Source organism: Flavobacterium fructosi (assembly GCF_042787335.1).
Lineage (GTDB): Bacteria > Bacteroidota > Bacteroidia > Flavobacteriales > Flavobacteriaceae > Flavobacterium > Flavobacterium fructosi.
Genome location: NZ_JBHZQA010000006.1, coordinates 1 through 57,671, shown reverse-complemented (window position 1 = coordinate 57,671; position 57,671 = coordinate 1). Strand labels below are relative to the sequence as shown.

The following is a 57,671-nucleotide window of genomic DNA, read 5'->3' as shown; positions in this document are numbered from 1 at the left end:
CGGATCTGTTGTGTACTCTATCACATCATCATCATCGTGAATCGAAGTGGACACAATTGGATTTCCAAGTTGCTTAACGATTTCTAAAGCTATCGCATTATCTGGAACCCTAATTCCGACAGTCGTTTTCTTTTTGAATTCCTTAGGTAAGTTATTATTTCCTGGTAAAATAAAAGTATAAGGACCTGGCAAAGCTCTTTTTAATATTTTAAAAGTTGCCGTATCAATTTGTTTCACATAATCGGATAAATTACTCAAATCGTTGCAAATAAAAGAGAAATTCGCTTTGTCCAACTTAATCCCTTTTATCTTAGCAATGCGTTCCAACGCTTTGGTATTTGTAATATCGCAGCCTAATCCATAAACAGTATCGGTTGGATAAATTACCAGTCCGCCATCTTTAAGCACCTTTACGACTTTGGCAATTGCCGCTTCACTAGGTTTGTCTTCGTAAATTTTTATAAATTGAGCCATTTAATTTTTAGTTTAAAGTTAAAATGTTTAAGGCCTAAAGTTCCTCTAAAAGACAACTTTAAACCTTAAACCTGAAACAAATTTTTACCCAATAATATCCAGTTTTGCAAATCGCAATAATAATTTCTTTATTCCTCCCACTTCAAACTTGATTTCGGCTTTTTTATCAGCACCAACACCTTCCATATTAACGACTTCGCCTTTCCCAAAGCGTTCGTGCATAACAATATTTCCAGCAACTAGTTTATTATCAAATAGATTAGCAATTCCTGAAGATACATTCGTATTAGACATCGGTTTTAATTTCCTAACATTTATATCCGATTTGGGTTCGTTTTCGATAGCCTTTTTCGGCGGTGTACTTCCTATTGGTTTTGCGAGACGCAATTTGGATTTATCCACATCACCAAAAATATCACTGTCGATCATTGGTTTATAACGGTAGTTATTTTCTGGCGGTGTGATATATTCTAAATACTGACTATCGATTTCCTCAATAAAACGGGAAGGTTCACTATCCGTTAATTTTCCCCAACGGTAACGCGATTGCGCATAGGTCAAATACGCCTGATGCTCTGCTCTTGTCAAAGCTACATAAAATAATCGACGTTCTTCTTCCAGTTCGCTTCTCGTACTCATACTCATCGCACTTGGAAACAAATCTTCTTCCATTCCTACCACAAAAACATGGGGAAATTCCAGTCCTTTTGCTAAGTGAATGGTCATTAAAGCTACACGATCTTCATCACTGGTATCTTTATCTAAATCGGTTGCCAGTGCCACATCTTCCATAAACTCAGCTAATGCACCTCTGGCACCATCAACTTCTTTTTGTCCTTCAGTAAAATCCTTGATACCATTTAATAATTCTTCGATATTTTGGATTTTAGCCATTCCTTCCGGAGTAGCATCTTTCTTTAATTCTTGTACCAATCCCGTTTTTTTAGCAACGTGATCGGCGAGATAAAAAGCGTCTTGATTTTCATTTATTGCTTGAAAACTCTGAATCATCGTCACAAAATCAAGAAGTTTCTGTTTTGTTCCTGAATTCAGTTTTAAGTCGATTTTTTCAATATTCTGCATCACTTCAAATATCGAACGCTTGTAGTGATTGGCGGCAATAGTTAACTTCTCGATAGTAGTATTCCCAATTCCACGAGCCGGATAATTGATTACTCGAACCAAAGCTTCCTCATCTTTTGGATTGATAACCAATCGCAAATAACACAATACATCCTTTACTTCTTTCCTTTGATAAAATGAAAGTCCACCATAAATTCTATACGGAATATCTCTTTTCCTCAATGCATCTTCCATCGCACGTGACTGTGCATTAGTACGATACAAAATAGCAAAAGCCCCATTAGGCAACTGGTTTTGCATTTTTTGTTCCCAAATGGTACCGGCAACAAATCGACCTTCTTCGTTATCGGTTAAACTACGGTGTACTTTTATTTTTGGACCAAAATCATTGGCTGTCCAAACTATTTTATCCAGTTTAACTTTGTTTTTATCAATGATGGTGTTCGCCGCTTCTACAATATTTTTTGTCGAACGGTAATTTTGTTCCAATCGAAATGTTTTCACCCCTTCATAATCTTTCTGAAAATTCAGGATATTGTTGATATTGGCACCTCGAAAGGCATAAATACTTTGCGCATCGTCACCTACCACACAGATATTCTGAAATTTATCAGATAACGCTCTAACAATTAAATACTGGGAGTGATTTGTATCTTGATACTCATCAACTAATATGTAACGGAAACGGTTTTGATATTTAGCTAAAACTTCTGGAAAACGAGTTAACAATTCATTCGTTTTTAATAACAAATCATCGAAATCCATTGCTCCTGCTTTGAAACATCGGTCTACATAATTTTGATAAATTTCCCCCATTCGAGGTTTTTTAGACATAGCGTCAGCTTCCTGCAAATCGGGGTCATTAAAATACGCTTTTACTGTAATTAAACTATTTTTGAAATTGGAAATCCTGCTTAAAACCTGTTTTGGTTTGTAGACGTCCCGATCCAACTGCATTTCCTTGATAATTCCAGAAATGGCACGAAGAGAATCTTGAGAATCATATATGGTAAAATTCGAAGGATAGCCTAAATGTTCCGCTTCTGAACGAAGAATTCGAGCAAAAACCGAGTGAAAGGTTCCCATCCAAAGATTTTTTGCTTCGCCAGCACCTACGATATCAGAGATACGTTTTTTCATTTCTCGAGCTGCTTTGTTGGTAAAAGTCAGAGATAATATGCTAAACGCATCTACGCCCTGATTCATCAAATAAGCAATTCTAATGGTCAACACCCGCGTTTTCCCAGAACCTGCTCCTGCGATAATTATCATAGGACCGTCTTTTTGTAAAACGGGTTCGCGTTGCGCTTCGTTAAGTTGATCGATATATTTGTGCATGGAAATTTTTAAATTTTATTATGCAAAAATAGCGATTTTGAATGAGGTTTTCAGTACCAAAAAACAACAATTGGCTAATTCATTTTGCTATTCATCTTAATAAGATATTCCTGTATTTATTATCTCAAAAACACATCGTAGGCAAATCGGATTAATGTCCCGATTACAACAACCAAAAAGAAAATCCGAATGAAACTATTTCCTTTATTTATGGCGAGTTTTGCCCCAATCCATCCGCCACAAGCATTACTGGCGGCCATTGGTATGGCTATGGCCCAAATAATTTTGCCTTTCAAAATAAACAGACAAATGGAACCAAAGTTAGTCGACAGGTTCACCATCTTAGCATTTGCGGAAGCGTGCAAAAAATCAAATCCCATAATAGCGATAAACGCCATTACAAGAAAACTACCTGTTCCAGGACCAATAAAACCATCATACAGACCCACTACAAAACTGATTGCAATTGCACTGAAGATTTGTGTTCTGGGAGAATGTTTTTTTTCAACATGTTGTCCAAAATTCTTTTTGGCGTAGGTATAAACCAATAAAAATGAAAGAACAACCAGCAATAATGGTTTCATAAAATCATTACTCACATACGTCAATAATGTAGAACCTAAAAATGCCGAAGGAAAAGCCAAAAGCATCATAATTCCTAGCAATTTCCAATTCATGTCTACCTTTTTAACATATTGATAGGCTGCAAAAGAAGTGCCGCTGAAAGCAGGAACTTTTAAGGTTCCAATAACTGTTGAAACTGGTAAATTAGGTAATAATATCAATCCCATCGGCGTCTGGATCAGTCCGCCACCGCCTACAATTGCATCTATAAATCCTGCGGCAAAAGCGGCTAAACAAAGTAAAACCAATAGGTATGTTTCCATTCTAATAATCGATATTTAATTTCAGATCTAAATGGTAAAAATACTATTCGAATTGATTTATTGCTAATAAAATGAAGTTGTTTTGTAGTCAAAAAAGTATATTTTTGCTTTTAATAAATAGTACACAGAAAATGGAATCATTACCAATCATAGAATTACTAAGTTATACTTTACCGGCAGTTGTTACAGGGGTAGTTGCCTATTATTTTTTTGATCTTCATACTAAAAATGAAGAAGGACGACGCCGTTATTTGTTAAACAAAGAGGCACAAAAAAATGCTTTACCCTTGAGATTACAAGCTTTTGAGCGTATGACGCTATATATGGAACGCATCAATCCAACCAAACTATTGATTCGGATTGCTCCCCTTTCACAAGATAAAAACGATTATGAAAATCTTATAATTGCGCAAATCGAACAGGAATTTGAACATAATTTGACACAACAAATTTATATGTCTGATGAATGTTGGACTATTATTGTGACAGCAAAAAATGCTACTATTCAAATGATTCGTAAGGCAAATAGGAGTGACCGTGTGGATAGCGCTGATAAATTGCGTGAAGTGATTTTGAATGATTTAATGGAAAAACAATCTCCAAGTAATGCGGCTTTGGCTTACATAAAAAACGAAGTGGGGCAATTGTGGTAGGATATTAATGCCTTTTTTTACATCAACTTATATTCCTTAATATAGTTTGTATTTATCACCATATAAGGAATATAAGTTCACTTAAGTTAAAAAAATACCGCACAAAATTCTATGTTTAATTGCTATTCTTTCAATAATCGATTCAATTGAAATTGCTCAGTTTCATTTAAATTAGGTAGAATTCTTTCGAGAGAAGCTCTCATTGTCGCATTCTTTAATAATTTTCGGGTGTTGTCTCTTCCAAATTTCGAAAATTGCCACATATGATGTGTTGTCGCTTTTACCAAATTTTTCAATACTTCATCATTGATTATATTAAAATTAAGCAGTTTCTCTAAAGCATCTTGACGAATGGTTGCTTCATAATCAGAAGATGAATAATTAATCAATTCATCTACCAATTGCTCTTTATTTATTGGATAGTTAGGTGTTGATAAAGCCAAAGACAACCATAAAGTTCGCAGATTATAATCACTAAAACCAATCCAGTCTTTTGATTTATCCAAATAGCGAGCGCGTTGTTCCGGAAAATTATTCCATAAATTATACAAAGCTATTTCTTGTGTTTGATAGGATTTATCATCCAATAAAGTTTCATATTGGGCTCTAAAACTTTCCGGAATTTCATTTAGTGTAGCCGCAACCGCTTGACGAACTTGTATGTTTTTAGTTTCCAAAGCCAGCGTTAAAAGTGTGACTTTGTCTTCAAATTTTTCTGGTTTCAACTGATTAACAATTGCTTCTTTTACGGAAAAATACACATCCGATTGTACTGTTTTAATAAAAAAATATTCTTTCTCCGGTAAAGGTTTGTTTTTTAATTTTTCTATTTCAAATAACATTTTAATTGATTTGTTTTTATTCAATAAAACATTGGACTCTATTGTATTAAACACACTTGATTCAAGCCATACTTTATTAAAAATATGTAAGTCATAATCAGATACTTTTTTAATTTCAGCAAAAAAATCTGGTGTGTTTACGGTTTGAAATGAATGTTTTTTCAAATAACATTTTACCGCTTTTTTAAAAGCCTTATCTCCTATTGCCTCGTGCAAAACAAAAAGTGCCCAAGCGCCTTTTTGATAGAAAGTCAACGAACTCGCTTTGGCGTTCAAAACAGGAATAGTATCGGTTCTGGAAGCAAATTTTAATTGTTGTGCTGATTCATATAATTTGGAATAAAAATAATTTTCGCCATAAATTTCCTTCTCAGCCAGTAAAGCATAATAGGTTGCAAAACCTTCCTGAAGCCAATGGTGCGTACTACTTTCTGCAGTGACTAAATTCCCAAACCATTGATGTGCCAATTCATGTGCATTGACATTCGTATAGCTTCGATCTTCAAAACCTGTATCATCTACCACATATCGTGTGGCGAATAAAGTTGCTGAAGTATTTTCCATTCCTGCGTATAAAAATTCTCGAACGGGAGCTTGCTTATAAATTCCCCAAGGATACTTCACCCCTATTTCCTTTTCCAAAAAATCAAATAGTTGCTTAGAATAGCGGTATGTCGGTTCAAACTTAGATTTGTCTTTAGGTTCATAATACATTTCTAAAGGAATTCCCGAGTTTGATTGCTGAGTTTGTTTTTCAAATTTCCCAATGGCAAGCATTAATAAATAAGAACTCATTGGTTTTTGCATGTTGAATCTCCAATACGTCATCGAATTATTATTCACTTTACTTTTTAAAATTCCATTAGAAATCACTTTGTACTTTGAATCAACAACGACTTCCAAACTAAAAATAACTTTCTCATTGACATCATCAAAACTTGGAAACCAATTACTGGTGTTTTTTCCTTGTCCTTGTGTCCAGATTTGGACATTATCATTCTCTTCAGAACCAAGAAAATACAATGCTTGTTTTGGCTTGGCAACATAATTAAAACTAATATTATTTGTTCCTTTTTTGAAAGAGGAAATCAATAGAATTTGTTTACCATTACTGGTAAATTGAATTTGTTTCTGATTCAATTCTACCTCAGTAAAAGCCATGTTTTGCGCATCGATTTTAACGGTATCTGTAGGTTTCAAAACATCAAACCAATAACTAACTGCTCCTCTCACCGATTTATCTTCTGGATTAATTGTTATTTGTCCACGAACTGATTTAAAATCAATAAATTGAGTTTGTTGGGCGAATGTAAAAGTACATATTAAGAAGAAAAGGTATTTCATTCTAATTGTATTTTATGGAATCTGCATTCCAATTTTTAGGATTGTTTTTTATATAATGATATATTGTATCGAATGAATTATAATTGCAGACAATATGATCGTGATAATTCGTTTGCCAAATTACGTTTACGATTGTTCGTTCCGGTTTTTTGGTAGAGACGCACTGCAGTGCTTCTCTACGTTGTGCGTCTTTACGTTGCGCATTATTATTAGCAATTAATGCATTAATTTGTTTGGTAGTAACCGATTTAAAAATCGCAACAAAGGACGAAATGGAATTCGGTTTTCGGGATAATTTAGATGGTCCCAATTTCGATTGTAGAGACGCACTGCAGTGCGTCTCCACCACATTTTGCGTCTCTACGGACGACGAAACAATTTCAATCAACAAATGAATATGATTGGGCATAATGACCCAATTATGAAAAAACCAACGTTCTCGAATTGCAATTGATCTCAACAATTCCGTTTCAATGATTTTTCCGTTAGCGTTTAATATCATAATGTCATCATCAATGTTTCCAAAAACACATTCTCTATTTTGGGTAACTAACGTAATGAAATAGATTGCTTCACTGGAATAATCCCAATTTTTCAATCTATTCGATTCAGTTTGATATTTATTTTTAAATAATGGCATATAAATGATTCATGTGATTTTCAAAGTTACAAAGGTTTACCAAACTAATAGTCCTGATTTTGTAAGTTTACCCCAGAAACCTCAAGAAAACCATATTGAAAAAGAAAGCCCTCTTTAATTGGAGCAGCGGAAAAGATTCTGCGCTTGCCTTATACAAAACGTTACAAAATCCCGAATTTGAAATTAACTGTTTGCTTACTAGTGTTAACCAACAATTTCAGCGCATTTCCATGCACGGCATTCGGGTCGAATTATTGAAACAACAAGCCCAAAGTATTGGATTACCTCTTGAAATTATGCAAATTCCTGAAATGCCTACGATGGAAGTCTATGAAAAAGTCATGCAGGAAACATTGACAAAACTAAAAGAGCAAGGAGTAACGCATTCTATTTTTGGAGATATATTTCTCGAAGATTTACGAAAATACAGAGAAGACAAACTAGCCGAAATAGGATTTGAAGGTATTTTTCCGCTTTGGAAAATCCCAACTCAAGACTTGATACAGGAATTTATGCGTTTAGGTTTTAAAACAATCGTGGTTTGTGTAAACGAACGTTTTTTGGATAAAAGTTTTGTAGGAAGAGTTATTGATCAGGATTTCATCGACGATTTACCCAAAAACGTGGATGTTTGCGGCGAAAATGGCGAATTCCACACCTTCACTTTTGACGGACCGATTTTCTCTAAACCGATTGATTTTGAAATTGGCGAAATTGTTTATAGAAAATATGAAAAACCAAAGGAACAGGAATCTTCCAATACCGTTTGCGATACGAGCGCAACTGATGCGTTTGATTATGGGTTTTGGTATTGTGATTTGGTAGAAAAATAAAACATACTTTCAAGTCAAGCGCAGAAACGCATCAGTGTTTAGTAATGACTCGACTTGACAATAGTTATAGCTAAAACGATTATTTATCTTTCCTCATACATTTTCAACAGCTGCGTCACGGTATTCCAGTTTCGGATAGTTGCCGTGACATTCAGTTTTTTCTCAATATATTTTTGATCAAATCGGGTTTTTCCAGCTCCAACAGCGTATTTAATAAAAATTCTGCTGCCGTCAATACTGGCTTCATCCGGTTTGAACTGACTAATTCTTAAATCATTCATACTGCTGCTTTGCAGTGTAGTTGAAATAAACGCAACGTATAACTTCTTCTCATCAATATCCTTTTCCTTCAAGAAAGGATTGTTCTTGAAACATGCTTCTAAATCTGCAGAGCTAATAACTACAACCGGCACTTCATGACCAAAAGCCTTGAAAATTTCCTGTTTTATTTTGAATCCAACAGCAGCTGAACTTTCTTCTTCTGTATCTACAAAAACATTTCCCGATTGAATATACGTTTGTACATTTTGAAAACCAATGGCTTCCAAAGTCGCTTTTAGTGCCTCCATTTTTATCATACTATGACCTGAAACATTGATGCCACGGAGTAATGCGAGATGAGTTGTCATTTTTTAAGCTTTTTTATATTCTGCGAAGATATTATGTTTGGAGGGATTTTTTATTATTTTATTCAAAGTCCTTATAATAAATATTCTAAATATATGATTTTGGGGAGCCGCAATCTGAATTCATTTTTATATTTATCTAAAATTCGAATTTTACAGATTACGGTGAGTGATCACTATGTTCAATCCAATTTTCAAAAGTCCCAATTTCTATATTTTTCTATAAGACTTTCTGATGCGAAACAATAATCTATATGATATGGTTTATTTTTATTACGTTGTAAGTAAAATGTCGCTTTTGTTTCTTTTCCTTGTTCTTCATTATAATGATTATGATAAATACTAAAGATATTTTTCTTCGCTAATTTCTCAACAACTTCTGAATGATTCCCAATTCGATGTTTTCTATCCCAAATTTTATTACTATTAAAATCTCCTGTTAATATAGTCATCTCATTATTTAGAATTTCATCATAATGATCTATTGCTTTCCAAACTTGTTCAATATATTGATTGTTTTTATCCTGTGTATTGTTTGCCCAAATTGCAAAAAGGACAAATGATTTATCTATACTACTTACTTTAATTGGTGTCACAATTTTAAATGCAGGGTTGTACTGCTCAAGAAGTTCAAATTTAAAATTTCCAAATGAAAATATTCCAAGTCCTTTATTTTGGTTATCTCCAAACCATAAAAAATCATTTGCTTTTATTGTTGAATTTTTAAAAATTAATCTTTCTGGACTTTCGCATTCTTGAACAACCAGAATATCAGGATTGAGTGTTAAAATAATTTTCGTTTTTTTTTCTAAATGCACCTTGGCAATTCCATGTTATTAATTTCATTTTTCTAGCCATTTATTTTCTGGATTTTCATCCGGAATGAAAGTCAGATATCTTATACAATTTATTTATACCAAATATATCATTTTTCCTACTCCATTTCCAAGCGATCCCATTTCCAAATTTCCAAACAAAAAACTATCTTCGCTTCATCAAACTAAAAATTCGTTTTAATCTGCGTTTTTGTCATCTCGAGCGAAGTCGAGAGAAGCAAATCCGTTTTATCCGTGTCCAAAAAAATCTAAATGCAAAACCTCCTACTTACTCCCATAGAATACCTCAAAGGCGTTGGTCCCAATCGGGGCGAATTGCTTCGTAAGGAATTGGGAATTTATAAGTACGTGGATTTGGTTAATTTTTTTCCAAATAGATACATTGACAGAACGCGCTATTACAAGATTAACGAACTGCAAAATAATAGTGCCGAGGTTCAGATTATCGGTAAAATCATCAACATCAAAACTGTAGAATTTGGCAGAAACCAAAAACGATTGGTGGCGACTTTTGTGGATGATTCAGGACAAATGGAACTCGTTTGGTTTCAAGGTCATAAATGGATTCGGGAAAGTTTAAAGCTCAATGAAATGTGTGTAATTTTTGGGAAATGCACATCTTTTGGAAATGCGTTCAATATGGCGCATCCGGAAATTGAATTGATGACAGAGCATGAACAAAGTCTGCGTTCAGCGATGCAACCCGTTTATCCTTCGACAGAAACTTTGACTAATCGCGGAATTTCAAACCGGGTGATTAATAAACTGATGCAGCAATTGTTTCTGGAAACACAAGCGTTATTCACGGAAACTTTACCGGATTATTTGATTAACGAACTGAAGCTGATTCCTAAAAAAGCAGCTTTGTTCAACATTCATTTTCCAAAAAGCACTGATGTTTTGGCGAAAGCCAAATTCCGTTTAATTTTCGAAGAATTGTTCTTTATTCAGTTGCAATTAATCACAAAGAATCTGATCAGGAAACATAAAATAAAAGGCCATCCATTTGATAAAGTAGGAGAATATTTTAATGAATTTTATTTGAATCATTTGCCTTTTCAATTGACAAATGCCCAAAAAAGAGTTATCAAAGAAATTCGAACGGACATGGGCAGCAATGCACAAATGAACCGATTGTTGCAAGGCGACGTAGGTTCCGGGAAAACCATTGTCGCTTTTATGAGCATGCTTTTAGCACTCGATAATGGCTTCCAAGCCTGCTTAATGGCACCAACGGAAATCCTCGCCAACCAGCATTTTATTGGTTTATCCGAATTGGCAGAAACTTTAAATATCAATATCAAAATTTTAACGGGTTCCACCAAAATAGCGCAACGCCGAATTATCCATGAAGAACTGGAAAACGGAACGTTACATATTCTCATCGGAACACATGCTTTACTGGAAGACAAAGTAAAATTTAAGAATTTAGGAATGGCCGTGATTGATGAGCAACACCGTTTTGGCGTAGAACAACGCTCTAAATTGTGGAAGAAAAATGTGATTCCGCCACACGTTTTGGTGATGACTGCCACGCCTATTCCCCGCACTTTGGCGATGAGTTTGTATGGCGATTTAGACATTTCAGTAATTGATGAACTGCCTCCAGGACGAAAACCCATTCAAACCGTACATCGTTTTGACAGCAATAGATTGAAAGTTTGGAAATTCCTTCGGGACGAAATTGCTTTGGGCCGCCAAATATATATTGTGTACCCGTTAATCCAGGAATCGGAGAAAATGGATTTCAAGGATTTAATGGATGGATACGAAAGTGTTTCCAGAGATTTCCCATTGCCACAGTATTCGATTTCAATTTTGCATGGAAAGATGAAACCAGCGGATAAGGATGCGGAAATGAAACGTTTTTCGGAAGGAAAAACCAATATTATGGTCGCTACAACGGTAATTGAAGTCGGTGTGAATGTTCCTAATGCCAGCGTGATGATTATTGAAAGTGCGGAACGTTTTGGATTGTCGCAACTCCATCAGCTTCGAGGTCGCGTGGGTCGTGGTGCGGAACAAAGTTATTGCATCCTGATGACAAGCCATAAATTGAGTTCTGACAGTAAAACCCGGATGGAAACAATGGTAAAAACTAATGATGGTTTCGAAATTGCCGAAGTCGATTTGAAGCTTCGTGGTCCGGGTGATTTGATGGGAACACAACAAAGCGGCGTACTTAATCTTCAAATTGCCGATTTGGTAAGAGACAGAGATACATTGGCATTAGCCCGAAATTATGCTTTAAAACTTCTGAAAGAAGATGCAGGGATGCAAAAACCGGAACATGATGCTTTGAGAGCCGTTTTTATCGAAATGACGAAAAAGAAAAACATCTGGAATTATATTAGCTAAGTACCACTGCTTTTTAAAACATAAGAAATGTAAATCAATTAAGTTAGGTTATTATTAAATCTTTACCGATTCATAAACATTAAATTCACCTTAAGACATTGATAATAAATACTTTATTTAATTGATTTGTTTTTAAATAAGAAACCTTTTTTGTCTCTTCAACTGGTTAAAACTTATATGTTTTTATATTTCTTATCTGTTTAATTCCATTTCATAATTCCTCCCCACTGCATAAATTCTGGTAAAAAAACTTCTTTTTTTTTAATTTCGTATTAAACCTTTTCATTTTTTGGCAGTCGAAGTAAAAAAAAGTTCCGCGGATTTAGTTTTGATTTGCCCGCACTGTATTTTTTAAAAGTAATATTTGTATGTACAAACGTTAAATTAAAATTAACAAAACAAATATTCCCAATAGTTAACCCTAATTTTGTTAAATCATTCTTAAATAATAATCTTCAACACTACAGTACCCCTATCTCATGAAAATAAAATATTTAGTCTACGCCTCGCTTATTATTGGAATCATTGGTTTTATTGGTTATCGAATTTCGGCCAATAGTGCTAAAAATGAAGAAGGAAAAGATAAAGGCGGAAAAGACAAACCCGTAAATGTTACAGGAATTATTGCCAAACCGCAAACATTTGATAATAATTTATCACTTTCCGGTTCGATTGAGGCCAATGAACAAGTAGAAATTAGAAGTGAAGTCTCTGGTATTGTTGAAGGCATTTATTTTCAGGAAGGCAGTAATGTGAGTAAAGGTCAAGTGCTTTTTAAAGTAAATGACATTGAACTGAGAGCACAATTAAGACAGATGACTACCAAAGAAGGTCTTGCGTCAGAAAATGAAAGAAGAGCCAAACTATTATTACAAAAAGAAGCGATCAGCCAGGAAGAGTACGATATCGCAAGAGCAGATCTAAAATCGGCACAATCGCAAAGCCAATTGATAAAAGCGCAAATTTCTAAAACAGCTGTTCGTGCGCCCTTTTCAGGGAAAATAGGACTGCGCTCGATATCTCCGGGAACTTACATTACACCAACGATCTTAGTGGCCAAATTAGTTAACATTGGCAAACTAAAAATTACATTTTCAATTCCCGAGAAATATGCGAATCAGATACTCAGTAATGCTCAAATAACATTTACTGTTACCGGTTCCGATGAAAAATACACTGCAAAAGTATACGCCATAGAACCTGAAGTTGCCATTGCTACAAGAACGCTTCAAGTTCGTGCAATTGCTGAAAACAGAGACGGAAAATTACTCCCGGGGACATTTGCTAATGTCGAATTGCCTTTGGACATCATCAAAGATGCTATCGTAGTTCCAACAGAAGCTATTATTCCAGTACAGAACGGTAAAAAAGTATTTATTTCCAGCAATGGTCAAGCCAAAGAAATAATGGTGGAAACAGCCACGAGGACTGATGCTTCTATTTTAGTGCTTTCCGGTTTAAAGGCAGGTGATACCATTATAACGAGTGCTGTAATGGCATTAAAAAATGAAACTCCTGTAAAGGTCAAAATTAAATAGCGATAAGATATCTGATTCCCAATAACAATCTATATCCTTATATCAGCAATAAAAATCAAAAATTTAAATGAGTTTATCAACGACAAGCATAAGAAGACCCGTATTTACTATTGTAATTAATTTAGCAATTGTACTGTTTGGTATTATTGGGTATAGTTTTTTGGGTGTTCGTGAATTTCCATCTATTGATCCGGCTCAAATTTCGATTCGTACCAACTACGCTGGAGCGAATTCTGATATTATTGAATCCCAAATTACGGAACCACTCGAAAAAGCAATCAATTCTATAGACGGAATTAGGAATGTAACATCTTCCAGTGCACAAGGAAGCAGCAACATCACAATCGAATTTAATCTAGATAAAAATCTTGAAGAAGCGGCAAATGATGTTCGTGATAAAGTTTCCCAAGCCGTGCGGAATCTACCGCAAGATATTGATGCTCCCCCGGTAGTTTCTAAGGCTGATGCCAATGGAGATGCCATTATTTCAATGACGGTACAAAGTGACACCAGAAATGCATTAGAATTAAGTGATTATGCCGAAAATGTTATTTCGCAACGACTGGAAACCATTCCTGGAGTAAGTGGAGTTCAAATTTGGGGACAAAAACGATACGCGATGCGTCTGTGGATAGACCCAATTAGACTCGCTTCTTATGGCTGTACGGTTGCTGAAGTAAGGGAAGCTTTGAACAAACAAAATGTTGAATTGCCATCTGGGAAATTAACGGGTAAAAATACCGAATTGACCGTAAAAACAGTTGGTAATTTATCAACTGCCGAACAGTTCAACAATATCATAATTCGTTCCGACGGGGAAAAAATCGTTCGCTATAGTGATATAGGAACGGCAGTATTAGGTCCTGAAAATACAGAAACCCAAATGACGCAATCAGGAACGCCATTAGTTGGAGTTGCAATTGTTCCTCTTCCAGGTGCCAATTACTTAGATATTTCAAAGGAATTCTATAAAGTTTATGAATCCTTAAAAAAGGATTTACCCAAAGATATAAAACTGAATATTGCCATAGACAATACCATATTTGTAAAAAAATCGGTGATTGAAGTAGCGGAAACCTTAGGGATTTCAATCATTTTGGTAATTTTAATAATTTATTTATTCTTTAGAGATTGGGCTATTGCTTTTAGACCTTTAATCGATATTCCCGTTTCCTTAATTGCGACTTTCTTTATCATGTGGCTTTTTGGTTTTTCGATTAATGTATTGACTTTATTGGCGATTGTTTTGGCAACAGGATTAGTTGTAGATGATGGAATTGTAGTCACCGAGAATATTTTCAAAAAAGTAGAGGAAGGAATGACACCGATTGAAGCGGCGATAAAAGGATCAAACGAAATCTTTTTTGCGGTAATTTCGATTTCGATAACCTTAGCTGCTGTGTTTCTTCCTGTAATATTCTTAGAAGGATTTGTAGGCCGACTGTTTCGGGAATTTGGTGTCGTAATTGGTGCGGCAGTATTAATTTCGGCGTTTGTATCACTGACTTTAACTCCAATGCTGAATGCTTATTTGATGAAAGGTGGAGAACAAAAGAAATCAAAGTTTTATATTCGTACTGAACCATATTTTCAAAAACTAAATAGCGGTTATGCTGACGCATTGCAACGTTTTATGAAGAAAAAATGGTTGAGCTTTCCTATTTTGATTGCTTGTTTTGGTTTGATTTATTTGTTTTTTAATTTAATTCAAAAGGAAACGGCACCCTATGATGATCGAAGCGGATTTGTTATGCGTATGTCAACTCCTGAAGGTTCCTCTTATGAATATACAGATCGTTTCATGCAAGAAATGTCAAAATTAGTGGATGACTCCATTCCGGGTAAGAAAGTTAGTTTAGTAATTACTTCTCCTGGTTTTGGTTCCTCATCTGTCAACAGTGGTTTTATTAGGGTTTCTTTGGTAGAACCAAATGAAAGAAAAGATTCCCAAAAAGAAATTGCACAAAAACTTACTAAATGGTCTAAGAAATATCCTGATGCTAAAACATCTGTAATTGAACAACCAACAATTGCTGTTAACAGACGAGGAGGATTGCCTATTCAATATATTATTCAGGCACCCAACTTTGAGAAATTACGTGAAAAAATTCCTGTGTTTATGGATGAAGTGGGGAAAAACGAAACTTTTGCAGTTAGCGATGTGAATTTAAAATTTAACAAACCAGAAATCAATGTAACAATCAATAGAGAAAAAGCAGAAAGCTTAGGGATTTCAGTTATTGATATTGCACAAACACTACAACTTTCCCTAAGTGGTCAGCGTTTTGGTTACTTTATGAGAAATGGAAAACAGTACCAAGTCATTGGGCAATTTGATCAAAAAGACCGTTCAAAACCACTTGATTTAACATCTATGTATGTCAAAAACAACAAGGGAGAGCTCATACAGATGGATAATGTGGTTACGATAGAAGAGAAAAGTAATCCACCACAATTGTACCACAACAACAGATACATGTCGGCAACAGTTTCTGCTGGTCTTGCTCCAGGCAAAAGTATCAGCGATGGTATCGATGCCATGAATGAAATAAAAGCCAAAGTGTTAGACGATACTTTTACTACTGATTTAGGCGGAGAATCCAGGGATTTTGTAGAGAGTAGTTCAAATACAACATTCGCTTTTGGATTGGCGTTATTATTGATCTTTTTGATACTGTCAGCACAATTTGAAAGTTTTATAGATCCCTTTATAATAATACTGACAGTACCGATGGCAGTTGCCGGCGCTTTATTTTCTCTGTGGTTATTTGACCAAACATGGAATATTTTTAGCCAAATTGGAACCGTGATGTTAATTGGATTGGTAACGAAGAACGGAATATTAATCGTCGAATTTGCCAATCAGCTGCGAGAACAGGGGAAATCTAAAATTGATGCAATTCTGGAAGCTTCAGAAGCACGTTTGCGTCCTATATTAATGACCAGTTTAGCTATTTCATTAGGAGCATTGCCTATTGCGATGTCGCTTGGGGCCGCTTCAACAAGCAGAATCGGAATGGGAGTTGTCATCGTGGGAGGAACCATTTTCTCTTTGGTTTTGACTTTATTCGTGATTCCGGCAATGTATTTAATGTGGTCGAAAGCAAGAAAGCATTATCCTGAATTTGATCATATCGAAGAATACGAAAAGGAAAGTAAGTAATCTATTTCAGTTAAAAATTGAAAGGAACAAGATGATGCGGATTAAACAGATTTACACAGATTTTATATCTAAAATTTGTCAATCCGGGGAAAAAATATATAATTATGATGAATACTAAAATACTATTTCGAAGTTTAATTTTAATACTTTTTTGCTTTGTAAAAACCAATGCTCAAGAAGTATTAACGGTTGAAGATGCCGTGAAAATTGCTTTAGAAAATAATTACGAAATAAAAATTGCTTCTAATAATTTGCGGATTGATAAAACCAATGTAAGTCCTGGAAATGCTGGTATGCTGCCCAAAGCGACTGCTACAATTGTGGATGCAAATGGGATTCAAAACATTTCGCAAACAAGATCTGACGGTACGGTAACAAAATTGGACAATGCCAAAAATAATAGTTTTAATTACGGAGTTGGATTGGATTGGACTGTTTTTGACGGGTTCAGAATGTTTGCAAAAATGGACCAATTGAAAGAATTGCAAAAACTAGGTGAAGCCCAGTTAAAACTAACAATAATTACAAAAATAAGTGATGTAAATGCCACTTATTTTAACTTAGTTCAACAGCAACAGCAGTTATCTGCATTAGACTCTACAATCGTAATTTCAAACCAAAGATTGACATTGGCACAAAATCGATTTACAATAGGAAAAGCATCAAAACTAGAAGTTTTAAATGCACAAGTTGACTTAAACACGGACAAAGTAGCTTTATTGAGACAAAAAGAATTATTTTCCAATACTAAAATCATGCTGAATCAACTATTGGTCAGAGATGCAAGAAATGATTTCGAAGTTGCGCAATCAATTGTAGTGGACAATAAATTAGTCCTATCCGAATTGAATACTTTAGCAGAAAAGCAAAACCCACAATTAGAAGCGCAAATCATCAATAAAAATGTTGCCGAACTGCAATTGAAACAAATAAAAGCCGCTAGATATCCAATCGTAAAACTAAATACGGCTTACAATTTTTTTGAAAGTCAATCCAGTCTTGGTTTTACTACGCAATCATCAGCCAGAGGATTAAATTATGGTTTTAGTGCTTCATTAAATTTATTTGATGGATTTGCACAAAACAGAAATGAAAAAATTAGCCAAATCCAAATTGATAATTCAAAATTAGCGTATGAGCAACAAAACCTGGCGCTACATTCTCAATTAGCGGCTTCCTATCAAACCTATTTGACCAATTTAGAACTCATTGCTTTAGAAGAAAAAAATGAAGTTATTGCCAAGCAGAATTTAAATATTACTCTGGATAAATTTAGAATTGGAACAATAACTACCTTAGAGTTCAGAACAGCACAATTGAATTATGTCAATGCAAAAGTGCGTAACAGCAATGCTCAATTTCAAGCAAAATTATCTGAAATTGCATTGAAAGAATTAGCTGGAACTATCACTTTTTAATTTAAATTTGTAGAAAATTTAGCCTAAAATGATTTCATACAATACTAAAGATTGGTTTACTTTTATCTTTCGTTTTCACAAAGCTGATACCTTTCGAACTTTGTTTCCGGTAATGCTTGCTATAGGTGTTTACGCTGGAATTATTGGATATCTGGAAGTTGAATATTGGCAATTAGCGGACAGCAGTTATGTAAAAAACATTACCATCATGCACGGAATGTTGGGTTTTGTGATTTCGTTATTATTAGTTTTCAGAACTAATACTGCTTACGATCGTTGGTGGGAAGGACGAAAAATGTGGGGCAGTTTAGTCAATAACAGCCGAAATTTTGCCATTAAATTATCGGTAATCTTAGAGGATGAAAAAGATCGCAATTATTTTCGAAAAATGATTCCTAGTTACGCATCGATTCTACACAAACATCTGAACGATGCCGATACCAGTAAGCAGTTGTTTGATCATGTCGATTTAGAAATTGACCATCATAAGCACAAGCCTAATCAAGTGGCAAAAATGATGTTTCAAAAAATTAATGATTTATATAATTCAAAAAAAATAACGGGAGATCAATTGATTATTTTGAATGCTGAAGTATTGTCTTTTACCGAAATTTGTGGTGCTTGCGAGAGAATAAAAAACACACCTATTCCCTACTCTTACAGTGCTTTCCTTAAAAAATTCATCTTCTTTTATGTGATGACTTTACCATTTGGTTACTCATTTAGTTTAGGTTATTATGTAGCGCCAGTTGTTGTTTTTATTTTTTATGTTTTGGCTAGTTTAGAATTAATTGCGGAGGAAATAGAAGATCCCTTTGGTACAGATGAAAATGATTTACCTACAAAAAAAATGGCCGAGAACATAAAAAAACATATTGAAGAATTAATTTAAATGGAATCAAAAAATAAATTAAGGTTTTAAAACTTTGTTAGCTACGAACTTTGAACCTCAGGAAACATTGATTATCTTTGCAATCTTATTAAAATTGACAGATGAAAATATCTTACAACTGGTTAAAACAATTCATTAAAATAGATTGGAAATCCGAAGAAACAGCAGCATTGCTAACAGATTTAGGTCTGGAAGTAGAAATTGTTGATAAATACCAATCGGTAAAAGGAGGATTAGAAGGCATTGTTGTAGGACATGTTCTTACTTGTATCCAACATCCGGACGCTGACAGATTAAAAATCACAACAGTAGATCTAGGTAATGGGGTTCCAGTACAAATAGTTTGCGGTGCCAGTAATGTTGGCGCAGGTCAAAAAGTTCCTGTAGCAACAATTGGGACTACGCTGTATGACAAAGAAGGAGTCGCTTTTACGATAAAAAAAGGGAAAATACGTGGACAGGAAAGTCACGGTATGATTTGCGCCGAAGATGAATTAGGTCTTGGCGAAAGCCATGACGGTATTATGATATTAGATGACGCTTTAATACCCGGAACTCCTGCTGCGACAGTATTTAAAATTGAAAATGACGAAGTTTTCGAAATTGGATTAACACCTAATCGCGCTGATGCCATGAGTCATCTTGGAACAGCTAGAGATTTAAGAGCTGGAATGTTACAGAGTGCTGTGAATGTTGAATTGATTACACCATCGGTAAGTAATTTTAGAGTTGATAAAAGAACTTTAAAAATAGATGTTGATGTAAAAGAACCTAAACTAGCGCCGAGATATTGTGGTGTGACTATTTCAGGAATAACTGTAAAACCTTCACCAGAATGGTTACAAAACCGTTTAAAAGCGATTGGATTAAATCCAAAAAACAATATTATTGATGTAACGAATTATGTTTTACATGAATTAGGTCAGCCTTTACACGCTTTTGACGCTTCAAAAATTAACGGAAAAGTAATCGTTCAAACTCTTCCTGCAGGAACAAAATTTACAACTCTTGATGATGTAGAAAGAACATTGCACGAAGAAGATTTAATGATTTGTGATGAGAAAGGACCTTTATGTATTGCAGGAGTTTTTGGTGGAAAAAAATCAGGAGTTTCTGAAAATACAAATTCTATTTTCTTAGAAAGTGCGTACTTTAATCCGGTAAGTATCCGTAAAACGGCAAAAAGACATCAGTTAAACACCGATGCTTCTTTCCGTTTTGAAAGAGGAATTGACCCAACTATTACTGAATATGCATTAAAACGAGCGGCTTTATTAATACAAGAAGTAGCTGGTGGCGAAATAACATCAGATGTAGTTAATTTTTATCCAAAGAAAATTGAAGACTTCTCCGTATTTTTAAATTTTAGCAAAGTGGCTAAAATTATAGGCCAGGAATTGCCAAAAGATAATATTAAGAAAATATTAGTTTCATTAGATATAAAAGTAAACAGCGTTTCTGATGCAGGATTAGGATTAACAATTCCTGCTTACCGTGTTGATGTACAAAGAGAAATTGATGTTATTGAAGAAATACTTAGAGTATATGGGTATAACAATATCAATTTTTCTAAAAAACTAAATGCTACGGTTTCTAATTCTCCAAGAAATGAAGATTATAAAATACAAAATACGATTGCCACTCAATTAAATTCTCAAGGATTTAATGAAATGATGGCTAATTCATTGACTACAGCATCTTATGTTGAACTTTCTGAAGTATTAAATGCAGCGCATAATGTGACGATGCTTAATCCTTTGAGTAATGATTTAGCAACAATGCGTCAATCGCTGTTATTCTCAGGATTAGAAGCTATCGCTTATAATATTAATCGTAAAAATGCCGATTTAAAATTATTTGAGTTTGGGAAAACCTATCACAATTTTCTTTCAGGATACGAAGAACATAAGCATTTAACACTACTTCTTTCCGGAAACAGAAATAAGGAAAATTGGACTAGCGCTCAAAAACCATCTGATTTCTTTTTGTTTAAAGGTTATGCAAATGCTATACTTTCAAGATTAGGAATTCAAAAAACACAAAATTTTCCAGTAGTTTCAGATGTGTTTTCTGAAGGAATTGCTATTGGCTTTGGCCAAGAAATAATAGTGGAATTGGGTGTTGTGAAAAAATCAATTTTGAAAAATTTCGGAATAAAACAAGAAGTATTTTTTGCCGATTTTAACTGGGCTTTAATTTTAAAATTAATTTCTATTAAAATAAAACATATTGAGATTCCTAAATATCCTGAAGTTCGCAGAGATTTAGCTTTATTGATTGATCAAAACGTAACGTATGACAGTATTTATTCAGTTGCAAGACAAACGGAGAAAACACTATTAAAAGATATTAATTTGTTTGATGTATATGAAGGGCAAAATCTTCCTGAAGGAAAAAAATCATATGCTTTGAGTTTTACCATTCAAGATAATTCAAAAACATTGACCGATACTCAAATTGATAAAATTATGAGCAAATTACAAAATAATTTTGAAACTGAGCTAGGAGCAAGTCTAAGATAAAAATCAATTATATTCCATATAAAAGTCCCAATTCCAATCAGAATTGGGACTTTTATATTTGCAATAGGGATGGTAAACTAAATCCTGATTACCTCCATTCTGAGTTTTAAATATTTATCCGAACTATAAATTTTTAATCAGAAATCAAAGAAAAACCCATTTCTGTTTTTTTATTTACGGGGATGTGAGCAAAAAACGAATAATGTCTTTGGCGCGCCAACCGCTCCAACCCATTGCGTTCTGTATATTGTTCCTATACCCTGCGCATTGCACAGAAATATTTGTTGCAGAAAAAAATAATAAAAGAATAATGTTATAATTTGAAAAGATAGCTTTTGAGGGAAGAGTATTTTTAAAATCATAAAGATTTCTTAAATTTAAGTCAAATTTAAACCATTTACTCACTAAACGATTAAAATATAGTAATAATTATATCAAAAAAAATTAATAAATTCTAGCGGTTTAATAGTAAAATTGACAAATAATTAAATAAAAAGCTATTATAAGGTTCTCTATAGATTCCATTTCAACTTACTTTCATTAGAATGATTTTTTGTGTATCGTTACTTCAAGGCTAGACATTTTTATACAAATAAAAAGCTCTGCAATATTGCAGAGCCTCTTCAATAAACAATTCTCAACCTTAAATCAAATAATTTATTGTTTTGGTAATACTACTGCATCAACAACGTGAATAACACCATTAGATTGGTTTACATCTGCAATTGTAACTTTAGCAGATTTACCATTTTCGTCAGTAATATATAATTTTTTACCTTTCATCCAAGCGATCAAAGTTCCACCACTAACTGTTTTCAAAATTGCTTTTCCTTTTCCCATTTTAATTGCTTTAGCAATAGCTGAAGCGTTCATTTTTCCGGCAACTACATGATACGTTAGTATAGTTTGCAAAGTTTTTAAATTTTCAGGTTTTAATAAGTTTTCAACTGTTCCTTTTGGCAATTTATCAAAGGCTGCATTTGTTGGAGCAAAAACGGTGAAAGGTCCTTTACTTTGTAATGTTTCAACCAGACCTGCCGCTTTTACAGCTGCAACTAATGTAGTATGGTCTTTTGAGTTTACGGCGTTCTCAATAATGTTTTTTGTTGGATACATTACAGCTCCACCAACCATAACGCTTTTTTGAGCAAAAGAAGTTGCTCCAAGTACTAATGCAAATAATGCAATCGATAAAAATTTTCTAGTTTTCATAAAATCTATTATTAAAGTTATATAGTACATTTACGCTATTAGTTAACTTTTAGTTTTAAAAAAATAAAAATATTTATTAAAGTATTGATTTACAGTGATTAATAAAAGTATCTATTTGAATGATCGAGATATCGTTCTTTTTATATTTTTAAATTAAAAACAAAATGGAGACAAATTATTAAGAGCTAAATAAGTTCAGGAATGGTTCAACGTAAAAAGAATACTGAAATTAATGTAGCAAATGCACGCTACACGCGCATTATGCAAAATGAAACTCTATCATTCAAAAATCGGCTGATACAACCTACAATTAAAAACAGTTACAAAAAGAAAAACGCTTGTAAGGGATGTTTAAAAATCCTGTAACAAGCGTTTTTTATTGTCTAAAAAACGACGCTAATCAAAATAAGCGATGTTTTTCCGTGGCCTCCTTCACATTTGGCGTTTTTTGTAAATAAATTCAAAAATTATTTATCTCTTGTAAACAAGAAACTCTGACCGTTAACCCCTAGAGTAAACTCGTTTTTATTTTCATTAAATTGGATAGTAAGTCCCGCTGCATCAAAAACAAACTTATCTTTTCCGGCAGACACAAGACTTAAATTAGGTTGCCCTTCAGATTTCGCTATTAAAATACCCTTTTCTTCTGAAAAAGCAATTTTTACGGGAATTTGTTTACTTGCAAATGTACCTAAATAAGTATCTAAGATTACATCGATCTCTAATTCTCCTTTTCCGGCAATCCAAGTATTATTATCTGAATTTACATCTGGAAAAACATGTCCTGGGTCAAGTGTTATAGTATCAATTTCTTCGGTTGTATTAGATTTGAAAGACCAACTTTTGTTACGTTCCCATATTTCTACCGGAAGATTAACTCTAATTACTTTACCTGATTTGGATTTAATATCCATGATAACTGGAAAAGGCATTTTTTCTAAATTATCGACAGTGATAATTGCTCCTTTAGCAGGATCATTTTTCACATATTTCACTTTAGAGACCGCTTGGTCAAAACGCCAGTTGTTAATAATCCAACCTCTCCAAAACCAGTTTAAATCTTCGCCCGCCACATTTTCCATAGTACGGAAAAAGTCATCTGGTGTAGGATGCTTGAAAGCCCAACGCTCTGTATACGTTCTAAAAGCGTAATCAAAACGTTCTTTTCCTAAAATTTGCTCGCGCAACATAGTAAGACCTGAGGCCGGTTTGTAATATGCTAAGATACCTAAATTAGCCTCTTTCAATCCATCTGGAGCTGAAAAAACAGGCTCTAAATCAGGATTAGTTAATCTATTTGAAGAACGATGCAAATCTGAAGCGGGTTGCTTGTATTCTCCGTTGTTAAAATCAAGTGAACTCAATGAGTTGATAAATGTATTGAATCCTTCATCCATCCAAGCAAATAATCGTTCGTTTGAACCTACAATCATTGGAAACCAACCGTGACCAAACTCATGATCCGTTACGCCCCATAATTCCTCTTTTTTAGATTCCCATCCACAAAAAACAATACCAGGATATTCCATTCCGCCTTCGTTACCTGCAACATTTGTGGCGGCTGGATAAGGGAATTCAAACCATCGTTTTGAATAATTTTCAATAGATGATTTAGTATATTCTGTTGCTCGACCCCAAGCATCTTGACCTTCACTTTCTACTGGATAAGCAGAAATTGCAATTGATTTTTTTCCGCTAGGTAAGTTAATTTTGGCAGCATCAATAAGAAAAGCAGCTGATGATGCAAAAGCAACGTCTCTGGAATTTTTAATTTTAAATTTCCAAGTTAAAGTAGTTTTCCCAGCTGGTCTAGAATTTGCATTTGTTACCTCCGCAGCTGTTCGAATCATAACCGTTTTGTCACTAGCTGAGGCTTGAGCCCAACGTTTTTGCTGTTCAGCAGTGTAAACTTCGGAAGGGTTTTGTAAATCACCTGAACAAACTACAATATGATTTGCAGGTGCTGTGATTGAAACATCAAAATCTCCATATTCTAAATAAAACTCCCCTGCACCTAAATAAGGTAGCGTGTTCCATCCTTTTACATCGTCATACACACACATTCTTGGATACCATTGAGCAATGGTAAAAATTTTACCATTTTTAGTCTCTAAAACTCCCGTTCTGTCTGAACCATATTTTGGAGAAATATAAGAAAATTGAATTTTTACTTTAATTGAAGTACCGTTGCCATTTAATTCTTGTGGCAAAATAATTTGCATACGAGTATCTACAATAGTAAATTTAGCTTCTTTTTCAACAAATTTTCCTCTCACAGTTGCAGTTACTTTGACAGATTTAATTTTATGACCTCCGTCAAAATCTTCTCCATCTGCTCCGTTACGACTCCCGCCTACTGGGATAACTGAAATTCCACGCGAATCTTTTTTAAATAAATTTTGGTCAACGTTCATCCAAAGAAAAGCCAATTTATCAGGGCTGTTATTGGTATACGTTAATGTTTCAGTTCCAATGATTTCGCTGGTTTTATCATTTAAATTTGCTGTTAATTGATAATCAGCTCTATTTTGCCAATACTTTGCTCCTGGTTGTCCACTTGCAGAGCGCGTTTCTGTTCCATTTTTCGTATAAAAACCAGGTGCAAATGCATTGTGATAATCGTACTTTGATACGTTTGTTTTCGTGTCCTGAGCCTGTAGCGAGGAAACTCCACTAAATAAAGCTAAACAGAATGCAACTTTAAAGAAATTGTTTTTCATAATTCGATTGATTATTTATTTTTTTATTTGTTTGATTACCGATAAGTATAAAAGTGAATCCTTTTGTTACACAGTCTGTTGATATTAATAGAAGATTTAATACTTCTCTATAACGTGAGCGCTACTTTAGTCAAATTGCAATCAAATAAATAGTCTAACAAATAACTAAAAAATAACTCATATTACAACAAGAAAAGGGAATTATTGAAAAGCCAATAGTTATTTAATTTTAAATAGATTTTCCCTGATTTATATTTTTAAACAAATTTTAAAATATATTTACATTTTAAAATTAAAACCTAAACGGCTTTGAAAACAGTAATTAAAAATGCCTATTTAACCGCTACAATAAATAGTTTTGGCGCAGAATTATGTTCGCTAAAAAATAAGGATAATAACGAATACATTTGGGAAGGAAATCCTGAATTTTGGAGCAAGCACTCCCCTGTTTTGTTTCCAATTGTTGGCACCTTAAAAAATAATTCGTATCAATATAACGAAACCGTATATAATTTATCACGACATGGTTTTGCACGTGATATGGAATTTAAATTAATCGATAAAAAGGAAGATTCTGCGACTTTCTCGTTACAATCAACTGAAGAAACGCTGAGCGCATATCCTTTTCAATTTGAATTGCAAATCATTTATACTGTAGACAATTCCAATTTAAGCATTGAATATAAAATAATGAACAACGGCAATTCTAAGATGGCTTTTTCTATTGGAGCACATCCCGCATTTGCTTTACCAGGAAATTTTGAAAATTATTCCATTCAATTTGACAAAGAGCAATCTTTAGAATATTACCTTCTAGAAAATGATTTAATTTCAAATCAAACAAAAAAACTAGAAATACAAGAAGGACAGATTCCATTGACCTATGAATTATTTAAAAATGACGCCTTGATTTTTAAAATATTAAAATCAAAGTCACTAACTATTTTAGAAAATAGAAATCCGTTTTTAAGAGTAAATTTCAAAGATTTCCCAAGTTTAGGAATTTGGACCAAAATGAATGCTCCATTTCTTTGCATCGAACCGTGGTTTGGTTATTCCGACACAAATGAGAATTCAGGAAATCTTTTTGAGAAAGAAGGGATTCAAGTTGTGGAAGAAAATTCAACTTTCAGATCAGAATTCAGCATTGAAGTTCTATGAATTATTAAAATAAATTAACAAGATATGTTGACGATAAATTTCACTCCATTTCCAAATTTAGAAACCGAACGATTACTTTTGAGACGAATAAACGATAGTGATGTAAACGAAGTTTTCGCTTTGCGTTCTAATCCAGAAATCATGAAATATATTCCCAGAACATTGGTTAAAACAATTGATGATGCCTTAGAACATATTGCAATGATTAATTCTAAAATCGAAAATATCGAAGGAATAAACTGGGCTATAACCTGTAAAGATAGTCCAAAACTAATAGGGATTATAGGTCATTACAGAATAAAACCTGAGCATCACAGAGCAGAAATTGGTTATATGTTGCATCCGGAATACAATGGAAAAGGTATTATTACAGAGGCCGTTCAAGAAGTAGTAAAATATGGTTTTAATGAAATGAAGCTGCATTCTATTGAAGCTATTATTGCTCCAGATAATCAAGGTTCTACAAAAGTTTTACAAAAATGCGGTTTTATAAAAGAGGCTCATTTTAAGGAAAATGAATTCTTCGAAGGACGCTTTTTAGATTCTGTTATATATTCTATTTTGAATAAGTAGCGCTTTGAACCTTTAATGAATCATTACATATTATTTATTACAAAAAAACTGATTAATACAATAAGAAAGAATAATCTATACATTTGCAATCAAAAAAATGTTACACCATTGAAAACGCATTGTTCACCGTTCATTATGAAAAATTTATTATTAGTTACCCTATTTTTATTTTCTATCGATTCCCAAAGTCAAACTTACGTAAAAGTAAATGCTTTGACTACTTTATTGGGAGTGCCAAATGTAGGTGTTGAGACTAGTATTGGAAAAAAATCAACTTTTCAATTAGATATTTTAGCCTCACCTTGGAAATCCGTAGATGGTAAGCCGCTTCAATTTTATATTTTTATTCCTGAATATCGTTATCATTTTAAAGAAAAATATAATGGTTTTTATGTCGGAGCACATATAGGTGCTACTGCATTCCATTTCCAAAAATGGAATTATTTAAATACTGACCTTTATGAAAAGGGATTTGGCTATATTATGGGTGCCACAATTGGATATCAAGCTAAAATAAATGATAAGTTTGTATTGGATTGCTTTTTAGGAGGTGGAAACCAACAGGGATTTTACCATGGCTATTATTTAAGTACCGGCGAACGCTACGAGACTGCTCAGCATTGGAATAAAAGTGGCGAATGGTTGCCCTATCGAGGTGGTGTTATGGTTTCCTACCGTATCCAGTAAACGAAAACTATTTGGCAAATTTAGAGAGAGACTGAACATACAAATCCTCAACTTGTTTTCTTGCCCAATCTGTTTTTCGTAGAAAAGTCAAAGAAGACTTTATACTGGGATTGTCTGTAAAACATTTAATTTTAATGAGTTCTCCTAAAGTATCAAATCCATAATATTCTACTAATTGTTCCAGGATTCTTAGCAGGGTTATTCCGTGAAGAGGGTCTTTTGATTTTAAATTTTCCATTTTGCAAATTTAAGTATTTATACAAAAACAATTGGTGTTTCGTAGATTTGTTTCTACCTTTGTATTCCTATGCTGAAAACAATAAATATCTACAATAAAAGAGCCAAATTCGACTACGAAATAATCGAGACATTTACTGCTGGAATTGTTTTAGCAGGAACTGAAATTAAATCCATTCGATTAGGAAAAGCTAATATTACGGAGAGTTTCTGTGAATTTAGCAATAATGAACTTTTCGCAATCAATACTTACATTGAAGAGTATACTTTTGGCAATCAATTTAACCACAAAGCGAGAAGCGAGCGTAAGTTACTTTTGAATAAAAAAGAATTGAAAGGGTTAATTAAAAGTGTTCAAGCCAAAGGACTAACCATTGTTCCTTTGAAATTGTTTACTAATGAAAAAGGAATGGCTAAACTACAAATTGGCCTTTGTAAAGGGAAGAAAACCTATGACAAACGCGAATCCTTAAAAGAACAAGATACTAAAAGAGATCTTGATCGAATCAAAAAAGCATTTTAAATACAAAATTAATTTTTAAAGAATTATTTTTCTATACGTACAAAAATGACTGAATTTGTCAAGACAATTTAAATCTTAATTTAAAAATGAAAACACTACTCAAAAATGCAAGAGAACAAAAAGGACTCAAAACTAGGGAAGTGGCGCAGCTTTTAGGAATTGACCAAGCCTTGATTAGTAAATTTGAAAGTGGCGGCAGAAAACCCACTAGAGATCAAGTTATAAAACTTGCATCATTACTGGAAATTGATTTAGAAACAATACTGGTTGCTTGGCTAAAAGAAAAAATTATCTACGAAATAGGTCAAGATGAATTTGCACTAAAAGCATTACTAGTTGCTGAGGAAGAGATAAGATATCAAAGTAAATCTTCCATTAAAAAAACATCTCCTTCCCTACAAAAAATATTAGACGAAATTGATATTTTAAAGACGAAATTGGATGGTTTGCGTCAGTTCGACAGCTATCATATTGCTCAAGCATTAGAAATGGAATACACTTTTGAAAGTAACCGTATCGAGGGGAACACAATGACGCTTCGAGAGAGTGATTTGGTCAGCAATGAAGGTTTGACTATTTCCGGAAAAAGTATGAGGGAACATCTTGACGTGATTAATCATCAGGAAGCAATTGCTTATATCAAAAATTTGATAAAAAAAAATGCTTCTATTAATGAACGAGAGGTCTTGTCAATTCACAATCTGATTTTAAGAGGTATCCATCCGGAAGACGTGGGTCGTTATCGAAAAGTGCAAGTGATGATAGAAGGAAGCAGTCATATGCCAGCCCAACCGTTTCTGGTTGCCAAAGAAATGGAAGATTTTTTTATTTGGTACGAAACCAATAAAAACAACCTGCATCCTGTAGTTTTAGCTGCTGAAATGCACGAGCGAATACTCACTATTCATCCATTTATTGATGGAAACGGAAGAACTTCTCGTTTAGTCATGAACTTGATTTTATTGCAACATGGCTATATCATTGCTAATGTAAAAGGTGATTACGAAAGTAGAATTCAGTACTATCAGGCACTGGAAACAGCTCAAACTAAAAATAACAAGGAAGATTTTTTATTATTGATCGCTCAAACGGAAAAAAAAGATTTAGAGCGATATCTCAACATTATTGGTCAATAAAAAACCCGTCACGTAATTTAAGCGAGACGGGTTTCTATTTTAATTTTTATCTTCTAATAATGGTACAAATCGAAACTCTCCAAATTCATGTTTTTCAAATTGCGTTTCATTTTTTCTGATTAACAAAGTCATAATTTGTACCTCTTCTCCTAACGGAATAACCAGTCTTCCTCCTATTTTCAATTGCGCCATCAAAGGCTGAGGGATAAAAGGAGCTCCTGCCGTAACAATAATACTATCAAAAGGCGCATAACTTGGTAATCCTTTATAACCGTCACCAAAAGAAAGATGTTTGGGACGAATACTTAGTTTTGGAAACAAAATGGATGTTTGCTTGAATAATTCATTTTGTCTTTCGACACTATAAACCTTTGCTCCCATCGTACACAAAACAGCAGTTTGATAGCCGGAACCTGTTCCTATTTCTAAAATTTTGTGTTCTTTTTTCACTTCTAATAGTTGCGATTGAAAAGCCACCGTGTACGGTTGAGAAATTGTTTGACCAGCGCCAATAGGAAATGCTTTGTCCTGATAAGCATAATCCTCAAAACTGGAATTCAAAAATAAGTGTCTTGGGATTTTTTTTATCGCGTCCAAAACACTTTTATCAATAATCCCTTTTTGTTCCAAAGTGCTTACTAATTGATTCCGAAGTCCTTGATGTTTGGCTGTGTCTTTCAAAATTTAATATTTTATTTTGGCAAAAATAGAAAACAATTTCTAATATTAAATAGTGAATTTTAAATATTAAATTGGCTAAATAATTGTTTCATATCGTTAAAAAATTAATCATTTTATTGCTATTTTTGTACAAATTAAATCATTATGCTGAAAATTGGAGTGTTAGGTGCTGGTCATCTGGGTAAAATACATTTGCGTTTATTACAACAATCTGAAAAATATGAATTAGTTGGTTTTTATGACCCAAACCAAGAAAATGCCGAAAAGGTTTCTAAAGAATTTGGCTACAAACATTTTAGCACCATAGCTACCCTCATTCATGCTGTTGACGTTATTGATATTGTAACCCCCACTCTTTCTCATTATAAGTGTGCCAAAGTCGCCATCAAATCAGGCAAGCATGTTTTTATAGAAAAACCGATTTCAAATACCGTTGAAGAGGCCGAAGAAATTATTGCTTTAGCAAAAGAATACAATGTTAAAGGGCAAGTTGGACATGTAGAGCGTTTCAATCCTGCTTTTATTGCAACTAAAAACATGATTGAGAACCCAATGTTTATTGAAACGCATCGTTTGGCAGAATTCAATCCTCGTGGTACCGATGTTCCTGTGGTTTTAGATTTGATGATTCATGATATTGATGCTATTTTAAGCGTTGTGAAATCTAAAGTAAAAAGTATTAATGCCAGCGGAGTTTCGGTTATAAGTGATACCCCTGATATTGCTAATGCCCGAATCGAATTCGAAAATGGATGCGTTGCTAATTTGACAGCCAGCAGAATTTCGATGAAAAACATGCGAAAATCTCGTTTCTTCCAAAAAGATGCTTATATCTCTGTCGATTTCTTGGAAAAGAAATGCGAAGTGGTAAAAATGAAAGATGCTCCAGAAGTTCCTGGTGATTTTGATATCATTTTACAAAACGCTGAAGGAGTAAAAAAACAAATTTATTTCTCCAATCCAGATGTGGAACAAAATAATGCAATTCTTGACGAATTAGAATCATTTGCTGATGCCATCAATAATGACACCTCTCCTGTTGTAACATTGGAACAAGCAACTGAAGCATTAAGAGTGGCGTACCAAATTATTGATTGTTTTAAGAAGTAGTTTTTGATGGATAATAAATTAGAAATTAAATATGGGAATCAAAAACAGCTATTTGAGATATTAGATGAAGAGATACGTGTAAATTTAAATACTGCAAAACATAAACTTAAGTATAATATCCCCTTAGAAGATATAGAAAATAGTTGGTATATAGAAAAAGGAAGTCTTGACAAAACAACGGTAAGACTTTACACATCACTTTTTTTAAATTTATTTTTAATTTTATGTGCAGTAGCTTTATTAAATAATGCACCTCCATTGGCTCTTAAAATACTTTGTTCATTTCTACTATTACCATTTATTTTTATGCTAATAAAAAATATTAGGGAATATGAAGAGAAACACATAAAATCTTCAAAACATTTATATTTCATATATACTAAAAAAAATGCTGTAGAAGTTAATACGTTTATAGAACTAGTGTATCAAAAGCAAATTGATTTTTTTAGAAAGAAATATTTTTTAATAGATCCTGTTTTACCATATAATATTCAATATGAAAGATATATTTGGCTCTACACTAATAAATATATCAATGAAAATGAATACGAAGTAATAAAAGAAGATTTAGATAAATACTTCAATTTTAATCCAACCATATAACATGAAAACAATAGCCGTAATCGGAGCAGGAACAATGGGCAACGGAATTGCTCATACATTTGCCCAAAGTGGTTTTACCGTTAAATTAATAGATGTTTCCGAAAAATCTTTAGATAAAGGAATGGCTACTATTGCTGCCAATTTAGACAGAATGCTAGCAAAAGGAACCATAACCGAAGAAGATAAGGCAAGAACAATTACTAATATAATCACTTACACCGATATTAAAGATGGTGTTGTAGGTGCAGATTTAGTTATTGAAGCCGCTACCGAAAATGTAGAATTAAAACTAAATATTTTCAAGCAATTGAATGAGACATGTTCTCCCGATACAATTTTGGCAACCAATACTTCTTCGATTTCAATTACTCAAATCGGAGCAGTTGTGGCACATCCGGAACGTGTTATAGGAATGCACTTTATGAATCCGGTACCTATCATGAAATTGGTAGAAATTATTCGTGGCTACAATACTTCTGACGAAGTGACTAAAACCATTATGGATTTATCTGAAAAATTAGGAAAAACGCCTGTTGAAGTAAACGATTATCCTGGTTTTGTTGCCAATAGAATTTTGATGCCCATGATCAATGAAGCAATCGAAACTTTATACAACAAAGTTGCTGGAGTTTATGAAATTGACACCGTAATGAAACTAGGAATGGGTCACCCAATGGGACCTTTACAATTGGCCGACTTTATTGGACTTGATGTATGTTTGGCCATTTTAAACGTAATGTACGACGGTTTCAAAAACCCAAAATATGCACCGTGTCCTTTATTAGTAAATATGGTTCGGGCAGGGAAAATGGGTGTGAAATCTGGCGAAGGTTTCTATGATTATTCCGGAAGCAAAAAAGCGGAGAAGATTTCTAAACAATTTATTTAATCTCAATATTAAAAAGTCGAAAGTCTTAAAGTTAATTTCTTTAGACGTTCGACTTTAGGACTTTTGACATAATTATGGCTAAAATAGTTCCTTTTAAAGCAGTTCGTCCTACTCGTGATAAAGTTTGCCTCGTCACCTGTCGTTCTTATGAAGAATATATGAATGCCGAGTTAGCAGCACAATTGGATTTTAATCCCTTGTCCTTTTTGCATATTCTAAAACCGGCCTATACCAATCAGGAAACTGTTTCTTTTGAAAAAAGATACAGACTAGTACATCAAAAATATCAGCAATTCAAAAATGAAATTATTTTAGTTAAGGATAAAAAGCCGGCTATCTATATTCATAAGATTGTTACCAAAACACATTCTTTCACCGGAATTATTGTGGGAACAAGTGTTGAAGATTACCGCAATAATGTCATAAAAAAACATGAAGATATCTTAGCTTTTAGAGTTCAGTTGCTGAAAGATTATATGAAATATGCCGAGTTTAACACGGAGCCTGTTTTAATGACGTATACTGATAATAAGACAATAGAAAATTGGATTTATAATTGCACACAAAAATTAGCCGATTTCGAATTCTCAACTACCAAAAAAGAAATTCATTATTTATGGAAAATTGAAGATTTATTAGAGATTAGTTGGTTGCAAAATATATTTGATAAAACAGAAAGTCTATATATTGCTGACGGACATCATCGTACGGAAGCTTTAAAATTATTATCTGAAGAAAATAAAGACCCAGAAAACACTGCAAAAGATTATATTCTAAGTTATTTAATTTCCGAAAATAACGTTAAGATTTATGAATTTAATCGACTGGTGAAAGATTTGAATGGTTTCTCAAAAGAAGATTTCATTAAGGAACTGGCTAAGGATTTTATTATTGAAAATAAATATAAGCAACCTTTTCAGCCTTCTGAAAAACATCAGTTCGGAATGTATCTCGACAATGATTTTTATAGCCTAATTTTACGAAAAGAAAATGAAGTTTCCGAAACTGCTTTGGAAAGTTTAGACACACAAATTCTGTACAAAAAAGTACTAATGCCTCTTCTTGGAATCGAAGATTTACGCAATGACGAACGCATCGAGTATATCTCAGGAAAGCAATCCATTTTAGAAGTAAAACAAAAAATTGATCAGGGAGAATTTGAAGCTGGTTTTATTCTCTTTCCGTCAAATATATCAGAAATTAAAGCTTTAGCTGATAACAATTTGATTATGCCTCCAAAAAGCACTTACATCGAACCGAAGTTTAGAAGTGGTTTAGTAATTTATGAACTTTGATTATACACTAATAAATTAAAAGATTAAAAAATGTCAATAGCTCAAAACTTACTTTCAATAAAATCCACATTACCGGAACATGTAACTTTGGTGTCTGTTTCTAAAACCAAACCCATTCTCGACTTGATGGAAGCTTATGAAGCAGGACAACGCATTTTTGGAGAAAACAAAATCCAGGAAATGGAGGAAAAATGGGACCAAATGCCAAAAGACATTCAATGGCATATGATTGGTCATGTACAGACGAATAAGGTCAAATTTATGGCGCAATTTGTGAGCCTCATTCATGGAGTGGATAGTTTAAAATTATTGCAGGAAATCAATAAGCAAGCGCAAAAAAATAACAGAATTATTGATTGTTTATTGCAAATACATATTGCCGAAGAAGAAACTAAATTTGGTCTTGACGAGCAGGAACTAGCTTCACTCTTATCTTCTAATGATTTTCAAGAAATGAAAAATATTCAAGTGGTAGGATTGATGGGAATGGCCACATTTACAGATGACAAAAAACAAATTAAGAAAGAATTCACTCATTTGAAATCGATTTTTGATGGATTACGACCACTAAAAACTGTAAACTGTAAACTGAAAACTATTTCCATGGGAATGTCCGGAGACTATCAACTGGCAATTGAATGTGGAAGCACCATGGTTCGAATAGGAAGTAGTATCTTTGGAGGAAGAATTTGATTTTCAAATTTCGATTAACGATTTTTGACTTCAGATGTTTCACAACTCGAAACATTAAACATTAAACAAAAAATTTGTACGCAATACTCGACATAGAAACCACTGGAGGACAATTCAACGAAGAAGGAATCACTGAAATCGCTATCTATAAATTTGACGGCCATGAAGTGGTGGATCAATTCATAAGTTTGGTTAATCCAGAAATTCCAATTCAGCCTTTTGTAGTTAAATTGACTGGAATCAATAATGAAATGTTGCGCTCTGCTCCCAAATTTTTTGAAGTAGCCAAACGCATTATTGAAATGACAAATGATTGCGTAATTGTAGCACACAATGCTTCTTTTGATTATAGAATTCTTCGAACTGAATTTAGACGATTAGGCTATGATTTTGAGGCAAGAACACTTTGTACCGTTGAATTGTCAAAAAAATTATTACCAGAGCAACCTTCACATAGTTTGGGCAAACTCGTTCGTGCCCTTGGAATCCCAATGGCCGATAGACATCGGGCGAGTGGTGATGCAATGGCTACAGTAAAGCTATTCAAAATGCTATTAGACAAAGATTTAGAAAAAGAAATCGTAAAAGATTTTATTAAACTCGAAGTTGAAAAAGGAATTGCTCCAAAACTACTCGATATCATTGCTAGTTTACCTTCTACAACTGGCATCTATTACATTCATAATGAAAAAGGCAACTTAGTTTATATTGGCAAAAGTCTAAACATAAAAAAACGTGTCAACCAGCATTTCACGGGAACTACAACTAAATGCAAAAAAATTCAAGCAGAAGTTTTCACGGTAACTTATGATGAAACAGGAAGCGAATTGATTGCTTTATTAAAAGAAAGCCAAGAAATAAAAATCAACAAACCTATTCATAACCAAGCACAAAGAAAAAGTATTTTCCAACTGGCTTTGTATGCAGAGAAAGATGAAAAGGGATATTTGAATCTAAAATTGCAAAAAGCAGATGGCCGAAAAAAAGAAATTACTTCGTTCACTTCCTTGCAAGAAGGGAAAAATGCTTTGTTTAGAATTACTTCAGCTTACAATTTGTGTCAAAAATTAACAGGTTTATATGTCACTAAAACAAACTGTTTTCAATACAGCATAAAAGAGTGTGACGGAGCCTGTCTTGGGCAAGTTCCCCCCGAAGAATACAATATAAGAGTTCAAGGTTTTATTGACAAAATTAGCTTTGAAAATCAAAATATGCTATTAATTGATAAAGGGCGAACCATCAACGAGCGAAGTGCTGTTCTAATAGAAAACGGAATTTATAAAGGATATGCATTTTATGATTTGAATTATCAAATTCACAATATTGAAATCCTTAAAAATATTATTATACCAATGCAAAATAACAGGGACACTAAGAATATCATTCAAGGTCATGTTCGAAAAAGTAAAACATTGAAAATAATCAAGTTTTAAGTTTTATTTAAAGTCCATTTTAGCCATTCGTTATAACAAAACATGAAATACTTAATTACTATAGTTGGCCCTACCGCCATTGGAAAAACTTCTCTGAGTATTGTTTTAGCAGATTATTTCAATTGCGAAATTATTTCTTGTGACAGCCGACAGTTTTTCAAGGAAATGACCATTGGAACAGCAGTTCCCAGCAAATCAGAATTAGCGTCTGCGAAGCACCATTTCATTCAAAACAAATCGATCTTTGAAAATTACACCGTTGGTGATTTTGAGAAACAGGCCACGGCTAAACTCGACGAATTGTATTTGAAAAATGATTATGTGATTTTAGTGGGTGGATCTGGTTTGTATGTTGATGCCATTCTAAAAGGTTTTGACGAATTTCCTGAAATTGATATTTCGGTGCGTTCAGAAATAACGGCTAATTACGAAAAATTAGGAATTCGTTATTTACAACAAAAACTGGAAGCATTAGATCCTGGTTATTATAAAACCCTGCTCTTAGAAAATCCGCAAACGATACAAAACCCACAACGAATGATGCGTTTTGTGGAAGTTTGTATAGGTTCAGGAAAACCGTATTCTTCTTTTCTAAATCAGAAGCAAAACAGTCGAAACTTCACTACCATCCTTATTGGTTTAGAGGCTGATAGAAAGATAATTTATAACCGAATCAATCAACGTGTTGATATAATGATGAACGAAGGTCTTTTGGCTGAAGCCAAAAGTTTACTTCCAAACAAAGAATTGAATGCACTGCAAACCGTAGGCTATAGAGAATTATTCAGTTATTTTTATCGTGAAATTTCATTGGAATTTGCCATCGAAGAAATAAAGAAAAATACAAGACGATTTTCTAAACGACAACTGACTTGGTTCAAAAGAAATCAAAATACCAAATGGTTTGATTTTGAAACACCTTATGACGTTATTGTAAATTACATCAATTCAAAAAAGTAAATAAATCTAAATCTAAGAATACAAATTTATAATTATATATATGCCAATAGCACCGAATTTTACGTCCATTTTAAGCAAAGACTGGGAAATAAATTTTACACAATGTGCTCCAAATGGCTATTTAAAATATACCGACTTATGTAATATTTTACAGTTAACAGCTGCGGCGCATTCAGAGATTGGAGGCATTAGTTTCTTAGATATGCAAGAATTCAATCAGGCTTGGGTTTTAAGCAGGATGCGAGTTGAAATAGATGTATTACCTAAATGGGGTGATATTGTGACGGTAAAAACGTGGATTAACTCTTTAGAAAAATCTCGTTCCGTACGTGCGCTAGAAATGTGTTTTAATGGAAAGAAGATCGTAGGTTCTGAGACTTTTTGGGCCGTTTTTAACACCCAAAAGCGACGTCCGGAAGCATTGGCATTACCTTTTGAACATTTTGAATTGTATCCCGATACAAGAGCCACAAAACATGGTTTTTCAAAAATTAATTTGAATCATGAAAAAGAGACTGTATTTGCGAAAACGGTTTTCTTATCCGATTTAGATATTGTAAATCATGTAAATAATGTAAAATATCTGGAATGGTGTCTGGATCTTGCCGACGAAAAACTAATTCTAAATCAAAAAATAGAAAGTTTAGAAATGAATTTCATGAAGGAGTTATCTATGAAAGATCAGGTACTCATTCACGCGAGTTTGAATGAAACAGAAACTATTTTTAGTATTACAAAAGAAGATAAAACCAGTTTTGCTTTACAATTGAATTGGAAATAGGATAAAATTTATACAAAGCCATATACCCGAAGTGAAATAGTTAACACAATATCCGAGAAATAAATAGCTCCAAAAAAAATGGCTCCGATTTCTCAGAGCCTTTTTTTATTATGCTACTTTGTTTTTTACAACTAGTCTAAATCCTTCACCGTGAATATTAAGGATTTCTACATCTTCATCTAATTTAAGATATTTTCTTAGTTTAGCGATATAAACATCCATACTTCTAGAGGTGAAATAGTTATCATCTCTCCAAATTTTTGTTAAAGCCAATTCTCTTGGCATCAAATCATTTTCGTGAAGAATCAACATTTTCAATAACTCATTCTCTTTTGGAGACAATTTAATAGGCTCTTCATTGTTAAAAGTTAAAAAGCGAAGTTTTGAATTAAAGTGAAATTTTCCAATATTAAATTCAAATTGTGCTTGTTCCGCTTTAGTATCAGATGATTTTCTTTGAATAATAGCTTTGATTTTCATCAAAAGCACTTCTGAATCAAAAGGCTTGTTCAAATAATCATCAGCACCTGCCTTATATCCTTTTAAAACATCCTCTTTCATAGATTTTGCTGTCAAAAAAATAATTGGGACTTCATTGTTTTTCTCTCTTATTTCTTTTGCTAAAGTATAACCATCTTTGTATGGCATCATAACATCCAGAATACACAAATCGAAAGTGTCTTTTTTGAATTTTTCAAATCCTTCCATTCCATTTTTTGCTAAAGTAACATCAAAATCATTTAGCATTAAATAATCTTTTAGCACCGCTCCAAAATTCAGGTCATCTTCAACTAAAAGTATTTTTTTATTTACATTTTCCATATTCTAATTTATTAATGGTAATTTTATTATGAAGGTACTTCCTTTTCCCTTTTCACTTTCTACATAAACTTGACCGTTGTGGTCCTCAACAATTCTCTTTACATAAGCTAAACCTAAACCATGCCCTTTAACATTGTGCAAATCTCCAGTATGCTCTCTGTAAAATTTTTCGAAAATTCTTTTCTGAGCTGTTTTACCCATTCCTAACCCATTATCCTTAACTTTAATGATAACCATATCTTTTACATTTTCAGTATAAACATCAATTTTAGGAACATCCGGGGAATATTTAATTGCGTTTTCTAATATATTAACCAGCACGTTTGTAAAATGAACATCATTTAATAAAACAGTCTTTCTCGTGGCATCATAATGCGTTGTAACTGTTCCCTCTCTATCCTCCAAAATCAAATTAACATGCTCAATTGCTTCATTAATGATTTCTTCTAAATTACAAGACTCCTTAGCTATGTCTAACTCTTTTTTCTCTAATTTAGAAATTCGCAGCACATTTTCTACTTGGGCATGCATCCTCTTATTCTCATCCCTAATCATTTGAAGGTATCGTAATACCTTTTCCTTATCATCAATTATTTTAGGATTTTTTATAGCATCCAAAGCTAAATTGATAGTTGCAATAGGCGTTTTAAATTCATGTGTCATATTATTGATAAAATCTGTTTTTATCTCAGATATATGACGTTGCCGAATCAATTGATTCAATGCACTTGAATAAGCAATAAGAATGATCAGCGTAAATATTATCGATAGTATCGTTATACTAACAAGCTCAGATAATAAAAATTTCTTTTTATGAGGAAATGTAACTAGCAATTGATATTTACTATTTCCCTCGTTATCCGTAAAAATAGGGATTGAATAAGTGGCATTTTTATCATATTTAAAATCATCTGACTTTACCTTTGTTGCCAAATTATTACTATAAATCCCAAATTCGAATTTTGTATTTACACCACGCTCCTCTAATTCTTTTTTTATTAGTTTCTGCAAAATTTCTTTTGAAACCCTTTCTTCTAAGGGCATTGCTGAGGCAATATCTTTGAAAAATATTTCAAATTGAGCATTATCTAAAATATCCAAATTTCCTGATTTTTCAATTCTAACATCTGGAATTAAGCTTTGTCCAACGCCTGAATTATCAATATTATTGTTATTATAAACTTCAGTAACACGCTTAGAATTAAAATTCTTAAATCTTTCTGTATCAAACTTCTTATCAAAGAACGATGAAGATATTTTGTAATCCTCCGATATAATGCTGTTAGAATATATTATTGTTTTATTCGTTTTTGGATTTTTTTGAACGTAATAAAACTCTAATAAGTCATTTTTTTTAGGAACTTTTCCAGTGCTGTCTTTGTAATGATTGTACTTATCATAAAAACTGTATGCTTCTTGTTTTTGAAGTTTATCAGCAACATTACCAATAACTTGTTTAACATGAAATTTGAATTGCTCATCATTGTTTTTGAATGATGTATTAAACCAGTAAACTTGAACCAATATTATCCCAATCAAGGACAAGCTCATTAATAATACCAATAATCTAAAAAAAAGTTTATTCATCGAAACAAAATTAGTATTTTAACAATATATTAAATAATACATTAACCAAACATTAACATCTAAGTAACATTTTGTTTAATCTTTAAAAATTTAAGAATTTTAACAGTTTTTGACTTAGTTTCTTCAATATTTGTGTTTTTAATGATAAAATCACTTTTTGAAATGCGTTTTTCGTCATTCCACTGCATATTAATTCTTTTTAAAACCTGCTCCCGTGTGGTTTTATCTCTATTAATAACCCTTTGAATCCTTGTTTCTAATGGTGCAATGACCGATATTATTAAATCACAATTTTTATAGCCGCCACTTTCAAACAAAATGGCGGCTTCGTAAATTACAAATGGAGCGTCTTTATGATTTAATAGCCATTCCTTAAAATGTTTTTTTACGGCAGGATGAATAATTGCATTCAATTGTTCCAGTTTTTCAGGATCACTAAAAACTATTTCGGCAAGTTTTTCTCTGTTTAATATATTTTTTTCAAAAACTGTAATACCAAATACAGTTCTAATAGCATTAATAACTTCTGAGGATTGCATCAGTTTTCTCGCTTCATCATCAGCAATGTACACAGCAACTCCTAAAGATAAAAATTCATTGGCAATTGTAGTTTTCCCACTGCCAATACCGCCTGTTAAACCAATAATTTTAGTCATATTAAACGTTAAAGAATAAATCTGGAAAAGCTTCCTGCGGTTTATGTTTGAGAATGATAATTTTTACAAATGATTCTAAAAATCCTACTCCGTATCCGTAAAATTGCTTCCAAACAGCAATTAGAGATAAATAGCCTATTTTCAGACTCTTATTCTGGTAAGTAGACACCAAAAATAGTACCAAAAAATAACCAAAATAAAATTTAAGCAGTAAATCATAATTAAAAATCAATAATACTATTGCTAAAATAAATCCTATTAAAAAGAAGGTTGGGAAGAAAAAAGTAATTTTATTATATTTTGGGTACCAGCTATTTAAGATGGGTCTTGCCTTACCAAATTTCTTCACCTGAACAGAAAACTTATCCCAGTCTATTCTTCGTTTATGGTATACAAATGCTTTAGAAAAAAGTTTAGTTTCAAAACCCAAATTCCATAAACGTATTGATAAATCTGGATCTTCTCCTGGGTGAATATTTCCAAAACCTTTTGATGCTTCAAAAGCTTTTCGAGATAATCCCATATTAAAACTTCGAGGCTGAAACTTATCAATCGTTTCTGAACCACCTCGTATTCCTCCAGTAGTAAGGAATGAAGTCATAGCGAAATTGATCGCTTTTTGAATATCTGAAAAACTATCCAACGCTTTATCTGGCCCTCCAAAACAATCAACATAGTTTTGCTTTAAAGCGGTGTCTACTTCCGATAAATAGTGTTTTGGAATAATACAATCAGAATCAAAAATGATAAAGTAATCGCCTCTAGCCTTTTTCATTCCGTAATTTCTGGAATCTCCAGGTCCTGAATTTTCTTTATAATAATAGGAAATATCTAATTTATCCCCATATTTTTGAGCAACATCTTGGCATCTTATTGTTGAGCCATCTTCAACAATCACAATTTCAAATATTTCATTATAATCGGATTGTGATAAACTTTCTAAAAGTTCATCTACTTCTTCTGGACGATTGTAAACTGGAATGATTAAGGAAAATAACATACTCTTGAATGTGGTATTTAGGTATTAATTTTTATTGATGCAAAAATTTTAATAAAGATAATCTTTATCCAAAAAAAAACCTTCAAATAGCATTTGATGGTTCTTGATAGAAATATTTTTCAATCTATTCAAACATCTCCATTACTTCCTGGCTTACTCCCATATTTGAGAACCCTCCATCGTGTAATAAATTTTGTAAAGTTACTTTCCTTGTTAAGTCAGAAAACATAGATACAGTATAGTTAGCGCAATCTAAAGCTGATGCATTTCCCAAAGGCGACATTTTTTCAGCAAAAGCTATAAATCCTCCAAAACCTTTTACGCCCTGACCTGCTTTTGTGGCTGTTGGTGATTGCGAAATAGTATTAACTCGTACTTTTTTATCTCTTCCAAAGAAATATCCAAAACTGCGGGCGATTGATTCTAAATACGCTTTATTATCCGCCATATCATTATAGTCCGGAAAAACACGTTGCGCTGCCATATACGACAAAGCGACGATACTTCCCCACTCATTCATGGCATCTTTTTTATACAAAACCTGCATTACTTTATGAAAAGAAACCGCAGATACATTCCATCCTTTCTCGGTATAATCATAATTTTGATTGGTGTAATGGTTTTCTTTTCGGACATTTACTGACATTCCAATCGAGTGCAAAACAAAATCGATTCTTCCTCCTAAAATTATAATTGCCTGATCTACAAGGTTTTCAATATCATTCACAGATGTGGCATCCGCAGGTATAACTTGAGAACCTGTTTTTTGAGCGAGTTGATCAATAGTTCCCATTCTCATCGCGGCTGGCGCATTAGAAAGAACAAAAACGCCTCCTTCTTCATACACTCTTTCTGCGGTTTTCCATGCTATCGAATTTTCATCTAATGCACCAAAAATAATTCCTCTTTTTCCCTTAAGTAAGTTGTACATTATACAATTAATTTAAATGTGTTTAAAAAATTAATGCACCTTAATTTCGAAATGAATAAAACCATTGAGAAATTAAGATGCATTACAGAAACTAATATTTAATTTAGTAATTGGATTAAGCGATACTTTCGATGTTTACTACTTCGTTTGTATCCGCATTATAATCTACCCCATCGACGTCAAAGCCAAATAAATTGTAGAAATCTTTTCTGTACCCTTCTAAATCACCTATTTCAGATAAGTTTTCAGTAACAGCATCGATCCATAATTTAGCCACTTTTTCCTGAACATCACGACGCATTTCTAAATCGTCGATGCGGATTCTTCCTGACTCATCAACTGGAACTTCATTTCCAGTATATAATCTTTCTTGATATAATCGTTGAATTTGCTCAATACAACCTTCGTGAATTCCTTCTTCTTTCATTATTTTATACAACAAAGAAATATACAATGGAATAACAGGAATTGCAGAACTTGCTTGTGTTACTAATGCTTTATTTACAGAAACAAATGCTTTCCCATCAATGTCAGCTAAACTATTAGTGATAGTAAATGCAGTCGCTTCAAGGTGATCTTTAGCACGGCCAATAGTTCCTTTTCTATAAACTGCCTCCGTCAAAGATGGTCCAATATAAGAATAAGCAACAGTTGTAGCGCCAAGAGCAAGAAGATTTTCTGCTTTTAAAGCATCAATCCACATAGCCCAATCTTCACCACCCATAACGGCAATGGTATTTTCAATATCATCACCACTGGAAGGCTCGATTGAAATTTCTGAAACTTTCCCTGAATGAAAATCAACGGTTTTATTGGTAAAAGTACTTCCGATAGGTTTCAAAACAGATCGGTGCAAAATACCTGTAACCGGATGCATACGAACCGGAGAGGCTAAACTGTAGATAACTAAATCAACTTGACCTAAATCAGCTTTAATTAAATCTAATGTTTGTTTTTTAATTTCATTTGAAAACGCATCGCCATTAACACTTTTTGCATATAAACCTGCTTTTTGTGCTTCATTTTCAAAAGCAGCAGAATTATACCAACCCGGCGACGCTGTTTTACCTTCAGAAGGTGCTTTTTCAAAAAACACACCAATAGTTGCTGCATCTGAACCAAAAGCACTTGTAATCCTCGAAGCCAGTCCAAAACCAGTTGAAGCTCCAATTACTAATACTTTCTTAGCTCCCGCAATAGGACCTTTTGATTTAATATATTCAATTTGATTTTTAACATTTTGTTCGCATCCCTTTGGGTGAGATGTCGTACAAATAAATCCTCTCATTCTTGGTTCAATAATCATAACTATCTTTTATTTCCGTTTTTATATTCTTGGACTTCTTTATTCTTTAATTCAAAAAAAATATAAATATCTTATTTAATAATTTTATTAATATTTTCTCTTACTGTTATTATATCTATTTTCTTGTTTTTACATTCAGTGTTTTCCGTTTGGTTACTGGTCAAAAATTCATTGAAATCTTTACAGTCCTTTAAAACATTAAACTCCTTTTTATTGATGTCAAATACAATTCCTTTTAATCTATTCATTGAAGCACCTATAACACCTCCAATAGCTCCACCACTTCCGTAGGCTAATCCTTTTGACCAACCATTAGCAAGTTCTGCCTCTAAGTATAGAAATTTTCAGGCTTGTAAAACCCTATGATACGAATTTGGATTATCGCCTTCTTCACTCTTATCACCTTTTACTGCATATTTACGGAAATTTTTTTGTTGTATATAAAGATTTCCATTGAGCGAAACAGCGAAAACTCCAGTCAATTTGGTTTCATCAGCAATAGTGGTTAAAAAAACATGATCTACAATAGAATCTTTATGTATTAATTTTTTTTCAAACCCTATAATTTCTCTGCGTTCAACTGGATTAAGTTTCGTCTTTTTCTTATTAATAAAGTCTTCTAAAGTAACATAAAATCCTTCTGAATAATCACTAACAGAATACATAGAATTATTGGCTGCACCTGAACCAACTACTTGATCAGAGTCTAAAGCTTGTCCAAAAGAGGTATTAAAAAAAGCAATGCAAATTATAGTCAATATCCCGATATATTTTTTGAAACACATATTTTATTTTTTAAATAGTAAAATTGAATTAAATCCGTGTTAATTTTTTAGAAACAAATATAAAGCTAAAAATTAATTCAGCAAGGCTTTTGCGTGATTTAAGGCCGAAGCAGAAACGACAGTTCCCGATAACATTTGGGCTATTTCGACAACACGTTCCTCATTGCTCAATAACTTTAACTCCGATTGCGTATCCTCACCAACAGTTGATTTGAATACTTTGAAATGTGCATTTCCTTTTGCAGCGATTTGTGGTAAATGTGTGATGGCAAATATTTGCATTTCTTGACTCATCTCTTTCATAATTTCTCCCATTCTAATTGCAATCTCTCCCGAAACACCAGTATCAATTTCATCAAAAATTAGTGTTGGTAATTTAGAGTATTTTGCTAATATCGCCTTTACAGCAAGCATAATTCTAGACATTTCTCCTCCAGAAGCCACTTTTTTCAGCAAACCGAAATCTGTTCCTTTATTAGCAGAAAATAAAAACTGAAGCTCGTCTTTTCCGTTAGACAAATATGTCAAAGATTTATTTAGCTCCATTTTAAAACGCACATTGGGCATTCCTAAAGTTTCTAAAATAGTGATTAACTTTTGAGATAAAACAGGAATTGACTCCAATCTATTCCTGTGAATTGCATCCGAAAAATCATCTAATGCAATTGTTTTTTGCTTAATCGAATTGGTCAGTGCGGTAATTTCTTCTTCTATATTCCCTAATTCTAAAACGGAATTTTCTAACTTGGTTTGAATTTCCAATAAATCGTCCACTGAGGAAACCTGATGTTTCTTTTGCAGATTAAAAATAACTTGCAACTTTTGACTAATTAAATCCAATTGCTCCGGGTCATTAATAAGTTTTTCTGAGCATCTGTTTAGCTCATCTGAGATATCATCAAATTCAATTGTTATACTCGTAATTCGTTCTAAAAAGGAATGATATTCTGTAGAGAAAGAAGCAATTTTTTGCAATGAAATTTTGATTTCTTTTAAGTTATGCAAAACGCCTATTTGTTCTTCATTGGCAATAGCCAAAGATTTATCTATTGATTCTTTTATAATCTCAACATTATTCAATTTTTCAAAATCAGCTTCAAGAACTTCTTGTTCGCCAGATTTCAATTGTGCCGCAACTAACTCCTCTAATAAAAAAGTATTGTATTCTTGTTCTTTTGCAGCTTCGCTTTGTCTTTTTAGCAGTGAATTTAATTTGGATTTATTCGATTTATAACTTTTCAAAAGAATTTGATAATCCAAAATAGTCAATTGATTATTTGCAATTGCATCAATAATTTCGAACTGAACATTTTCATCCGAAAGCTCTTGGGTTTGCTGTTGCGAATGGATATCAATCAAAAACAGACCCAATTCCTGCAGTTCCTGAAGATTTACAGGACTGTCATTTATAAAAGCTCTTGATTTTCCCGAAGGCAGAATTTCACGTCTAATTATAGTGTCTTGTTCATAGTCCAAATCATTTTCTTCAAAAAATGGGAGCAGATTATACTTTGAAATTTCAAAATGAGCTTCAATAATACACTTTTCTTCTTTGTTTTTCAAAGATGTCAGGTCGGCTCTTTTTCCTAAAACTAAGCCTAAAGCTCCTAAAATTATTGACTTACCAGCACCTGTTTCTCCGGTAATTATTGAAAAACCTTTTGAGAAATCAATGGTTAATTTTTCTATAAGCGCATAATTTTTTATCGAAAGAGAGGTAATCATTTAAATTTATTTTGTGATGAAGAATAATGAGTATTTCGTAAATTGAAAAATCAATTAATACTTAATTAATGCCCATTTACTCGAGTTTATAGGAGATACTTTATTCAAATTTTCTACCAAATCGGTAATAGATATACTAGGACCACCTGAGAAAATCGAAACTATCTCATCTGATTTAGCGTCAAAAAATATACGTGTCAAAAATGTATTTGGTCTTGAACTATTCAATTTTGACAAATTAAATAAAGAGGCTTTTATTTTTTCTTTTGAAGATTTCAAATCCTGACTCATCAAATCTAATCCTGTATGATAGTCAAATAAGGTTCGTCTCATGCCAACAAATGTTGGAGATAATAAATCGTTTATCAAAAAGTAGCGATTTTGATTACCATCACTTTGGGTCCATCCTTTGTATCCACCTTGTTGTGCCACATTTGAAATATTTTGCGCTGTTTCAAAATAAGGATTACCGGATTGCAATACAAAAGTATCCGCATCCATACCTAATATTATATTGCTATAAAAAGCTAATATAGACACTAAATTTGAATCGAAAGAAGTTGGATTAAAAATTAAATTTTCAAATTCAGTATATCTAAAGCTGAAATCTTTATCATTATAATTTAATACAGGAGAAGAATAAGATGAATTGAAAACAGGTCTTGATGATTGTACTTGTATTGTTGCGGTAAATTGATCAGAATTGTTAGATAGAATAGTAATATACATCGAACAGTTAACTTTTTCATTTTGTTTAAAAGTTTGCCCAGTCCAATCAGTTTTATTTACAAATTCACTCACTGAAGCTTCTAAAGTTTTGAAAACTTGCTGATTGGCATTGCTTAGTTTCTGTGAATTTACTGTTACCGTACAATTTAACTGTTGCGCTTGCGAAAGCCCAGAAGTTAGTACTAAAAGAAAAGTAATTATTTTATTCATAAAAATGTGCTACTACCTTATTTAATATATCATCAGCCACTGCTTCCTTAGATTTTAAATCCATTGGTTCAATATTAAAAATTTTATCTATAAAAGTAACTTTATTAGTTGCCTTTCCAAAACCCGCTCCTGAATCTTGCAATGAATTTAAAACAATCAAATCTAAGTTTTTTTTCTGAATTTTCAACTTCGCATTCTCAATTTCATTTTCTGATTCTAAAGCAAAACCAATTAAAAACTGATTTTTTTTGATTTCTCCTAAAGAGGCTAAGATATCCTTTGTTTTCTCCAGTTCAATAGTAAAATCATCTGCACTCTTTTTTATCTTTTGCGAAGCTACGTTTTTAGGTTTATAATCGGCAACAGCGGCAGCGGCAATCGCAACATCAGCATCAGCATAATATAGATGGCAAGCATCATACATTTCCTGAGCAGAAACGACAGGAATTACTTTTATCAATGCATTATTTACTTTACAATGCGTAGGACCCGCAACCAGTATTACCGAAGCACCTAAATTTGCAGCACTTGAAGCAATATCAAAACCCATTTTTCCCGATGAATGATTTCCTATAAAACGCACTGGATCTATCGCTTCGTATGTGGGACCGGCAGTAATTAATATTTTCTTTCCTTTCAAGGGTAATCTGCTTTCTAAATCTGCTTCTATAAATGCAACAATATGTTCTGGTTCCGCCATTCTTCCTTCTCCTGAAAGTCCACTAGCCAATTCTCCGCTTTCAGCAGGAATTATAGTATCACCAAATTGAGTCAAGGAGAAAAAATTTGCAATGGTGGATGGATGTTTGTACATATCTAAATCCATTGCAGGAGCATAATAAACGGGGCATTTTGCAGATAAATAGGCCGCAATCAAAAGATTATCACAAGTACCGTTTGCCATTTTAGACAAGGTATTTGCCGTAGCTGGAGCAATAACCATTAAATCAGCCCAAAGCGCTAATTCAACATGATTATTCCATTCTTCATTCTCATCATCTTGATTGTAAAAGCTGGAAAATACAGGATTTTTAGATAACGTAGATAACGTTAATGGAGTTATAAAATCCTTAGAAGCAGGTGTCATTATCACTTGGACATGTGCACCTGCTTTTATGAAAAGTCGTACTAATGAGGCTGTTTTATAGGCTGCAATCCCACCAGAAATACCTAGTAAAATTTTCTTACCGTTTAAAACTGACATTGTACTATTATTTATTTGAATCTCTATGATAGATTTTACCATCCAACCATTCTTGAACTGCTAAAGCGTGTGGTTTTGGCAATTTTTCGTAAAATTTAGAAACCTCAATTTGTTCTTTATTTTCAAAAACTTCTTCAAGACTGTCATTATATGTAGCAAATTCTTCCAATTTCTCTGTCAATTCTTTTTTGATTTCAGAGTTGATTTGGTTTGCTCTTTTAGCCATAATGGTTATCGCTTCATACACATTACCAGTAGGTTCTTCAATAACGTTTTTGTTGTATGTAATTGTATTTACCGGAGCATTCGTCTTTTTTAAATCCATGACTTTATTTATTAAATTTTTGTAAATCTTTTTCAATTCGAGCTAACATTTCGTCCTCTATCTTTTTATATTTTGAATTTGCATTAAACTTTACAAGATTTGAATGTGCTGTTTTTGCTACATTTAATCTTTCTTCCATTTTTGCAGGAATACTGTTAATTGCTAATTGGTAAGCAGAATCATATTTATAAAACAAGGCATCTTCCTTGTATGTTGTACCAGGATAATCACCTAAAAAATTATCAAAAGCTACTATTGCAGACTTGTAATCTGAAATAGTATTATATCCTTTAGCATTTTCATACACCTTTTTTTCAATCTTTTCAGTTAGCACTTTTACAGTTGCATTTGCCTGAGCTAAATATTGCGAGTTAGGGTAATTATCGATAAATGCTTGTAATTTTTCAATAGCCTTAAAGGTATCTTTTTGATCTAAACTATATACTGGCGACAGCATTGAATAACTTTTTGCTCCTAAATAAGCAGCTTCTTGTATTTTTTCACTTTTCGGATATCCAGATACAAAACTCTCAAATTGATATCCGGCTAAATAGTATTGTTTGGTTTTGTAATACGATTGAGCAAACATGTAAAACAACTTTTCAGCTTGTGGTTTCCCTCTGTAAGCGGGAGCGATTTGCTCAAAAAGGCGTATTGCTTTGGTATATTTACCTGAATCATACAATTTAGTTGCCATGTCAAATTTTACAGCAACATCTTCGGTTTTCAATGCTTTTTGATATTCATTGCAAGAACTAAAAACAACAATAAGAAGCAATAGAGATATTATTTTTTTCATTTTTTTACTTTTTTCCTGACTTTCACAGTTTATTTTAACATAAAAAATCATACCGAAGTTTCGGTGGCAAATTTAGTTATTAATTTAGCTACTTCAAAATATATTTTTGTTTAAAAAAATATAACGCTTATTACCCTATTTTATTGATTTTTTTAACAAACTGGTCAATTCGTTCCGTTAATGATTGATCTACTTTAATCAATGGTAAACGAACAACATTTTCAGCTATTCCCAGTGACATAAACACTTGTTTGATTCCTGCAGGATTTCCTTGTTCAAAAATCATATCAATACAGTCATCTAAAATATATTGCGTTTTGAATGCTTCATCTACTTTTCTATTCAACCCCAACCGTATCATTTCAGAAAATTCTTTGGGAAATCCTTGTCCGATTACAGATATAACCCCTGATCCGCCCGCCAAAACCATCGGTAAGGCAATCATATCATCTCCAGATATCACAAGGAAATCTTTTGGCTTATTTTTTAATAATTGCATCGCTTGTACAATATCGCCTGCAGCTTCCTTGATGGCAACCACATTTTTAAAATCATTTGCCAATCGCAAAACAGTTGAAGGCAACATATTACTGGCCGTTCTTCCTGGAACATTATATAAAATTACTGGAATGGGAGATGCTTCGGCGACTGCTTTGAAGTGTTGATAAATACCTTCTTGGGTTGGTTTATTATAATACGGTGAAACAGAAAGAATTGCCGCAAACGATGATAAATCTCTAGTTTTAAGCTCGTCGACTACCTTCATCGTGTTATTCCCACCTACTCCTAAAACCAAAGGTAAACTACCGTTATTAGCATCAATGACAGTTTTAATAACTAATTCTTTTTCCTCTTGAGACAATGTCGCATTTTCGGCAGTTGTGCCAAGCACTACAAGATATTCAATTCCTCCATCGATTGAAAAATTTACAATTCTTCTCAATGCTTCTGTGTCAATTGAAAAATCTTCTTTAAATGGAGTTACAAGGGCAACACCAGTTCCTATTAATGATTGCATATTATTGTATTATATTTTGTTTAAATAATTTTAAATATCTGAATAATTCAGCTGTGAAAATCTTATAATTTTTGACATTCATATCAATGGTCAAATGATTTAATTTTTTATCGATTGTTGAAAAACCGGCTTTAAATACTGCTTTTGAATTATGTGTAATCAGCATTAATATTGCTTTTTCTACATCGTAATAACTTATGAGTAAATCAAACTTTTCATTTATAAAGTCATTTACGTTGGGATTTTTTATTTCTCCCTTCCAATTAAGATGTTTATCTGTGAAACCAAGTTGTGAATTTACATCATTTAACTTAAATCTATCTTTATACACTATCGTTTTAATGCTTTTCACCGGAATTCCGTTTGCTATCAACTCCTTAATCAGTGCTTCTTTTTCTGTGAAATGACTGGCATCGATAAGCAAACCAACAGTTTCTATTCCAACTGAAAGTATATTACTTTTTAAATTGTGCAAACTGTTTTTTAATTTTCTTTTTACGTAGAAATCCTTTATATAATTTAAAAACATACTACTTTTACTTTGTTACAAAATTAATTAATTAAGTCGCATTTAAAATGGTAAATCTAAAAAAGTATAACGATGTTTTAAAACTTTTTGTTATATTCTTAACATTTTTTTTTATTGCTTCCTGCAGCAAACAAAATTATCATGTTTCTAAAATTGAGGGCAAACAAATTCCTATTACTGAAATAGGTAATTTACTTGTCAACTCAAGTCTTCCAGATGAAAAGTCAATGCAAATTGAAAATTTTATTAAACCCTACCGCGAACATATTAATAAAGATTTAGACAGTATTCTTGCCTATTGTCCGGTTACACTAGATAAAAGTTCTGGTAAATGGCAAACAACTATTGGAAATTTAATAGCTGATGTTACACTGCAGCGTGGCAATCTGGTATTTAATGCCAGAGAAAAAAAGAATATCGATATTTGTTTACTCAATAACGGTGGCATTCGGTCTATTCTTCCAAAAGGAAATGTTACGAGCAGAACGGCTTTTGAAATCATGCCTTTTGAAAATACTATGGTTGTTATTGCTTTGAAAGGAGAACAAATTCTTGAATTGGTTGACTATTTTATTGCCGAGAAAAAACCACACCCAATCTCCGGAATTACTTTTACAATAGGCAAAGACAATGTTGCTAAAAACATATTAGTTCAAGGAAAATCGATTGAAAGAAACAAAATTTATTATGTAGGTACCAATGATTATTTATCAAATGGTGGTGACAATATGAGTTTCTTTAAAAAAGGAGTTCAGAAATTTGATTTGGATTACAAATTACGAAATATCCTGATTGATTATTTCAAAGAAGTAGATACAATTCCTGTGGTAAATGATATCAGAATTACTGTTGAATAAAATTAGTGTTCATTCTCAGCATTCATTTTGAATCGCTAGAAAATAGTTTCATAAATATATAGCCCTAGCCCCGAGTGAAGTGAAAATCCTTTTTATCTGCCTTTTTGGCGGATAAAAAGATTGCAACGGAAAGCGGGAAATAGCTTCAAAAAAATAAAAAAATGAAAAGAAGAGTTTTTATAGAAAAAACAGCAGCCACCACGGCATTGTTAAGTTTAGGTTTATCATTGAGCAGTTTTGAATCTAAGGAAACTAAACATCTCACGATTCTGCATACCAATGATGTGCACAGTTATATTGATCCATTTCCTGCAAATCATCCCAGAAACCCAGATATGGGCGGTGTCGTGCGAAGAGCTACTCTAATTGAAACAATCAGAAAGGAAAATCCAAACGTTTTATTACTTGATGCGGGTGATATATTTCAGGGAACGCCGTATTTTAACTATTATGGCGGTGAATTAGAGTTCAAATTGATGAGTATGATGAAGTATGATCTTTCAACTATAGGAAATCATGATTTTGATAATGGAGTTGAAGGATTGTATGCTCAAATGCCTCATGCTACGTTTGAATTTGTATCAGCGAATTATGATTTCAAAAATACGGCGATGGATGGCTTTGTAAAGCCTTATAAAATTTTCAACAAAAATGGAATCAAAGTGGGTGTTTTTGGACTCGGCATAGAATTGAATGGTTTGGTAGATAAAGCAATGTATAAAGAAACGGTATATAATAATCCTGTTGAAGCTGCACAAGATATGGTTCGTATCTTAAAGAAAGAAAATCAATGTGATTTAGTAATTTGTTTGTCGCATTTGGGATACAATTACAAAGACGAACCCAATAAACTTTGTGATTTAAAATTAGCTGCAATTACCCAAGATATTGACTTGATAATTGGTGGACACACTCATACTTTTCTAGATAAACCTACTGTTGTAAAAAATCTTACGGGCAAAGACGTTTTAGTAAATCAAGTGGGTTGTTACGGAATTAATTTGGGTAGAATGGATTTTTATTTGGATAATGACAAACAAAATTCATTTAAAGGAACATCAATTATTGTTTAATTTTCGTATCGATTTGTTATTTGCAATAAAGTAATTTACCATAAAAAAATACGAAAATACCTGAGTGCTTATTTCGATTAGACTAAAAGCGGAAAGTGGTAAGTAAAATCCATTTAAAACATAAAAAATATCAGAAAACAAAAAACACAATGACATTAGAAGTAAATTTAGAAAAGCAAAATTACTTTTTGTAATATATTTTACAACAGATATGCAAATCAGAATACTCAGTACGATACTGTAAACTATAATAAGCGAAAAATCTGTTTTCATGTTCTCAAATGGCAAGCTTAAAATAGTAATCGATAAAACAATCATTACAATTATTATACTTATCAAAGATAATACATCTATTTTATCAAACTTTATCTTTTTCAATCCTCTAACAAGAGGAATAATCAGCAGTAAATAAACAATCAAAAAACTGAGTACTGAGCCAATTTCTGAATCTACATATCGCATCAAAACGAAAACGTCTCCTATAAAAGAAAATAGAAAAATCCCTCCTTTAATTAAGTCAATTTTATAATTATTTGTAGTTAGATAATATATAAAAATGGAGGATAATAAAAGAGATTTTGTGTAGAGCAAATATGATTCTTGCCCTACAAAAGTTAGTACCACAGTCAGAATGCAAGCTAAAAAATAAAGTATAAGAGACGGTGTATTAGCTTTCATTTATCAATATCATAAAATCATCTTCGGAAATTATTGGTACATTTAGTTTATTTGCTTTTTCTAATTTTGCCGGTCCCATACTATCTCCTGCAATAACATAATCCGTTTTTGCCGAAATAGAACTTCCCACTTTCCCACCGTTATCTTCAATTGCTTTTTTCAAATCATCCCTTGAATATTTTTCGAAAACACCTGAAACAACAAAGGTTTTTCCTGAGAGTTTGCTAGTTGCATTTGGATTTACTTTTTCAATAATTTCAAATTGAATTCCGTAACTTTTTAATCTTTCAATAATAATTCTATTTTCTATATTTTCAAAAAAATCAATCACACTTTGTGCTATTCTATCTCCAATTTCATCCACTAAAACCAAATCCATCAAAGCAGCCTGACTTAACGCATCAATGCTTTTATAATGTTTGGCTAATTTCTTAGCCACCGTTTCTCCCACAAATCGTATTCCGATAGCATAAAGTACACGTTCGAAAGGAATTTTTTTTGAATTCTCGACCCCTTTCACTAAATTTTCTGCCGATTTTTGAGCCATTCTTTCCAGTGGTAGAATTTGCTCTACAGTCAATTCATACAAATCTGCATAATTATGAACCAATCCGTGATTGAAAAGCAGCCCAACTGTTTCGCCGCCAAGCCCTTCAATATCCATAGCTTTTCGTGAAATGTAATGTTGAATTCTTCCAATAATTTGTGGTGGACAACCATAAAAATTAGGACAATAATGATTTGCCTCGCCTTCACCTCTTACTAATGGCGTATGGCATTCCGGGCAATGAGTGATGTATTTTGTAGGTTCTGAAGTCTCTGGACGTTTTGTCAAATCAACTGTAATAATTTTAGGAATAATCTCTCCTCCTTTTTCTACAAAAACAATATCGCCAACACGTATATCTAATTTCTCAATTTGATCCGCATTGTGCAGCGAAGCGCGCTTTACTACTGTTCCTGCTAATTGTACCGGTTCTAAATTTGCTACTGGCGTAATCGCTCCAGTTCTTCCAACTTGGTATGAAATTGAAACTAGCTTCGTTGAAACTTGTTCTGATTTGAATTTATAGGCAATCGCCCATCGTGGTGATTTAGCAGTAAAACCTAATTCATCCTGATAATGAAAAGAATTTACTTTAACCACTACTCCATCCGTTTCATAAGGCAGTTGATGTCTGTGAACATCCCAGTAATCTATAAATTCAAAAACCGCTTCTAAATTACGAGCCAATTTTGCTTCCTTCGGCACCTTGAAACCCCATTCCCTAGCCGTTTCTAATCCATCAAACTGAGAATTGAACGGTAATTTATTTCCAATTAAAAAATATAGTAAGCAATCCAGGGGTCTTTTGGCAACTTCTGCACTGTCTTGTAATTTCAAACTTCCCGAAGCAGTATTCCTGGGATTTGAATACGGTAATTCACCAATTTCTATTAAGCCTTGGTTCATTTTCTCGAAACCGGCAAATGGTAAAATAATTTCACCACGAACATCAAATGTAGAAGGAAAATTACCTTGTAATTTTAATGGAATTGATTTTATGGTTTTGATATTATTGGTGACGTCATCTCCCTGAAAACCGTCTCCACGAGTCACAGCCCGTTTTAATTTTCCGTTTTCGTAGGTAATACTGATTGATGCACCATCATATTTTAATTCGCAGGTGTATTCTAATGAAACTTCTCCTAATACTTTTTGGATGCGTTTTTCCCAATCTACCAATTCTTCTTTAGAATAAGAATTGTCCAAAGAATACATTCTATATTCATGAGTAACCGTTTGGAAATTTTTAGTAATTGCTCCTCCAACTCTTTGTGTTGGTGAACTTTCATCGAAATATTCCGGGTATTTATCTTCTAAATCCTGTAATTGCTTTAATTTCAAATCAAATTCAAAATCAGAAATTGTTGGTTTATCTAGCACATAATAATTATAGTTGTGTTGATTTAATTCCTCTCTTGATGTTTGAATCGTATTTTGAATGTCCATAGAAAATAAAAATTGGCTGTTTTAGCTTTAGAAATAATCTACTAAAATAGCCAATTTAATAGAAACCCACATCAAAAAAATATTTTTCTTCCGATCAAATGAAAAGTGGGTTCCTGACAACCAAAATTTAAATCTTATTGGGAAGAAATAGCAATAATATTACGACTCTATAATCGAATTTATTTGTTTGTACAATAGACCATCACTCAAAAAAGCACCTTGCTGAATTAGTGCAAAAATTGAAGTGTTTCGCTCCTCTGTAAATTCTTTTTTTCCAGTTTTCATTTCAATGGTCTCTGTAAACATATTATCGCTAAGCCATTGCAATCCCTCTCTAGTCAAAAAGTCAGTTTCTGGAACTAGTGATTTTAAAACTATAGATTGAACGTGAGTGTCAAAGCACTCAAAAAGGAAAATATGGTTCTTCGAAAAATGCTCTAAATAAGTTGCTTTTGAAAGAACTCCCTCCCAAATTAAATCAGAAAATACTTCTAATTCCTGTTCAGCCACTTCTGGTTTTTCTGCTTTAATTTTGTCCCATTCGGCTTTGTCAATTGCTTGAGTAGCTAAGAATGTGCTGAATTCCTGATTCAACTCTTCAAATTGTTCTTTTGTTAATCTTGAATATTTCATTGTTGTAATTTTTGCCACCAGGGCGCTGAGACATAAAGTTTTTTTGGCATTTAATTTCCGATGCAAATTTAGATTTTTTAAACCAAAAAAAAGCCTTCTTTTGGACATGCCCCAAAAAGTTAGACACTATTTGGGGCATTTTTTATGGAAAAAAAAGTAAAATATGATTATGCATTTAAATTAGAATGTGTAGAATTGGTTTTAAAGAAACATTATTCAGAAGGATATGTTTCAAAATTGAAGCAGATTCCAAGATGGAATATCCGTAAGTGGGTCAGTTTTTATAAGACTTATGGTGAAATTAGTTTATTACCAAGAATAAATCAAAGTTATTCAGCCGAATTTAAGTTAAAAGTACTTAAAATCGTAGAAAGGGAATCTCTTTCATTGATGGAAACAGGAATAAGATTTAATATTCCCAATATTGCTATTGTTTCAAAATGGAAAAAAGATTTTGCTAACTTTGGTATTGAAGGATTACAACCAAAACCTAAAGGCAGAGCGATATCTATGAGTGATTATAAGCGTAAAAAACATAAATCAGACAAACTGGACATGCTAACTTAGCCATCACAGAAAGTTAAGAAATAATCTTAATTTTAACCTATGAAACAATTCCGCAAAGTTTATGACAAAGCTTTCAAAGAAAAAGCCGTCCAATTGAGTT

The 57,671-nt window shown here is 32.9% G+C and carries 52 protein-coding genes (1 of these 52 running past the window's edge); 24 read left to right on the top strand and 28 right to left on the bottom strand.

Annotated elements, in window-relative coordinates; all coding sequences use genetic code 11:
- From ACFX5D_RS10725 to ACFX5D_RS10715, 3 genes are all read right to left on the bottom strand, one after another.
- Nucleotides 1-474, bottom strand: partial view of an L-threonylcarbamoyladenylate synthase gene (locus ACFX5D_RS10725; protein WP_379858193.1) — the 5' portion only. Its footprint begins 147 nt before the window's first position; 474 of the gene's 621 nt are visible here — the first part of the coding sequence; the start codon lies at nucleotides 472-474; the stop codon falls past the left edge of the window.
- 84 nt (nucleotides 475-558) lie between these two features.
- Nucleotides 559-2,895, bottom strand: coding sequence for an ATP-dependent helicase (locus tag ACFX5D_RS10720; protein WP_379858192.1), 2,337 nt, complete (start codon nucleotides 2,893-2,895; stop codon nucleotides 559-561).
- A 119-nt stretch (nucleotides 2,896-3,014) separates the two neighbouring features.
- Nucleotides 3,015-3,782 carry a sulfite exporter TauE/SafE family protein gene (locus ACFX5D_RS10715; protein ID WP_379858191.1) on the bottom strand — a complete coding sequence of 256 codons (768 nt, stop codon included), beginning with the start codon at nucleotides 3,780-3,782 and terminating at the stop codon, nucleotides 3,015-3,017.
- A 131-nt stretch (nucleotides 3,783-3,913) separates the two neighbouring features.
- On the opposite strand from ACFX5D_RS10715, the gene ACFX5D_RS10710 reads away from it, so the two are divergent.
- Complete coding sequence (locus tag ACFX5D_RS10710) at nucleotides 3,914-4,435, top strand: DUF7935 family protein (RefSeq protein ID WP_379858190.1); 522 nt, start codon at nucleotides 3,914-3,916, stop codon at nucleotides 4,433-4,435.
- Nucleotides 4,436-4,557: 122 nt separating this feature from the next.
- Here the strand turns inward: ACFX5D_RS10710 and ACFX5D_RS10705 are convergent, their stop codons facing one another.
- The gene (locus ACFX5D_RS10705) at nucleotides 4,558-6,621 is read right to left on the bottom strand and encodes a M1 family metallopeptidase (protein ID WP_379858189.1); all 2,064 of its coding nucleotides are present in this window, start codon (nucleotides 6,619-6,621) and stop codon (nucleotides 4,558-4,560) included.
- Between the two features lies 1 nt (nucleotide 6,622).
- The gene (locus ACFX5D_RS10700) at nucleotides 6,623-7,261 is read right to left on the bottom strand and encodes a transposase (protein WP_379858188.1); all 639 of its coding nucleotides are present in this window, start codon (nucleotides 7,259-7,261) and stop codon (nucleotides 6,623-6,625) included.
- 95 nt (nucleotides 7,262-7,356) lie between these two features.
- On the opposite strand from ACFX5D_RS10700, the gene ACFX5D_RS10695 reads away from it, so the two are divergent.
- The gene (locus ACFX5D_RS10695; protein ID WP_379858187.1) at nucleotides 7,357-8,094 is read left to right on the top strand and encodes a Dph6-related ATP pyrophosphatase; all 738 of its coding nucleotides are present in this window, start codon (nucleotides 7,357-7,359) and stop codon (nucleotides 8,092-8,094) included.
- Nucleotides 8,095-8,177: 83 nt separating this feature from the next.
- Here ACFX5D_RS10695 and ACFX5D_RS10690 read toward each other — a convergent pair whose 3' ends face one another.
- The gene (locus tag ACFX5D_RS10690) at nucleotides 8,178-8,723 is read right to left on the bottom strand and encodes a DUF1697 domain-containing protein (RefSeq protein WP_379858186.1); all 546 of its coding nucleotides are present in this window, start codon (nucleotides 8,721-8,723) and stop codon (nucleotides 8,178-8,180) included.
- 191 nt (nucleotides 8,724-8,914) lie between these two features.
- On the bottom strand, nucleotides 8,915-9,538 hold the full coding sequence (locus ACFX5D_RS10685; RefSeq protein WP_379858185.1) for an exonuclease/endonuclease/phosphatase family protein: 624 nt from the start codon (nucleotides 9,536-9,538) through the stop codon (nucleotides 8,915-8,917).
- Between the two features lie 270 nt (nucleotides 9,539-9,808).
- Between ACFX5D_RS10685 and recG the strand changes: the two genes are divergently transcribed.
- The 6 genes from recG to pheT all read left to right on the top strand — a co-directional run bounded on the left by recG (nucleotide 9,809) and on the right by pheT (nucleotide 21,447).
- Complete coding sequence (gene recG, locus ACFX5D_RS10680; protein WP_379858184.1) at nucleotides 9,809-11,914, top strand: ATP-dependent DNA helicase RecG; 2,106 nt, start codon at nucleotides 9,809-9,811, stop codon at nucleotides 11,912-11,914.
- 479 nt (nucleotides 11,915-12,393) lie between these two features.
- Entirely contained in the window at nucleotides 12,394-13,452 is a 1,059-nt protein-coding gene (locus ACFX5D_RS10675; RefSeq protein ID WP_379858183.1) for an efflux RND transporter periplasmic adaptor subunit, read from the top strand.
- A 67-nt stretch (nucleotides 13,453-13,519) separates the two neighbouring features.
- Nucleotides 13,520-16,615: an efflux RND transporter permease subunit gene (locus tag ACFX5D_RS10670; RefSeq protein WP_379858182.1), complete on the top strand. Its 3,096-nt coding sequence runs from the start codon at nucleotides 13,520-13,522 to the stop codon at nucleotides 16,613-16,615.
- A 107-nt stretch (nucleotides 16,616-16,722) separates the two neighbouring features.
- The gene (locus ACFX5D_RS10665) at nucleotides 16,723-18,033 is read left to right on the top strand and encodes a TolC family protein (RefSeq protein WP_379858304.1); all 1,311 of its coding nucleotides are present in this window, start codon (nucleotides 16,723-16,725) and stop codon (nucleotides 18,031-18,033) included.
- A gap of 28 nt (nucleotides 18,034-18,061) precedes the next feature.
- Nucleotides 18,062-18,925 (top strand): bestrophin family protein, encoded by an 864-nt coding sequence (locus ACFX5D_RS10660; protein ID WP_379858181.1) that lies wholly within the window; start codon nucleotides 18,062-18,064, stop codon nucleotides 18,923-18,925.
- 101 nt (nucleotides 18,926-19,026) lie between these two features.
- Nucleotides 19,027-21,447 (top strand): phenylalanine--tRNA ligase subunit beta, encoded by a 2,421-nt coding sequence (gene pheT / locus ACFX5D_RS10655; protein ID WP_379858180.1) that lies wholly within the window; start codon nucleotides 19,027-19,029, stop codon nucleotides 21,445-21,447.
- 657 nt (nucleotides 21,448-22,104) lie between these two features.
- Here pheT and ACFX5D_RS10650 read toward each other — a convergent pair.
- Together ACFX5D_RS10650 and ACFX5D_RS10645 are read right to left on the bottom strand one after the other, a co-directional pair.
- Nucleotides 22,105-22,659 (bottom strand): fasciclin domain-containing protein, encoded by a 555-nt coding sequence (locus ACFX5D_RS10650; RefSeq protein WP_379858179.1) that lies wholly within the window; start codon nucleotides 22,657-22,659, stop codon nucleotides 22,105-22,107.
- 467 nt (nucleotides 22,660-23,126) lie between these two features.
- On the bottom strand, nucleotides 23,127-25,379 hold the full coding sequence (locus ACFX5D_RS10645) for a M1 family metallopeptidase (RefSeq protein ID WP_379858178.1): 2,253 nt from the start codon (nucleotides 25,377-25,379) through the stop codon (nucleotides 23,127-23,129).
- Nucleotides 25,380-25,688: 309 nt separating this feature from the next.
- On the opposite strand from ACFX5D_RS10645, the gene ACFX5D_RS10640 reads away from it, so the two are divergent.
- The 3 genes from ACFX5D_RS10640 to ACFX5D_RS10630 all read left to right on the top strand — a co-directional run bounded on the left by ACFX5D_RS10640 (nucleotide 25,689) and on the right by ACFX5D_RS10630 (nucleotide 27,800).
- Nucleotides 25,689-26,540 carry an aldose 1-epimerase family protein gene (locus tag ACFX5D_RS10640; RefSeq protein ID WP_379858177.1) on the top strand — a complete coding sequence of 284 codons (852 nt, stop codon included), beginning with the start codon at nucleotides 25,689-25,691 and terminating at the stop codon, nucleotides 26,538-26,540.
- Between the two features lie 24 nt (nucleotides 26,541-26,564).
- Nucleotides 26,565-27,113 (top strand): GNAT family N-acetyltransferase, encoded by a 549-nt coding sequence (locus ACFX5D_RS10635; protein WP_379858176.1) that lies wholly within the window; start codon nucleotides 26,565-26,567, stop codon nucleotides 27,111-27,113.
- A 135-nt stretch (nucleotides 27,114-27,248) separates the two neighbouring features.
- On the top strand, nucleotides 27,249-27,800 hold the full coding sequence (locus ACFX5D_RS10630; protein WP_379858175.1) for a DUF3575 domain-containing protein: 552 nt from the start codon (nucleotides 27,249-27,251) through the stop codon (nucleotides 27,798-27,800).
- A gap of 7 nt (nucleotides 27,801-27,807) precedes the next feature.
- On the opposite strand, the gene ACFX5D_RS10625 is transcribed toward ACFX5D_RS10630, so the two are convergent.
- Nucleotides 27,808-28,038, bottom strand: a complete 231-nt coding sequence (locus ACFX5D_RS10625) for a VF530 family protein (RefSeq protein WP_379858174.1) — start codon at nucleotides 28,036-28,038, stop codon at nucleotides 27,808-27,810.
- A 69-nt stretch (nucleotides 28,039-28,107) separates the two neighbouring features.
- On the opposite strand from ACFX5D_RS10625, the gene smpB reads away from it, so the two are divergent.
- On the top strand, nucleotides 28,108-28,560 hold the full coding sequence (gene smpB, locus ACFX5D_RS10620) for an SsrA-binding protein SmpB (protein WP_379858173.1): 453 nt from the start codon (nucleotides 28,108-28,110) through the stop codon (nucleotides 28,558-28,560).
- An 86-nt stretch (nucleotides 28,561-28,646) separates the two neighbouring features.
- A complete protein-coding gene (locus ACFX5D_RS10615; RefSeq protein ID WP_379858172.1) occupies nucleotides 28,647-29,696 on the top strand; it encodes a Fic family protein in 1,050 nt (349 codons plus the stop codon).
- 39 nt (nucleotides 29,697-29,735) lie between these two features.
- Here the strand turns inward: ACFX5D_RS10615 and ACFX5D_RS10610 are convergent, their stop codons facing one another.
- Nucleotides 29,736-30,377, bottom strand: a complete 642-nt coding sequence (locus tag ACFX5D_RS10610) for a protein-L-isoaspartate(D-aspartate) O-methyltransferase (RefSeq protein WP_379858171.1) — start codon at nucleotides 30,375-30,377, stop codon at nucleotides 29,736-29,738.
- A 144-nt stretch (nucleotides 30,378-30,521) separates the two neighbouring features.
- On the opposite strand from ACFX5D_RS10610, the gene ACFX5D_RS10605 reads away from it, so the two are divergent.
- From ACFX5D_RS10605 to ACFX5D_RS10570, 8 genes are all read left to right on the top strand, one after another.
- Complete coding sequence (locus ACFX5D_RS10605) at nucleotides 30,522-31,487, top strand: Gfo/Idh/MocA family protein (protein ID WP_379858170.1); 966 nt, start codon at nucleotides 30,522-30,524, stop codon at nucleotides 31,485-31,487.
- A gap of 6 nt (nucleotides 31,488-31,493) precedes the next feature.
- Nucleotides 31,494-32,090 carry a hypothetical protein gene (locus ACFX5D_RS10600; protein ID WP_379858169.1) on the top strand — a complete coding sequence of 199 codons (597 nt, stop codon included), beginning with the start codon at nucleotides 31,494-31,496 and terminating at the stop codon, nucleotides 32,088-32,090.
- A 1-nt stretch (nucleotide 32,091) separates the two neighbouring features.
- Entirely contained in the window at nucleotides 32,092-32,979 is an 888-nt protein-coding gene (locus ACFX5D_RS10595; RefSeq protein ID WP_379858168.1) for a 3-hydroxyacyl-CoA dehydrogenase family protein, read from the top strand.
- A 74-nt stretch (nucleotides 32,980-33,053) separates the two neighbouring features.
- Entirely contained in the window at nucleotides 33,054-34,274 is a 1,221-nt protein-coding gene (locus ACFX5D_RS10590; protein WP_379858167.1) for a DUF1015 domain-containing protein, read from the top strand.
- Nucleotides 34,275-34,304: 30 nt separating this feature from the next.
- Nucleotides 34,305-34,967 carry a YggS family pyridoxal phosphate-dependent enzyme gene (locus ACFX5D_RS10585; protein ID WP_379858166.1) on the top strand — a complete coding sequence of 221 codons (663 nt, stop codon included), beginning with the start codon at nucleotides 34,305-34,307 and terminating at the stop codon, nucleotides 34,965-34,967.
- Between the two features lie 74 nt (nucleotides 34,968-35,041).
- A complete protein-coding gene (locus ACFX5D_RS10580) occupies nucleotides 35,042-36,403 on the top strand; it encodes an exonuclease domain-containing protein (protein WP_379858165.1) in 1,362 nt (453 codons plus the stop codon).
- Between the two features lie 42 nt (nucleotides 36,404-36,445).
- Entirely contained in the window at nucleotides 36,446-37,363 is a 918-nt protein-coding gene (miaA, locus tag ACFX5D_RS10575; protein ID WP_379858164.1) for a tRNA (adenosine(37)-N6)-dimethylallyltransferase MiaA, read from the top strand.
- Nucleotides 37,364-37,403: 40 nt separating this feature from the next.
- Nucleotides 37,404-38,144: an acyl-[acyl-carrier-protein] thioesterase gene (locus ACFX5D_RS10570; RefSeq protein ID WP_379858163.1), complete on the top strand. Its 741-nt coding sequence runs from the start codon at nucleotides 37,404-37,406 to the stop codon at nucleotides 38,142-38,144.
- Between the two features lie 108 nt (nucleotides 38,145-38,252).
- Here ACFX5D_RS10570 and ACFX5D_RS10565 read toward each other — a convergent pair whose 3' ends face one another.
- The 14 genes from ACFX5D_RS10565 to ACFX5D_RS10500 all read right to left on the bottom strand — a co-directional run bounded on the left by ACFX5D_RS10565 (nucleotide 38,253) and on the right by ACFX5D_RS10500 (nucleotide 51,770).
- The gene (locus ACFX5D_RS10565; protein ID WP_073206317.1) at nucleotides 38,253-38,966 is read right to left on the bottom strand and encodes a response regulator transcription factor; all 714 of its coding nucleotides are present in this window, start codon (nucleotides 38,964-38,966) and stop codon (nucleotides 38,253-38,255) included.
- 3 nt (nucleotides 38,967-38,969) lie between these two features.
- A complete protein-coding gene (locus ACFX5D_RS10560; RefSeq protein ID WP_073206319.1) occupies nucleotides 38,970-40,553 on the bottom strand; it encodes a sensor histidine kinase in 1,584 nt (527 codons plus the stop codon).
- Nucleotides 40,554-40,612: 59 nt separating this feature from the next.
- Nucleotides 40,613-41,209 (bottom strand): dephospho-CoA kinase, encoded by a 597-nt coding sequence (gene coaE, locus ACFX5D_RS10555; protein ID WP_379858162.1) that lies wholly within the window; start codon nucleotides 41,207-41,209, stop codon nucleotides 40,613-40,615.
- A gap of 1 nt (nucleotide 41,210) precedes the next feature.
- Nucleotides 41,211-42,209 (bottom strand): glycosyltransferase family 2 protein, encoded by a 999-nt coding sequence (locus ACFX5D_RS10550; protein WP_379858161.1) that lies wholly within the window; start codon nucleotides 42,207-42,209, stop codon nucleotides 41,211-41,213.
- Nucleotides 42,210-42,333: 124 nt separating this feature from the next.
- Nucleotides 42,334-43,143, bottom strand: a complete 810-nt coding sequence (locus ACFX5D_RS10545; protein WP_379858303.1) for an enoyl-ACP reductase FabI — start codon at nucleotides 43,141-43,143, stop codon at nucleotides 42,334-42,336.
- A gap of 112 nt (nucleotides 43,144-43,255) precedes the next feature.
- Nucleotides 43,256-44,446: an enoyl-ACP reductase FabV gene (fabV, locus tag ACFX5D_RS10540; RefSeq protein ID WP_379858160.1), complete on the bottom strand. Its 1,191-nt coding sequence runs from the start codon at nucleotides 44,444-44,446 to the stop codon at nucleotides 43,256-43,258.
- Nucleotides 44,447-44,790: 344 nt separating this feature from the next.
- A complete protein-coding gene (locus tag ACFX5D_RS10535; protein WP_379858159.1) occupies nucleotides 44,791-45,231 on the bottom strand; it encodes a hypothetical protein in 441 nt (146 codons plus the stop codon).
- A 72-nt stretch (nucleotides 45,232-45,303) separates the two neighbouring features.
- Nucleotides 45,304-46,956, bottom strand: coding sequence for a DNA repair protein RecN (gene recN, locus ACFX5D_RS10530; RefSeq protein WP_379858158.1), 1,653 nt, complete (start codon nucleotides 46,954-46,956; stop codon nucleotides 45,304-45,306).
- Between the two features lie 54 nt (nucleotides 46,957-47,010).
- Nucleotides 47,011-47,895, bottom strand: coding sequence for a type IX secretion system protein PorD (porD, locus tag ACFX5D_RS10525; RefSeq protein ID WP_379858157.1), 885 nt, complete (start codon nucleotides 47,893-47,895; stop codon nucleotides 47,011-47,013).
- Nucleotides 47,888-49,099: a bifunctional phosphopantothenoylcysteine decarboxylase/phosphopantothenate--cysteine ligase CoaBC gene (gene coaBC / locus ACFX5D_RS10520; RefSeq protein ID WP_379858156.1), complete on the bottom strand. Its 1,212-nt coding sequence runs from the start codon at nucleotides 49,097-49,099 to the stop codon at nucleotides 47,888-47,890. The genes porD and coaBC overlap by 8 nt, the downstream gene beginning before the upstream one ends.
- A gap of 7 nt (nucleotides 49,100-49,106) precedes the next feature.
- Nucleotides 49,107-49,424 carry a DNA-directed RNA polymerase subunit omega gene (locus tag ACFX5D_RS10515; protein WP_035671643.1) on the bottom strand — a complete coding sequence of 106 codons (318 nt, stop codon included), beginning with the start codon at nucleotides 49,422-49,424 and terminating at the stop codon, nucleotides 49,107-49,109.
- Nucleotides 49,425-49,428: 4 nt separating this feature from the next.
- Nucleotides 49,429-50,223 carry an outer membrane protein assembly factor BamD gene (locus ACFX5D_RS10510; protein WP_379858155.1) on the bottom strand — a complete coding sequence of 265 codons (795 nt, stop codon included), beginning with the start codon at nucleotides 50,221-50,223 and terminating at the stop codon, nucleotides 49,429-49,431.
- 130 nt (nucleotides 50,224-50,353) lie between these two features.
- Nucleotides 50,354-51,241, bottom strand: a complete 888-nt coding sequence (gene dapA / locus ACFX5D_RS10505; protein ID WP_379858154.1) for a 4-hydroxy-tetrahydrodipicolinate synthase — start codon at nucleotides 51,239-51,241, stop codon at nucleotides 50,354-50,356.
- Between the two features lies 1 nt (nucleotide 51,242).
- Nucleotides 51,243-51,770: a DUF6913 domain-containing protein gene (locus ACFX5D_RS10500; RefSeq protein ID WP_379858153.1), complete on the bottom strand. Its 528-nt coding sequence runs from the start codon at nucleotides 51,768-51,770 to the stop codon at nucleotides 51,243-51,245.
- Nucleotides 51,771-51,817: 47 nt separating this feature from the next.
- On the opposite strand from ACFX5D_RS10500, the gene ACFX5D_RS10495 reads away from it, so the two are divergent.
- Both ACFX5D_RS10495 and ACFX5D_RS10490 read left to right on the top strand, forming a co-directional pair.
- Nucleotides 51,818-52,627 (top strand): 5'-nucleotidase C-terminal domain-containing protein, encoded by an 810-nt coding sequence (locus ACFX5D_RS10495; RefSeq protein ID WP_379858152.1) that lies wholly within the window; start codon nucleotides 51,818-51,820, stop codon nucleotides 52,625-52,627.
- A gap of 161 nt (nucleotides 52,628-52,788) precedes the next feature.
- Nucleotides 52,789-53,700, top strand: a complete 912-nt coding sequence (locus ACFX5D_RS10490; RefSeq protein WP_379858151.1) for a bifunctional metallophosphatase/5'-nucleotidase — start codon at nucleotides 52,789-52,791, stop codon at nucleotides 53,698-53,700.
- Here ACFX5D_RS10490 and ACFX5D_RS10485 read toward each other — a convergent pair.
- The 3 genes from ACFX5D_RS10485 to ACFX5D_RS10475 all read right to left on the bottom strand — a co-directional run bounded on the left by ACFX5D_RS10485 (nucleotide 53,686) and on the right by ACFX5D_RS10475 (nucleotide 57,004).
- Nucleotides 53,686-54,378, bottom strand: coding sequence for a lysoplasmalogenase family protein (locus ACFX5D_RS10485; protein ID WP_379858150.1), 693 nt, complete (start codon nucleotides 54,376-54,378; stop codon nucleotides 53,686-53,688). The genes ACFX5D_RS10490 and ACFX5D_RS10485 overlap by 15 nt on opposite strands.
- Nucleotides 54,368-56,371, bottom strand: coding sequence for an NAD-dependent DNA ligase LigA (gene ligA / locus ACFX5D_RS10480; RefSeq protein WP_379858149.1), 2,004 nt, complete (start codon nucleotides 56,369-56,371; stop codon nucleotides 54,368-54,370). The genes ACFX5D_RS10485 and ligA overlap by 11 nt, the downstream gene beginning before the upstream one ends.
- Before the next feature lie 159 nt (nucleotides 56,372-56,530).
- The gene (locus tag ACFX5D_RS10475) at nucleotides 56,531-57,004 is read right to left on the bottom strand and encodes a DUF6495 family protein (RefSeq protein ID WP_379858148.1); all 474 of its coding nucleotides are present in this window, start codon (nucleotides 57,002-57,004) and stop codon (nucleotides 56,531-56,533) included.
- Between the two features lie 144 nt (nucleotides 57,005-57,148).
- Here ACFX5D_RS10475 and ACFX5D_RS10470 point away from each other — a divergent pair, with 144 nt between their 5' ends.
- The gene (locus tag ACFX5D_RS10470) at nucleotides 57,149-57,571 is read left to right on the top strand and encodes a helix-turn-helix domain-containing protein (RefSeq protein WP_379858147.1); all 423 of its coding nucleotides are present in this window, start codon (nucleotides 57,149-57,151) and stop codon (nucleotides 57,569-57,571) included.
- The last annotated feature ends 100 nt before the right edge of the window (nucleotides 57,572-57,671 follow it).

Bases quoted from the DNA above. Each gene is read 5' to 3' on its own strand.
- ACFX5D_RS10490 (WP_379858151.1), top strand. From the start codon at position 52,789: ATGAAAAGAAGAGTTTTTATAGAAAAAACAGCAGCCACCACGGCATTG.
- ACFX5D_RS10550 (WP_379858161.1), bottom strand. From the start codon at position 42,209: ATGTTATTTTCCTTAATCATTCCAGTTTACAATCGTCCAGAAGAAGTA.
- ACFX5D_RS10585 (WP_379858166.1), top strand. From the start codon at position 34,305: ATGTCAATAGCTCAAAACTTACTTTCAATAAAATCCACATTACCGGAA.
- pheT (WP_379858180.1), top strand. From the start codon at position 19,027: ATGAAAATATCTTACAACTGGTTAAAACAATTCATTAAAATAGATTGG.
- ACFX5D_RS10625 (WP_379858174.1), bottom strand. From the start codon at position 28,038: ATGGAAAATTTAAAATCAAAAGACCCTCTTCACGGAATAACCCTGCTA.
- ACFX5D_RS10495 (WP_379858152.1), top strand. From the start codon at position 51,818: ATGGTAAATCTAAAAAAGTATAACGATGTTTTAAAACTTTTTGTTATA.
- coaE (WP_379858162.1), bottom strand. From the start codon at position 41,209: ATGACTAAAATTATTGGTTTAACAGGCGGTATTGGCAGTGGGAAAACT.
- ACFX5D_RS10560 (WP_073206319.1), bottom strand. From the start codon at position 40,553: ATGAATAAACTTTTTTTTAGATTATTGGTATTATTAATGAGCTTGTCC.
- ACFX5D_RS10570 (WP_379858163.1), top strand. From the start codon at position 37,404: ATGCCAATAGCACCGAATTTTACGTCCATTTTAAGCAAAGACTGGGAA.
- fabV (WP_379858160.1), bottom strand. From the start codon at position 44,446: ATGATTATTGAACCAAGAATGAGAGGATTTATTTGTACGACATCTCAC.
- ACFX5D_RS10720 (WP_379858192.1), bottom strand. From the start codon at position 2,895: ATGCACAAATATATCGATCAACTTAACGAAGCGCAACGCGAACCCGTT.
- ACFX5D_RS10650 (WP_379858179.1), bottom strand. From the start codon at position 22,659: ATGAAAACTAGAAAATTTTTATCGATTGCATTATTTGCATTAGTACTT.
- ACFX5D_RS10670 (WP_379858182.1), top strand. From the start codon at position 13,520: ATGAGTTTATCAACGACAAGCATAAGAAGACCCGTATTTACTATTGTA.
- ACFX5D_RS10600 (WP_379858169.1), top strand. From the start codon at position 31,494: ATGGATAATAAATTAGAAATTAAATATGGGAATCAAAAACAGCTATTT.
- recN (WP_379858158.1), bottom strand. From the start codon at position 46,956: ATGATTACCTCTCTTTCGATAAAAAATTATGCGCTTATAGAAAAATTA.
- ACFX5D_RS10615 (WP_379858172.1), top strand. From the start codon at position 28,647: ATGAAAACACTACTCAAAAATGCAAGAGAACAAAAAGGACTCAAAACT.
- ACFX5D_RS10630 (WP_379858175.1), top strand. From the start codon at position 27,249: ATGAAAAATTTATTATTAGTTACCCTATTTTTATTTTCTATCGATTCC.
- ACFX5D_RS10705 (WP_379858189.1), bottom strand. From the start codon at position 6,621: ATGAAATACCTTTTCTTCTTAATATGTACTTTTACATTCGCCCAACAA.
- ACFX5D_RS10485 (WP_379858150.1), bottom strand. From the start codon at position 54,378: ATGAAAGCTAATACACCGTCTCTTATACTTTATTTTTTAGCTTGCATT.
- ACFX5D_RS10470 (WP_379858147.1), top strand. From the start codon at position 57,149: ATGGAAAAAAAAGTAAAATATGATTATGCATTTAAATTAGAATGTGTA.
- ACFX5D_RS10515 (WP_035671643.1), bottom strand. From the start codon at position 49,424: ATGGATTTAAAAAAGACGAATGCTCCGGTAAATACAATTACATACAAC.
- ACFX5D_RS10475 (WP_379858148.1), bottom strand. From the start codon at position 57,004: ATGAAATATTCAAGATTAACAAAAGAACAATTTGAAGAGTTGAATCAG.
- ACFX5D_RS10700 (WP_379858188.1), bottom strand. From the start codon at position 7,261: ATGCCATTATTTAAAAATAAATATCAAACTGAATCGAATAGATTGAAA.
- ACFX5D_RS10510 (WP_379858155.1), bottom strand. From the start codon at position 50,223: ATGAAAAAAATAATATCTCTATTGCTTCTTATTGTTGTTTTTAGTTCT.
- miaA (WP_379858164.1), top strand. From the start codon at position 36,446: ATGAAATACTTAATTACTATAGTTGGCCCTACCGCCATTGGAAAAACT.
- ACFX5D_RS10675 (WP_379858183.1), top strand. From the start codon at position 12,394: ATGAAAATAAAATATTTAGTCTACGCCTCGCTTATTATTGGAATCATT.
- ligA (WP_379858149.1), bottom strand. From the start codon at position 56,371: ATGGACATTCAAAATACGATTCAAACATCAAGAGAGGAATTAAATCAA.
- ACFX5D_RS10660 (WP_379858181.1), top strand. From the start codon at position 18,062: ATGATTTCATACAATACTAAAGATTGGTTTACTTTTATCTTTCGTTTT.
- ACFX5D_RS10665 (WP_379858304.1), top strand. From the start codon at position 16,723: ATGAATACTAAAATACTATTTCGAAGTTTAATTTTAATACTTTTTTGC.
- dapA (WP_379858154.1), bottom strand. From the start codon at position 51,241: ATGCAATCATTAATAGGAACTGGTGTTGCCCTTGTAACTCCATTTAAA.
- ACFX5D_RS10500 (WP_379858153.1), bottom strand. From the start codon at position 51,770: ATGTTTTTAAATTATATAAAGGATTTCTACGTAAAAAGAAAATTAAAA.
- ACFX5D_RS10635 (WP_379858176.1), top strand. From the start codon at position 26,565: ATGTTGACGATAAATTTCACTCCATTTCCAAATTTAGAAACCGAACGA.
- recG (WP_379858184.1), top strand. From the start codon at position 9,809: ATGCAAAACCTCCTACTTACTCCCATAGAATACCTCAAAGGCGTTGGT.
- ACFX5D_RS10590 (WP_379858167.1), top strand. From the start codon at position 33,054: ATGGCTAAAATAGTTCCTTTTAAAGCAGTTCGTCCTACTCGTGATAAA.
- ACFX5D_RS10710 (WP_379858190.1), top strand. From the start codon at position 3,914: ATGGAATCATTACCAATCATAGAATTACTAAGTTATACTTTACCGGCA.
- ACFX5D_RS10595 (WP_379858168.1), top strand. From the start codon at position 32,092: ATGAAAACAATAGCCGTAATCGGAGCAGGAACAATGGGCAACGGAATT.
- ACFX5D_RS10535 (WP_379858159.1), bottom strand. From the start codon at position 45,231: ATGTGTTTCAAAAAATATATCGGGATATTGACTATAATTTGCATTGCT.
- ACFX5D_RS10645 (WP_379858178.1), bottom strand. From the start codon at position 25,379: ATGAAAAACAATTTCTTTAAAGTTGCATTCTGTTTAGCTTTATTTAGT.
- ACFX5D_RS10715 (WP_379858191.1), bottom strand. From the start codon at position 3,782: ATGGAAACATACCTATTGGTTTTACTTTGTTTAGCCGCTTTTGCCGCA.
- ACFX5D_RS10565 (WP_073206317.1), bottom strand. From the start codon at position 38,966: ATGGAAAATGTAAATAAAAAAATACTTTTAGTTGAAGATGACCTGAAT.
- smpB (WP_379858173.1), top strand. From the start codon at position 28,108: ATGCTGAAAACAATAAATATCTACAATAAAAGAGCCAAATTCGACTAC.
- coaBC (WP_379858156.1), bottom strand. From the start codon at position 49,099: ATGTCAGTTTTAAACGGTAAGAAAATTTTACTAGGTATTTCTGGTGGG.
- ACFX5D_RS10690 (WP_379858186.1), bottom strand. From the start codon at position 8,723: ATGACAACTCATCTCGCATTACTCCGTGGCATCAATGTTTCAGGTCAT.
- ACFX5D_RS10605 (WP_379858170.1), top strand. From the start codon at position 30,522: ATGCTGAAAATTGGAGTGTTAGGTGCTGGTCATCTGGGTAAAATACAT.
- porD (WP_379858157.1), bottom strand. From the start codon at position 47,895: ATGAATAAAATAATTACTTTTCTTTTAGTACTAACTTCTGGGCTTTCG.